We start from the raw sequence: 50259 nt of genomic DNA, 5'->3' as shown, positions 1-50259 counted from the left end.
CGGGAGGCATCCGGCGGTGTAGCGGCCAGGTAAGCGCGCCGTCACCGGGCGGTGTAGCGGCCCTCGCGGACCCGGGCCCCCCCCCCCCCGCCCGGGGGGCGCCAGGCCGCTGGTGCTGCCCCGCGGAGGGTACCCCGCTTCGGTTCCGGGGCGGCGTGGTCTTGTTACGGTCACGACCAGGATCCCCGCACTCGAGATCGGAGCGCCGCATGAGGTTGCTCGACGGGCGGTCGATGGCCGCCGAGATCGGCAGGTACGTCATCGACGAGGCCGACCGACTGATGGGCGCGGGCAAGACGCCGACGCTGGCGGTGGTCCTGCCGACAGCCGATCCCGCCGCCAGTTCCTACACCCACGTCCTCGAACGCACGGCGGGCAAGGTCGGGGTGCGCTGCGAGCCGCAGGTCCCGATCGGCGGGCCCTCCGCGCTGCTCGATGCCATCGACGCCCTGGCCGTGGACCCGCTCGTCGACGGCATCATCGTGCAGACGCCGCTGCCGGCCGGGATCAGCTCGCGGGAGGTCGGCGAGCACATTCCGGTCGAGAAGGACGTGGACGGGATGAACCCGGCGAGCCTCGGGCGGCTCGCGCTCGGCCTGCCCGGGTTCGCTCCGGCGACGGCCGCCGCCGTGGTGGAGATCCTCACCCGGGCCCGCATCCCGATGGCCGGGGCGCGGGCGTGCGTGATCGGCCGCGGGCCCGTCGTCGGCAAACCGGTGTCGCTCCTGCTGCTCGCCGAGGACGCGACCGTCACCATCTGCCATTCCCAGACGAAGGATCTCATCACCATCGCCCACGAGGCCGACATCATCGTGTCCGCCACCGGCCGGCCGCGGCTGGTGGGCGCCGGTTTCGTCCGTCCGGGCGCGACGGTCATCGACGTCGGAACCTCCGTCACCGACCGTGGTGAGATTGGCGACGTGGACGGCCCGGCGATCGCGGCGGTCGCCGGGGCGCTGACGCCGGTGCCCGGGGGTGTCGGCCCCGTCACCACGATGCTGCTTCTGCGCAACACGATCCACGCCGCCCACGACCACTAGCGCGCTGATCTGCACTTACCCAGAGCGACCACCCTTATGTCCGATTTGTCGGGTCTCCGTGGGGCGCAAGGGTTGCCGTGGTCGGAGTTGCCGGTTTTGTGTCCGATTTGCCCTACCAGAACGACCGCCAGCGACCCGCGACGATGATCGGGGTCGATGGTGAGTGACGCTCAGTGGGCGGCACTCAGGGGGTCGCTCAAGGGGTCGCCCAGGGGGTCGGCGAGCCGGACCCGGTTACGGCCGCCTGCCTTGGCCTGGTAGAGCGCGGTGTCTGCGCGGGAGAGCAACGTCGCCAGGTCGCCGGGTGGCCCCTGCTCGGTCGCGACGCCCACGGAAACGGTCACCGATAGTGGCGGGCGGCCGTCCAGCCGGCAGGAGGTGCCGGCGACCTGGCGGCGGATCCGCTCGGCGACGTCGAGTGGGCGTTCTGGCTCGTCCTGCGCGAGCAGGACGACGAACTCCTCGCCGCCGAAGCGCCCGACGAGGTCCCGCGGCCGGGTTGCGGCCCGCAGCGCGTCCGCGACGGCGAGCAGGATGAGGTCGCCGACGAGATGGCCGAAGCGGTCGTTGACCTGCTTGAAGTGGTCGATGTCGACGAGCAGCACAGACAGCGGCCGTCCGGTGCGTCGGGCCCGGTCGAGCTCACGTTGGGCGACCTGACGCCAGTAGGCGGGATTCGCCAGGCTGGTCTTCGCGTCGCAGCGGGCGGCGTGCAGCAGTTCGGTGTGCAGCAGGCTGCGTTGCAGCAGCAGCATCGGCGGGGTCACGGCCAGCATGAGGTACGGGCTGACCGTCCAGAGCACGGCGACGATGATCGCCGAGCAGGTCTCCGCCGCCCAGGTCGGCAGGGCCTCCGCCCGCTCCGCCGCGGGACCGGGGAAGGCGCCGGGGCGAGGGCCGGTCTCCCCCAGCCAGGCGCCCAGGCCGTCCTCGCGGCCTCGCCGGTACATCCCGAGACCGGCGAGGCCCACGAGCACCGGGTGGACGGCGACTGCCGCCAGAAACGCCATGGTGGCCACGCTCGAGCCGATCAGGCTGTCCACCGTGAACGGCCCGTCGCTCGGGCTGAGCAGCAGATGCACGCTGGAGGCGCAGAACCCGGCGATGCCCAGCGCCGCCGCGTGGAAGACCCGCAGGTGCGGCGGGCGGGCCGGCTCGCAACGCCCGGCCAGCCAGCACAGTGGCAGGCCGATCACGGTCGGGAACAACGGCGGCAGCAGCACCGCGACGGCCAGGGCCCAGCTGGCCAGCAGGTCGTGGCGCGGCGTATGGGCGACGGCGAGATCCACCCCCAGCCGGGCGGACAGGACGACCGCGACCGACCCGAGCCCGAGGAAGACCGCGAACGTCTCCACGTCCGCCCACCGTGGACGCGGACCGGCCGCGGCCACGCCGACCAGGATCAGCCAGCACACGGTGACCGCGACAATGCGGTGCATGACGGCCAGCGGGGCCCGCCACAGCATCCAGCCGCTCCCGACGAGCAGGCCCGCCCGCCAGCCGGCGGGCACGGGCAGGTCGGCGGCGACGCGGGGCTCGCGCCTCATCCGTGCCCGTCGCCGCAGGCCACAGCCCTGCCGCAGGCCACAGCCCTGCCGCGGAACACGGCCCGGCGGCGGAACACGGCCCGCGGGCCGCAGCAGACGAATGCGGAACGGCATTGGCGGACAGCCTTCCTCGTTCTGGTCCGCGACCGCGGTGCTCGGCCGGAACCTCCCGGCGAATCCAACCTCGTCGTTGCTACTCACAGTAAATCGCTGAGAACGAAGAGTACGAAGTCTGGTACACGATTCGCAACTGCCGCTAACGGCGGGCTTAGCGTGCCACCTCACCGTCCGGGTGGCATTTAGCCCGGCCACATCCCGGCCGCGCGTTCCAAAAAAGCCATCTGACCTGCGACGACGAATGCGACGCGGAAAATCCACCGACGCCGGGCGAAGCCGCGGCCGGGCCCGTTCGACGGTCAGGAGAGACCACACACGACACGCGGGGCAGACCGCCCGACCCCCGGATGTGATCACTTGGAGACCAGTCCTGGACCAGCCACGGACCAGGGCCTCCGGCCGCGTCGATCCGGCCGGCCCAGCGGCATCCTCCGCCGGCCAGGGCTCAGGTGGTACGCGCGACCGCCTCGACCATGGCCGCGGTCAGGGTCTCCAGGTCGTCCGGCGTCATGATGAACGGCGGCATCGTGTAGACCAGCCGGCCGAACGGCCGTACCCAGACCCCCAGATCTACCAGCAGCGGCTGGATCACCGTCATATCCACCGGTTCCCGCGTCTCGATGACGCCGATGGCACCGAGCACCCGCACGTCGGCGACGCCCGCGAGTGCCGCGGCGGGGGCCAGCCCGGTGCGCAGGCCCGAGGCGATCCGGGCGACCCGTTCCTGCCAGGGCGAGGCCAGCAGGAGCTCGACGCTGGCGTTCGCGATCGCACAGGCCAGCGGGTTGCCCATGAACGTCGGGCCGTGCATGAACGCCCCGGCCGGGGACGCGGCCACGCCACCGGCGACCTCCTCGGTGCACAGTGTGGCGGCCAGGGACAGGTAGCCGCCGGTCAACGCCTTGCCGACGCACATGATGTCGGGGCTGATCCCCGCATGGTCACAGCCGAACAGTGCACCGGATCGTCCGAATCCGACGGCGATCTCGTCGGCGATGAGCAGCACCTCGTACCGGTCGCACAGCGCGCGCACCCGGGCGAGCCAGTCGGGCGCGTAGAAACGCATCGCCCCGGCGCCCTGCACCACGGGCTCGAGGATGACGGCTGCGACCTCGTCCGCGTGCTCGGCCAGCAGGCGCTCGAACCGCGCGATGTGCTCGTCCTCGCACGGCTCGTCGAAAGCGCAGCCCGGCGCCGGGGCGAACAGGTGCTGGGGCAGCAACTGGCTGAACAGATGGTGCATCCCCGCGTCCGGGTCGCAGACCGACATGGCGCCGGAGGTGTCGCCGTGGTAGCCGCGGCGGATCGTCAGCAGCCGCGTGCGCCGCGGGCGTCCACGTCCCGTCCAGTACTGCAGGGCCATCTTGATGGCCACCTCGACGGCGACCGACCCCGAGTCGCACAGGAACACCCGCCGCAGCGGATCCGGGGTGATCGCCACCAGGGTCTCGGCGAGCCGGACCGCCGGCTCGTGGGTCAGCCCCCCGAACATCACGTGCGACATGGACGCGAGCTGCGTGCGAGCGGCCTCGTCGAGCACGGGATGGCGGTAGCCATGGATCGCCGCCCACCAGGACGACATCCCGTCGATCAGCTCACGTCCGTCGGCCAGTCGCAGCCGCACCCCGCTGGCCGCCTCGACGGCGAACAGCGGCGCCGCGGCCGGCGGGGCGTACGGATGCCAGAGCACCCGCCGGTCCCGGGCCAGCAGGTCCGCGACGGCCAGCGAGCCAGGCCCGGTACCGGACAACTGTGGGTTCACCCGTCCACTGTGGCGCATCCTTCGTCTGGACGGCGATGCGACCGCGGCGGCGCCCAGGCCGCGGGGTTCCGCTCCGGCGGGCCCGGACTTTCCGTCGACCAGCCAGCGTCGCGCGCAGGTCGGCGGGGTGCCCGGGCGTCGCCACGGTCGGCGGGCGCGGCAGGATGTCACTGTGGTCATCCCGATTCACGACATCAACCCGCTGAGCCGACGACCCGTGATCACCTGGCTGCTGATCGCCGCCAATGTCGTGATCTTCGTTTTCCTCGAGCCCGTCGTCAGTTCGGTGGCCGGGATCAACACCTCGACGCCACAGAACGCCTGCGAGCAGCAGCGGTTCTTTCAGGAATGGGGCGCGATCCCGACGGAGCTCGTGCACAACTCGCCGCTGCCCCAGGTGAACTCGGGGCACATCGGCGTGGACACCGCCGGGCAGGCCGGCTGCTTCGCCGAACGCCCGCCGAGTTTTCACAAGATACCGGTGCTGTCGGTACTGACCGCGATGTTCCTGCACGGAAGCTGGCTGCACCTGATCGGCAACATGCTGTTCCTTGGGGTCTTCGGCAACAACCTCGAGGATCGGATGGGAAGGCTTGTCTACCTGCTGTTCTATCTGGTCTGCGGCTACGCGGCGACCTACGGGTACGCGCTGTTCGAAAGCAGCTCGACCGGCACCATGATCGGCGCGTCCGGAGCCGTCGCCGGGGTGCTGGGCGCCTATCTGGTGCTTTTCCCACGGGCCCGCGTCATCGGCCTCGTCTCCATTCTGTTCTTCCTGCCGTTCTGGCTGCCCGCCTGGATTGTGCTCGGATTCTGGTTCGCGCTGCAGTACGTGTACTTCACCGGTTTCGGCGTGGCCGACGGCGGTGGAGTCGCCTATGGCGCGCATGTGGTCGGATTCATCGTCGGGGCGCTGCTGGTCGCGCCGTTCATCCGAGCGCTACGGGCCGCTGGTCCCGGGATCCCGCCAGCCGTCCCGCAACACCGGTGGATCCGCGGGACCGGCCAGGCGTCGAACGCCCGACACCGGCGCGGTTACTGAAAATCGTGGTCTCCGAACGCGTCGCACACCACCGCACGTAGACAGTCCTCGACGGCGCCGGTCGCTCACGCACAGTGCGGGTGATCCGCGCATATTTCGCTGGTACCTGACGGGACGGCCAGGCAGGCTGGGGCGGGCCGGTCACCATCTGCCCGTTGGGCCCGACCAGTCCGCGGGAGGCGCCGTGCGCTCGGAGGACACCGCCGTCGCCCCGGGCCCGGAACACGGCCCGGAAGGCACCGAAAGCGTTCCGGACGGCACCGAAAGCGTTCCGGGCACACCGGGCGCCGGCTTCGGCTACCGGCGCCTCCTGCTGACTCCGGGCGCGGCCCGGTTCATCCTCCCGGCCTTCGTCGGCCGGCTGCCCCTGGCGATGCACGCCATGGGCACGGTGCTGTTCATCCAGGCGAGAACCGGGTCGTATGCCGTCGGCGGCGGGGTCGCCGCCTGCGGTGCGATCAGCGAGGCGGTGTGCGCTCCCGCCGTGGGCCGCGCGCTGGACCAGCACGGTCAGGCCCGCGTGCTGCTGCTCGGCGTCTGCGGCCACCTGCTGGGGGTGGCGGGACTGCTGAGCGCGGTGTGGTCGGGCGCGCCCCGACCGACCTGGTTCGCCGCCGCCGTCGTCGCCGGAGCCAGTCTTCCGCCGGTCGGCAGCTGCGCCCGCGCGCGCTGGAGTCGGCTGCTTGCCGGCTCCGCGCTGCTGCCGACGGCGTTCGCGCTGGAGGCGGCCCTCGACGAACTGGTGTTCATCCTCGGACCGACCTTCGCGACGGCGCTGGTCGCCGTGGTCGCGCCGTACAGCGCCCTGCTGGTCTCCGCGTCGCTGCTGGTCGTCGGCGCGCTGGGGCTCGCCCTGCAGCGCGGCACCGACCCCGGCCCACATCCGCCCAGCGCCGCGCCGCGGCAACGGATCCTGCGGCTACCGGCCGTCCGCGTACTGATGGCCATCGTGTTCGCGATCGGCGTCGGGTTCGGCGGATTCGACGTCTCGATGGTCGCATTTGCCCGTGAGCGGAATCTGGCCGCGTTCGGTGGGCTGTTACTCGGCCTGTTCGCGTCCGGCTCCGCGGCCTCCGGGCTGATCAGCGGAGCCCGCGCCGGGCGCCGGGCGCCACGGGAACGGCTGCTGCGCGCGGCGATGCTGCTCCCTGTCGGTTTCGCGCTGCCCCTGGCCGGCGTGACGATCGCGGCGATGGTTCCCCTGGCGATACTCGCCGGTGCCACCGCCGCCCCCACCATGATCAGTGCGAACGCGACGATGGAGCGGCTGGTCGATGCCCGCTCACGCACCGAGGGCTTCGCCTGGCTGATCATGGCGATTGCCAGCGGCGTCGCCGTCGGGTCGCCACTGGCCGGGGAACTGATCGACTCCGGGGGCGCCCGCCGCGGCCTCGTCGTGCCCGCCGCCGCGGGCCTGGCCGCCGGCCTCGCGGCCCTGCTCGGACGCCACCGCCTCCAGCCGCCCTCGCCAGGTCTTCGGCCGCAGCCGCCTCCCCCACCGGCTGCGCAGTAGCCGCCAGCACCACGGCGGGGCCGGCGGCGGGTTCCCTGCGGAGCCAGCGCCGCCGATCCCAGCGTCGCAGACCGGTGGTTACGGCGAGTCCCGGCCGATCAGGAACCAGCGTCGCCGGTCGGCGCCACGTCGCCCGCCGGCTCCTCGCTGGAGCTGTCCGCGGCCGGTGCCGCCGCGGTGACCTCGGCCGGCCGACGACGGCCGAGCAGTCCGCGCCGGGGACGCGGACGCAGCTCGCCGTCGCCACGGCGCTTGCGATTCGCCCTGCGGCCTTCGCCGCCCGCCGCCTCAATCTCCTCCGCCGCGGCCGGCGCAGCCTTCTTCTCCTCGGCCTGCAGAGGCTCGACCCCCTCCGCTTCGGCCTGCTCCGCTTCGGCCTGCGCCTGGTGCGCGATCCCCTCCGCCGCGGATGGCTCGCGCGCGCCGTCCGCACTGGCGGCCTCGCCACCGACCGGCTCGGCGTCGACGGCTTCGGCGCTGACCGGCTCGGCGTCTTCGGCGGAGTTCCGCGCGTCGCCATCCGTGGCTGGGACGAGATCGCCCGCGGCATCGGCCGCGCCGTCCGTAGCCGGGGTGATCTCACCCGCTGCCGGGGCGACGTCGCCCGTGGCCGACGCGCTGGCCGCCGGCCCGTCCACCGATGTCGTCCGCGAGGCAGTGCCCTCGGCGGCGCCGTGCGCGGGAAGGCCCTCGGTCCCGACCTCCTCGACGACATCCGTGCCGGGATCCGCGACGACATCCGCACCCTCAGTCGTCACCGCGGCCTCGGCCGTACCCTCACCGTCAGCCTCCTCGACCGCGGCCAGTCCCTCGACCGGAGCCGGCGACTCGACCGGAGCCTCGACCACCGGCGGGGTCACGGCGGGCGATTCCGACCCGGCGGACGCCTCGACAGCGGCGGACGTGATCTCCGGGTCGGGCGATGCGACGGCGACGGGGGACGCCGACTCCGGCTCCGGCTCCGGCTCACTCTCGCCGGCGCCCCGCGAGACGCCGTTGGACTCCTTCGCAAGGGTGGCCGTGTCCGGCTGGGACGCCACGTCATCCGGCTGGGACGCCACGTCGAGCGCGATCGTGCGCCAGCCCTCCCGCACGTCGGTGACGACGAGGCCGGCGGAGACCAGGCTCTCGCGGAAGTGCACCAGCAGGTCGTAGGACATCGCCAGGTCCGGGCCGGGCACATCGCTCGCGGCGACCGCGGCCGAGACCCGGTAGGTGGTCACCGCACCGGCCGCCACGGAACCGCTCAGCGTCCACGACCGGTCCGCCGGCCCCGCCGCGGCCGCGGTCCGCGCGGCCAGCAACGTGGCGATCCTCGCCTCTGTCGGCACGGGGGCGGGGGTTTCCGCCTCGGTCGTCCTCGGCGTCGGGCTGTCGCTTCTACCCCATCGCACGGGCGCACGTCCTCTCGTCACATGATCACTTCGCCACCCAACAACGCCGGCCGGTCCGACCCGTCCGCTCCGAGGTTCCCCGGTCGGGAACCCGGCGCCGCGAGACCTCGGCGGCGCACGCACCGGCACCGCATACGCTGCGGCACTTCGGTGCTGTGGCCGGGACGCGCGCCCGTGACCGGGCAACCCTGCGCGAGCCGGGCACCCGGACGACCCGACCGGCGGCGGGGGGCGACAACCTGCATTGTTGCGGACGGACCTGGCGCGTTCCGCATCGGGGTGTGTTTGGACACAGTGACGACATATGCACGCAAAGCGGGCGGATCGGCGGACATGATGGGCGTGCACCCGAGGCACGGGCGGGCAACGCGGCGAGCGTGACGGCCCGCCACAGTCAGCAGATCATCACCATCTCGGGTACCACACACAGCGCTGTCAGATGAGGATCCAGTCACGTCGCAGGTCGGCACCATCCCCAACCGGCCCCTCGCCGGCCTTTGCGGGTAATATTCTGCTTGCCGAACGTGACGTGCAGCGATGTCCTTCTTACGACGGCGAGGTCGGGCGGAGTCAACAGTGTCAGACGAACTGGCGGACGGGGCCGTCGGTAGCGGCGCGGCGACCCCAGGGCCGTCCGGCGTAGCCAGCGGGGCCATCCGGGTCTTCCTACTTGACGACCATGAGGTGGTCCGTCGCGGTCTGCGGGATCTCCTCACCGAGGAGGACGACGTCGAGGTGGTCGGCGAGGCCGGTCAGGTCGATCAGGCCGCCGAGCAGATCCTCGCCCTGCGGCCGAACGTGGCGGTGCTCGACGCGCGGCTGGAGGACGGCAGCGGCATCGAGGTCTGTCGGCAGGTGCGCTCGGCCGACCCTGGCATCGCCTGCCTGATCCTGACCTCCTTCGACGACGAGGAGGCGCTGTTCACCGCCATCATGGCGGGGGCCGCCGGCTACGTCCTCAAACAGATCCGCGGCAACGCGCTGGTCGACGCGGTACGCCAGGTCGCCGCCGGCAAGTCGCTGCTCGACCCGGCGGTCACCCCGCGGGTGCTGGTGCGCCTGCGCGAGGGGCCCGCCGAGGACGAGCGCCTCGCCGGCCTCACCGACCAGGAACGGCGCATTCTGCGGCTGATCGCCGAGGGCCTGACGAACCGGCAGATCGCCAGCCGGATGTACCTGGCCGAGAAGACGGTGAAGAACTACGTCTCCAGCATGCTGGCCAAGCTCGGGCTGGAGAGCCGCACTCAGGCCGCCGTCTTCGCCACCCGCCTGAACAACTAGCGGCTCGGCGAGCCGCCGGCCGGCTGATGCCCGGCCGGCGGCCCCGTGAACGAGCCGGTCAGGGCAGGCCGGGTCGTCAGGGCCGGCGCAGACCATCGGGCGGGGTGAAGACCCGCAGCGCCTCCGGCGGAGTGATCAGCGGCACCTGCCAGCTGACGGTCGTGCCGATGCCGTTCTCGCCAGGGCCGAATGCCATCCGCCCGCCAAGGTCAACCGCGCGGCGGCGCAGATTCGTCAGTCCGCTGCTGCGGGAGGCACCGCCCGGGCCACATCCGTCGTCGCGGACCTCGACCAGAACGTCGACGCTGGTGACCCGCAGCAGGACATCGATCCGGGTGGCCCGGGCATGCCGGGCGATGTTCGACAACGCCTCGCGCAGCGCGGCGAGCATGTGCGGGCGGATAGCCGGTGGGACCCGTCGGTCGATCGGGCCATCCACCCGGATGCGCGGGATGATGTCGAGCGCCCGCTCGGTCTGGGCGAGGATCCCGCGGATCTCCGCGGCGAGGTCCTCACCGTCCGCCCCCGCCGAGGTCAACGAGAAGATCGTCTGTCGGATGTCGGCGATCGTCTGGTCAAGCTCGTCCGCGGCCAGATGCAGCCGACCGGCGACCTGCCCGCCGCTCATCCGGGCCATGCCCTGCATCTGCAGGCCGGTGGCGAACAGACGCTGGATCACCACGTCGTGCAGGTCCCGGGCGATCCGATCACGTTCCTCGAACACGGCGAGCCGCTCGCGATCCCGGTGGATGCGGCCGAATTCCAGGGACAGGGCCGCCTGGCCAGCGAACGCCGCGGCCATCTCCAGGTCCAGCCCGTTGAAGCCGGCGGATGACCCCTCGGTGCCCAGCAACAGCACGCCCAGCGCCCGCCCCGCCGCCATCAGCGGCACCACCATCCCGACCTCGGCCGGCGGATCGGCGAACTCCGGGCCGAACAGGGTGCCGCCGGGCGTATCCGGCCCGGCGAGCGCGGCCCGTCCCGTGCGCATCGCGTCGAGGAGCCGGTCGTTGCCGCGCAGCACCCTCCGGCGCAGCCGTTCCGCGCCCGTCCCGTCGACGACCTCGACGACGAGGTTGCCCTCCTCACTGTCCGGCACCAGCACCGCGGCCAGCCGGGCGGCGGTCACCTGCCGGGCGCGGCGCGCCACCAGCGCCAGCGCCTCCAACGGATCGGCGACCGAGAGCAGCGCCGTGGTGATCTCGGCGCTGGCGTGCAGCCAGGCCTGACGGCGTCGCGCCGCCTCGTACAGCCGCGCGTTCTCGATGGCGAACCCGACCGCCGCGGCCAGCGCGCAGGCCAGGCTCTCGTCCTCGCGGGTGAACTCGCCGCCCCCCCGCTTGGCCCCGAGGAACAGCGTGCCGAACGCCGACCCACGCACCATGATCGGCACATTGAGGAACGTGTCGAACCGGGGATGGCCCGGCGGGAAACCGACCGCCGCCGGATGACGTGCGACGTCCGCGACGCGCAGCGGCCGCGGATCCCGCAGGCTCTCGCCGATCAGGCCGCGCCCGAGCGGGAGCCGGCCGATCCGCTCCGGCACGGCGTCGCCGAACCCGACATGGAACAGATCGGTGATCTCCCCGGCCTCACCGATCACCCCCAGCGCGCCGTAGGCGGCGTCGACGAGGCTCGCCGCGGCCTCGGCGATGCGGCGCAACGTAACCGGCAGGCTGAGTTCCTGGGCGACCCCGACCACGGCGTCCAGCAGGCCCTGCATCCGCGACTGCACGGCCGTGACCTCGTCGACCTGGGCGGACAACCGCTCGCGCAACTCCGCAATATGGTCGGGCCTGGCCACGGACGGCATCTCGCTCATCCGCGGCGCCCGCCGCTCGAGGGCCGGCGCCGTCCCTCACGGGCCTGCGGCCAGGTCCGGCCCACACGGTTGTTCCGCCCGGGCCGAGAGCGCTCGCCGCGGCCCGGCGACACGCCGCGGCACGGGTGGGTCATCCTGGCCGTTCCCTCCCCGCTACCCGCCACTGCCCGCCGCCGCCTGCCACCCACCACTCCGCCTGATGGGCGGGAGGGCAGTCCACCGGAGGCGGGTTGACTCCCTCTCGGAGGATATCCACCAGGATCATCCGGCGGGAACACCATCGCGCGCATCAGCCCCGCCGCGGCCGTGCAGCCCCGCGGCCGATGGCCGGTGGCCGGTGGTGCATGGTGCCCCTGCCGTCACCGTCAGCCCCGATCGTCACGCCCAGCGAGCCCTCTCCCCCACCGCCGCGCGTGACGACGGATCGGGCCCCGGAAAACCTCCGACATCCCGCTCCTCAGCAGCGCCACCACCCCCGAAAGCCATCACGGACAGAGCGGTGTGCCAGGTGGCCGCCACGCCGGTCGCGCCGCGCCACGCCCCCCGGACGGTCCGTCGGGACGTTCCGTTCGCGGCCGGGCCGTCGTACAGTGTGGGCATGGCAGCGATGCGTCTCCTTCTGCACCGCGATCGCGTGACGGACCTCGGTCGTTCGGTCAGCGCGGCCTGTACCAGGCGGGGCTGAGTCGCGGTTCGTGGCCTGCCGGCCGCCAGACGTCGCACGGCGTCTGGTCGGCCCGGGACGCGGCCCGCACGACATCTGACCCGCGCGGCGGACGACCCGCTCCACGACCGAGGCGCCTGACGGCGCGATCGCATCCGACGGACATGTCCATGCGGATCGCCACCGTCACCAGTGTGCTCCTGGTGCCAGGAGGCGCCAGGAGGCGCCACGCCGCGCCAGTGCCGCGCCGGTCGCGCCGCCGAGCAGGAACCACACCGGCTCCCCTCCCGACCTCCGGATTCCCCCGGCCCTGACCCACGCCCGCCCAGGACCGCCCGGCGTCCAACCACGCCCCAGGTCAGGCGCGGCTGCTGGACGACGGGCTCGCCGTCTCGGCCAGACGCTCCCCGGTCTGCGCTGAACCTGTCCACGCCGAGCGCGCGGTGCCCGATCGCTCGGCCGGACGGGACGTGTGGGGCCATCCGCGAGAGTGTCGACGCCGTCGATGACCATCGCCGCGGGCCGGCTGCCGGCCCGTACCTCCTGGAGATCCTGTGCCTCTGTTGCATCCGGCGCTGCTCGCTGAACCGGCGCTGCTCACCGATCTGGCGTCGCTCACCGAGCCGGCGCTGCCCACCGGGCCGGCGCCTGTGCCGCCCGTGCCGCAGCAGTGCCTCAGCGACGAGCCGGGCCAGGTCGATCTGAGGACGCTGCGCACGCTCACCGCGGCGCTGGCGGCCCACCCGCAGGTGTGGCGACCGGTGATCCGCCATCGAGCGGACCGTCGTTGGTACACCCGGCTGCTGCTGTCCGCGACCGTGGAGGTCTGGCTGATCGGCTGGTGCCCGGGGCAGCAGACCGAGATCCACGACCACGGCGGAGCGCTGGGTGCGCTGACGGTGGTCGAGGGCCAGGTGGAGGAGGACCGTTTTGACCGTGCCTGGTCACTGACCGGGGTGCGGGCGCACCGTCCCGGGGCAAGTGTCGGCTTCGGCATCCGCCATGTGCACCGCGTCGCGAACCGGAGCACCCACCTGGCCACCACGATCCACGCCTACTCCCCGCCCGAGTTGCCCCTGCGTTACAGCCCCACCGATTCTGGCGCGGCCGGCACGACGCCCGTCGCCACGGCGCCCGACCAGGTGGCGCCCACGTACACGCCGGCCGGCGTCACGCTGCCGGCGACCCGGCCCGGCGGCGCGCTGGTGACCCGATAGCCCCACGATCATCACTGCGGGCGGGATGGACGGGGTACATCCGATGCGCCAGGGAAATGGCCCGCCGACGCGGCCGGGCTGAGCGGAGCAACGGAGAGGGACCGTGCGGTGGGGATCGGCGAGGTAGGCAAGGGGAACGGTCCGGGTCAGCCCCATGGTGTCGGTGGATCGGACGCGCCCGGTACCGAAGCCGGCACGCATCGGCCGACCGGGATCGGGGAAGGTGGCGAGCCGCCCGGCTCGGGCGGCGGCGCTCGGATCGACGCGATGCTCGCGGCGGCCCGCGCGCGGCTTCGCCGGCTCGAACCCACTGACGCCGCGCGGGAACTGGCCGACGACGACCGCAGCGTACTCGTCGACATCCGACCGGCCGCACAGCGCGCCGAGGAGGGCGAGATTCCCGGTGCGCTGATCGTCGAGCGCAATGTGCTGGAGTGGCGGTTCGACCCGACCAGCGACGCCCGGCTGCCGATCGCGACCGGAGATGATCTCCGGGTGATCGTGATCTGTTCGGAGGGCTACACGTCCAGTCTGGCGGCGGACGCGCTTCGTCAGCTGGGCCTGACCCGGGCCACTGACGTGATCGGTGGTTACCATGCGTGGTCGGCCGCCGGCCTGCCCGTGCGCCGCGGCCGGCCGTCCTGACCACGGCGACCGCCCATCCCTCTGGCACCCGACCGCGGCGCCGGCCCAGCCCAGCCCAGCCCTCGAAATCGTTCGCCACACCCGGCCCACCGCCTCGGCGCTACCCCGAACGGGGCTTCACGCACTTGCGCCAACAAAGGCATTGAATGTGGCTCTAAACACATTTTCGATCGCATCGGGGCCCGAAAGGGCCGACGGGGCTGAGTTTCGCCGTCCCGACATCTGCCCGCAACCGGACCGTAGGCCCGCCGGAACCCTGATCGTAGGCCCCCACGCGGGGAGTCCCCCTCCCCCTGTCCGGCACCTGACATCGATCTTGATCCGGGCTGTTTCCGCTGCCCAACAGCGGGTCTGAACGCCGGCTCAGCAAAAAATCTGACGGTTGCACAGCCACATCGACGTAACACCTCACGAGCGCCGCGGGCCGGGCCGACCGCCTCGCGAGGCTCCGCGCCGCCGCTCTCGAACGCTCTCGAACGACCGTCGACCGCTCCGGACGTTCGCGTTCCGGAACCCTTGCTATCCGGTCGAGAGACGTCTACGTTCCTCGGTTAACGAGGCGAGACGGGATCGTTTCCACGCCAAGCAGCCCCCGGTTCACCGGGAAACAGGCAGCCGCGTCGGAATCCACCCCACAGCTCCGCGGTGTATCTCGCCTCACCGAGGTTGACCTGCCGGTCTGGAGTGTCGCGCGACGCCGGACGTGGTGGTCCGCAAAGCATGTGTCCGCCTTTGCAACGTCAGCAGGAGTCGGTATGCCCAGTCAGCTCAGTGTGCTAACTACACGCACCGCCACCGCTCACAGCATTCGCTCGTCCGCGTGCCTCGTCCGCTGCGGTGGTGCACGATGAGCGCCGGCGTACCGGTCCTGCCCGGACGTGACCTGCCGCCGCAGCCCTTCGGGGCGGGCTGGCCCGCCTACTGGCGCCAGGACGCCGCCTGCAGTGACGGCGACCCCGACGCCTTCTTCCCGCCCGACGGCCGCAACACGAAGGCCCGGGCCGCTGCCGAGTCCCGCGCTCGCAAGATCTGCTCCGACTGCCCGGTGCAGCGCCCCTGCCTCGCCACCGCGATCTTCAGGCAGGAGGAGCACGGCGTCTGGGGCGGCCTGACCTCGGACGAGCGGGCCTCCGTCGTTCCTCGCGGCCGGCTCAGCGCGGACGACGCGCTGGCGTTCGCCGACCGCCTGCTCCTGTCGACCTCCGTCGCGAGCTGATCGCACCCGCGGACACCTGGACGTCCTGGACACCGCCCTCCCGCCTGCGCGGTGTCGCGACCCGCACGACCATGCACCGGACGGCCCGTCGTAGGGGCAGCACAGTCACCCCTGCGGCGGGCCGTTCGCCGTCAGGAACCAGGCACCCTCACGATCAGACACCCGGGCCCGGGCCCGGACACGGACCGGGCACGCCGCCGTCGCAGAGCCTCGATGGCCACCCCGAGTGCCCACACGCGGCGCTCAGAGCCATTGACGGGTGCGGCCCGCTTTGGGCAGGCTAGCCACGTCAGTGGCTGCCACCGCCCGGCGGCACACGCCACGACGGGTACGGCCCGGGCGGACTGGTGGTCGCCGGCCCTTGCGGGTCGGTACGGGCACACGCCGGTCGGATCCGGCTCGGCATAATCGGCGCAGGCGGGAAACGGCGGTGACACGGCGGTGTACGGGGCACACGCGGCCTGCGGCTGGGCACGGTAATGGGCGCGCACAAGCTCCTGCTGCTGCGGCACGCGAAGTCGGACTGGGCTGACGGCGAAACCCCCGACATCGAGCGGCCCCTGTCCGCTTCCGGTCGGCGGGCGTGCGCCCTCGTCGCGCGCCATCTCGCGCAGGGCGGGCTGGCGCCGGACCTCATCCTGTGCTCGGCGGCACTGCGCACCCGGCAGACCGTCGAGGGCATCGCCGACGCGCTTCCCGCGGGTGTGCCCGTCCTCGTCGAGGACCGCCTCTACCTGGCCGAGGCGCAGGCCCTGCTCGACCGGCTGCGCGACGTGGACGACGGGGTCCCGACCGTGCTTCTCGTCGGGCACAACCCCGGCATCCACACCCTCGCGGTGGCATTGCTCCTGCCCGAGGATCGCCCGCGGATCCCGACCTACCCGACCGCCGCGCTCGCCGTGCAGGACCTGGCCGTGACCCGCTGGACCGACCTGGGCCAGGGCACGACCCGGCTGACCTCGTTCGTTACTCCCCGCGCGCTGCGCGCCCCCGGCGACGCCCCGACCCCCCGGGCCGAGTGACGCCACGCGGGCCCCGACGCGCCGAGCGCCGAAGCCCAGGCGCACACCGACGACGAGCGTCGTCCTAGTAGGCCTGCTCCATGATGCGCGAGGCCAAGGCGATGGCGGCGCCGGCGACCAGCAGCACGGCGGTCACGATCCACAGCGGGGTGGACGCGAGCGGAAGCGCCACCGCCCCGACCACGAAACCCACGATGATCAGAAACACCGCGAGCCACGAACCCGTGTTCGCCTTGTGGTGACCGGTCTCGCTCACGTTCGACTCCCGTCCCTTCCGCCGCTGCCCGCCGACCGTCCGCCGACCGGCGGTACGTCCCGGCGCGCCTCGTTCCCGATGCGAGACTACCCGCGAACCAGGTCCCCGGGCCCGGGATGCTCGCCACCCCACGCGGTCCGTCCGGCCCCTCCAGGGGGGCCATCCAGGCCGGACGCGCGGCCAGTTGCCCCGCCGTCATGGCCATGCGGTCGCGGTCCACACGTTTCGGTCGGCGGATTCTGGCCCGCGGGTGGTGGTTTAGAGAAAGCCGGCGATGCTGCGCAGGTCGGCGAGCTGGTCGTCGAGCCAACGGTGCACGTCGTGGGTGCGGACCTGGTCGGCGGCGGCGGCGAGGCGACGGTGGCGTTCCTCCATCGGCATGGTCAGTGCCGTGTACAGGGCGTCGGCCATCTGCTGGACGTCGAAGGGCTGCAACGTCACGCAGTGTTCTCCGAGTTCCTCGTGTGCCCCGGCCATCTCGGACAGGGCCAGCACGCCGCCCCGGCGGTTGACGACGGCGACCTCCTTGGCAACCAGGTTCATCCCGTCGGCGATCGCGTTGACGATCAGCACGTCGCAGATGGAGTAGGCGGCCACGGCCAGCGGGAAGTCCTCGACCATGCGCAGGTCGATCGGCTGGCGGCCCTCCTTGGTGTGCCGGGCGTTGATCTCGGCGACGACACCGCCGATAAGCGCGATGTAGTCGGCGTACTCGGGCACGTCGGTGCGGCTGGGCTGCAGCAGCGCGAGGAAGCTGACCCGGCCGACCAGCTCGGGATGCTGGTCGAGCAGCGTGCCGAAGGCGAGGAAGCCGCGAACCACGTTCTTGCTCGGGTCGGTGCGGTCGACGCGAAGGATCAGCTGCCGATCCTCGTCGAGGAACAGGTAGCGCAGCATGGCGACGTGTGCGGCGACCTCCTCGGAGGCCTGGGTGGCATCCAGCGCCGCCGGGTCCACCGAGATCGGGTAGTAGCGAGCCCGGATCACCCGATCGCCGACCGTGACGGTCAGCTGCTCGAGGTCGGCGGGCAGGCCCAGCAGCTCCGCCGCGCACAGCACGAAGTTGCGCGCGTAGCGGCGGGTGTGGAAGCCGACGACGTCACTGCCGAGCAGGCCGCGCATCAGCCGCTCCCGGATGTTCTCGGGCAGGATGCGCCACTCGTCCGGACCGGGCCAGGGGATGTGGATGAAATGGGTGAGCACCACATCGGGGCACTGCTCGCGGACCCAGTCGGCGACCAGGTAGAAGTGGTAGTCGTGCAGCAGGACGAGCGCCTTGCCGCCGCGAGACCGCACCTCGCTGACGACGGCGTCGGCATAGGCGCGGTTGACCGCCGCGTAGCCGTTCTCGAACGCCTCGTGCTCGGCGCGAGTGAGCACCGGGGACAGCGACCGGCCGTACAGGCCATGCTGGATGAACCACAGGATCGGGTTGGACCAGACACTGTAGAAGTCGGCGTAGGCCGCCGGGTCGGTGACGACCAGACGCACCCGGATCGCCGGGCCGTCGGGCTCGCCGTCGACGAGATGGGGCTGGGGATGGGTCTGGACGAGGATGGAGCTGTCAGGGTTCTCCGCCGCGACGGCGGCGTCCTCCTCGCTGGCGGCGCCGCACACCCACACCGCGTCGTCGAGGTGTTCGGCGAGCCCGGACAGGGCGGAGACGAGTCCGCCGGCGCCCCGGCCGACAGTGCGACCGGCGGCGTCCCGGTCGAAACTGACGGGACCGCGGTTGGACAGGAGCACGAGTGGCAGGTCGAGGGGGTTGAAGTCCGACACGGCGGATGCAGCCTCCTGGTCACGGGCGGTACTCGGGTGTCCCGGAGCCCGGGCCGGCGCCTTCGCCCGGGCGCACAGGGACAATCCGGACTGTAGTGAGCCCCGGATCCGGATGCACCGCGTCGCGGGACCCCCGGACCGTTGTTACCCAGACCTTCACCTGGTAACTGTCACTCGATCGACCCAGATCGCACCGTGACGATCATCACGCCGAAAACATCCGAAATCCACCAACCGTGATCAATGAAAACACCGACGGTAAGCAGATCACCATCTAAAGCCCGTCCCGGTAGTCCCGCACCTCCTGAACAGCGGAGCCCAGGGACGCCAGCGACATCTGCAGTGTGTCACGTGTCTCCACGAGCGCACTGGTCAGTTGTTCGACGGCACGGTGCTCGCTGCCGTCGGTCGCCGCGATCACCATCGCCTGCGCCTCCTCAAGCATGCCCAGCGCACCCTCGAGCTGGCCCGCGACCTCCTCGGTCCGCCGGAACGCCTCGTCGAGCTGCGCCTTGACGTCGGCGATCGTGCCTGACACCCGTCCTCATCCCTTCCTGGAAACACCGGCCCGCGGGCCGGCCGTCGGCTGCTGCTCGGCCGGCGCGCCCAAGCCCAGCCCGAACCGGGCCGCGGCGGCGAGGGCGACGAGCGACCCGGCCACGGCCACGGCGCCGGTGGGCGCCAGCTGGAACGTCGCGAGTATCGCCACCGCGGCGCAGCCCGCGCCGAGCACGCCCGCGCGCGCCAGCACCTTCGCCCCGACCTCCACCCCGGCGGCGGCGGCCACCAGGCCGGTCGCGACGAGAGCGGCACCGACGAGGCAGGGCAGGCCGGGGGCGTGGGCGAACACCCGCAGCAGTCCGATGACGCAGAGGCTGAGCAGGCTTGCCAGCGCGGTCATCAGCCCCGCCGACGCGGACGCGGCACCCTTGGTGACGGCCCGCAGCTCCGCGGCCTTGCTCATGGCGTCCAGGCAGAGCTCGTAGGCCTCCCGCGGCGCCGTGCGCGGGTCGACCGGGCCGTCCTGCCCGGCGACCATCCCGCCGGCGACCCCCCGGCGGCGACGCGTCCGATCGCCTCGCGGCCCATCCGGCCCCCCGCCGGCCTCCGGCTGTGCCCGCCCCGCGCGGGCCAGTGGCCGGCCAGCCCGGCGGCGCCCGACGGCTGCACCGGAGCGCCCTGGCCGGCCCGCGCCGCCGCGTGCCGCCCCGCCCGCGGGCCCAGACGCGCCCCCCTTCGTGAGAGCGACCCGTCCTGATGACCCCGACGACCCGGGCCCGGCAGCGCTCTCGGTGGGGCGCAGCTGGTCGAGGTCGGTCAGCCCGTACTGGGCCAGCGGCTCGGCGACCTGCGCCCACACGCCCTCCACCCGCGAGCGGATGTCCGCGGCCGCCGCCCGGCTGCGCCGGGCCTGCGCCCGGCTGCCCTGGCGCCGGTGATGCGCATCGCGGCCCGCGCGCGCGCGGGCGACGTCGGAGGCGCCGAGCAGGTCGCGGTAGCGCAACGCGGCCCGCAGCGGATCCTCCGCATCGGGCTCGGCCGGCGTCTGAGGCCGGACGTCGAGGCCAGGCACCTGCCCGGAAACAGGACTGGGACCGGGCGCGGCCGGGTCGGAGGGGAGTTCGGGCGGGGAACCCGCCGATGGCCAGGAACCCGCGATCGACCACATCCGCGCCGGGTCCCGCGCCTCGGTACCAGCCACCATCCCGCTCGCCTTCTCCCCCGAGCCGAAGTCCTGCCCCGGCCCGCCGCCGAGTGCCGGCGCGATGTCCACCCGCGGGCGCCAGCCACCGAACGGCGCCGCCGACGGGGGCACGGAACCGTCCGGCGACGCTGCCGCACCCGTCGGGTCATCCTGACCGATCATCGCCTGCCTACCCTCGGACCAACGGGGTGAACGGCACCACTGTGCGCGGTTCGGACTGGGTGTGCCGGTCAAACAGGACGGCCCGGTTGGGCATCGTCCCGCCGGCGACCGGACGGTGGCCGGCGAGGGCGAACAGTTCGCTGCCCGGCACGCCGACCGCGGCCCACGCCGCGATGTCGTCCCGGTTGACCGGCCCGAGATCCTCCGACATCCGCGACACCCCCCGCCACCAGCCGATCAGATGGACGCGTTGGGCAGGCCCGCGGCGGGTCAACGTACGCAGGTCCTCCAGGCCCGTACGCCGGGTCGCCTCGTCCCGGGCCTCGAGACCGGCCCGGCCGGCGTCCATCGCGAAGACCACCACGAGCCGCAGGGCCGGCGTGGAGGTCACGGTGCCGGCGAGCGCCGCGTCCTCGCGTGCCCGGGTCTCCCCGGCCGCGGCGGCGAGCACCCCGCGCAGCCCGGTGACGTCGGTGACCCGCGCCGGATGCCCGGCGCGGCGGATCCGCTCGGCGAGGACCTCCGCGGCTCCCCGCGCGGTCGGCTCGGCCGCGACGATCTCCACGATCAGACCACCGGGTCCGACCTGGGCGGCCACACTCGCGGCGGCCGCCTGCACGATGCCCATGGCCTCCCGGCGCAGCGGCCCGAGCACGGCCAGATGCCGGCCGGGCGACGCGGCGAAGCGCACGCCGACCGCCGCGGGCGCCAGGTCCACCGGCACGCCGACCAGGGCCAGCGGATCCCCTCCCGTCGTCGGACCGCCAACGGCGCCCGCACTGCGTCCCGCCGCCATCCTCGGCGCGGAGCCGGGGCCGGTCCCGACGGCGAACCCGGCCCGGCCAGCTCCATCACCGTCGAGGGGCCCGGCCACGCGGTCCAGGCCAGCGAAGGTGCCGATGTCCGTGCCTTTGGCGGGGACGAGACCTTCGGCGCCGACACCGGCAACGTCAACGCCGGCAACGTCAACGCCGGCGACATCGAGGCCGGCGACGTCAAGGCTCGCGGCGGCGGCACTGTCGGCGGCGGCTCCGATGCCGATGCGGTCGACAGCGAGCGGCGCGGGGTGGCCGTCGAGTGCCCGGTACACGGCGTTGTCGTCCAGCAGCGCGGGCGCGTGCCCGACGAACACCCGCGGCGGGCGTGCCCCGGGCAGGCTGCGGGCGGTGGCGGCCGACAGCCGGTCCCGCAGGACCGCGATCGCCGCGGCGTCGGGGAAGGCGACCCGCACGTGCTCGTTGCCCGCCGGGTGCCCGTTGCGCCGGTTCACGATCGCCTCGCCGACACCGGCCAGCGCCCCCGCGGCCTCGTTGGCCGTGGACAGCAGCACCCGCGACTCCGAGATCGACGTCCGCAGTGCCACCCGCAGCGCGAACTGCCCGAAGATCGAGCCGCGCTTGCCGGCCGTGGAGTCGAGCGCGTCGATGCCGGACAGCGTCTGGCTGGCCAGCAGCAGATGGATGCCGTAGGCGCGACCCTGGCGGGCGAGGACCTCCAGGTGCGCGACCGCCTCGCGGGCGATCTCGTCCAACGGTGTGAGCATCACCTGGAACTCGTCGACGACGATGATGATCCGCGGCCAGGCCGACGAACGGTCACCGGCGCGCAGGCCGCGCAGATCCCTGGCACCGACCGCGCGCATCGCCACCGAACGGCGGCGCATCTGCTCCCGCACCGCGCGCAGCACGGCGACGCCGAACTCGCGGTCGCTCTCGATGCCGACGGTGTCGGCGTGCGGGAGGAAGAACGGGTCGACGGGGCCCGTGGCGAACTGGGCGAACTCCAGCCCTTCCTTGAAGTCGAGCAGGTGGAACCGGACCTGTTCGGGCGAGTAGCGGGCGGCAATGCCGTAGACGACGTCGAGCAGCAGCGTTGACTTTCCCGCCCCGGCCTGGCCACCGACGAGAGCGTGCACGGTGTCGTCGTCGAAGGTCAGCGCCACCGGCCCGTCGACGCCCCGCGCGACGGCGACGCTGACTCCGGCGGAGCTGTCGGACTCCCACAGCACGGTCGGGAGCAGCTCGGTGATGCCGGGCGGGCGGGCGGCATGCTGGCGGGCCGCGTCAGCGATCTGGTTGCTCACATGGGTGACGAGTGCGGTCGGCGGCGGCTCGTCGAGCTCCACGGGGAGCTGGCCGGTCAGCGAGGTGCGCCACTGCCCGGGCCGCGCCTCCCGCCAGTGCCCACGGTGGGTGAGCAGGTCGACGGAGGTGAACACCACCGCGTTCGGCAGCGGTGGGGCCACCGGATCGGTCTCCTCGTCGAAGCCGAGGTCGGCGACGTCCGGGTCGGGCGGCGCGGCGTGGTCGTCGTCGAGGTCGAAACCACCCTCGCCCGGTTGGGGCGTGGGCATCGGGACGATGGAGATCACGCTGACGCCGCAGGCCGGCCCCTGCGCGGCGATCGCCGCCAGCGAGCGGCCGCCCTCCTCGTAGAGCTGCGGCTCGCCCAGCAGCACGAGCACCTGCCAGGGCTCGGGCCGACCATGGCCGGCGTCCTCCCGGTCACGCAGAGAATCGAACTGGCCGCCGAGCCGCTCGACGGTGATCCGTCCCACCTCGTCGGAGAGCCGGGACAGCCGCTCCTCGAGCCGGGCGCGCGTGGTGATCGTCGCCTCGACGACTCCGGCGGCCCGCAGCGGCGCGAGGCCGGCGAGGCCGGCACCGAGCTCGTGCGGATCGTAGACGATCACCCTGACCCGACCGGCCGGCACCTCGGCCAGGATCCGGGCCAGCAGACCTCGGACGAGATCCACCGCGGCGCCGCGGCGCGCCCGGGAGATCTCGATCCGCAGGTTGCGGGCGTCGAGAAGGGGCACGGCCAGCGGCAGGCTCGTCGCCGTCGCCCCGGCACCGACCACGACCCGACCGACCCGCCACAGCCCCGGCCGGTAGCGCGCCGGGCCCGCGCCCAGTGGGGCCCGCTGCCAGTCAGGCGCGGACCAGGACAGTCCGGCGAAGCCACGGGCCTGCGACCGTATGATTCCGCGAGCCTGGGCGATCTCGGCGTCGATGTCCAGCGGATCGACCGGCCCGCCCGCCGCGTCCGCCGCGCCGGGACCGCCGCCGCGTTCGAGCTCGTCCGCCTGCGCCTCCAGGCGGTCGGCGAGCGCCAGCGCGGCACCGAGCGAGGACTGGATCCCGGCCACGAGCGTGCGCGCCCGCCGGGTACCCGACATGTCCCCAACCTCCCCTCACCCCACCGACGACAGGCTGACCTGCCATCAGATGATTCGTCACCCAGTAGTGAACAGATAGCCACGAACGGTCACGACCATGGCCGATCATGCCCGCAGGCGCCCCCGGGACACCCACACCAACGGACGAACCACGACCAACGGACACCCTGACCACGGACGCCGCTCCCACCGACGCCCACGACGATGACACCGACGACCATGACACGTTCAAGAGTGCAAACATCCCAGAACGCGTCCGGACCAGCCGAACCGCCATGCTCGGCCTGGTCGATCAGCACCACCCGGCCCGACCAGAACCACCTCGCCGGACGGGCCCACCGCGCCGTGCGAGACCCACCCTGCCGGACTGAACCCACCCTGCCGGACCAGACCCACCCTGCCGGATCGTGACGACGATGTGCCTGCCACGGTGCCCGATCGGGTCGGCGCCGGAATGTGGCCACCGGACGGCGGCGGTCACCGCCCCGGCCACGCTAACGACCGCCCGGCTCCGAAGTGCCGGATCCAGCACGGATCACATGACCAGGACCATCCATGGACGACGCCTGGACCACACGGATCCCCACGCTCACGCCCACACCGGCCGACGGCGTAGGGCGGGAGGGCCGTGTGGGCGACCCGACACGACATTGAGGCATCGCCCACCCGGCGCCGGACGCGGGACGATGCCATGGTCACGGCCAGCCCCCCGCATCGACCGATCCGTCGACGAACCACGACGCAACATCACACCTTTGGGGGAGTGTCCCGTCCCGCCCTGAAAGGTGCGATGGTCAGGACGACGCGAGGGAGGAGAGCCTGGTGACGGACGCGGCGGACGAGGCGGGCGGGTCGGACGCAACGGGCCGTCTGGAGACGGATGGCGTCGGGGCAGGGGCGCCACCCGCGCAGCGATGGCCACTCGCGGTCATCGATGTGGACGGGGTGGTGGCGGACGTGCGTCACCGCCTGCGGTTCCTGCGGGCAAGCCCGGGTGACTGGGAGGCGTTCTTCGCCGCGGCCCCGGCCGACCCGCCGCTCACCGAGGGTGTGGAGCTGGTATGTCAGCTGGCGCGTGATCACGAGGTGGTGTGGCTGACCGGCCGGCCGGAGCGTTCCCGGGCGGACACCGCGCGCTGGCTGCGTGACCAGGGTCTGCCGCTGGGCGAGCTGCGGATGCGGCCGGACGACGACCGGCGCCCGGCCCGGGTGTTCAAGCGGGCGGAGCTGCGCAGACTGGGCGCCAGGCGCCAGGTCGCGGTCGTGGTGGACGACGACCCGGCGGTGGTGGATCTGCTGCGCGCCGACGGCTGGCCGGTGCTGCGCGCCGAGTGGCTCGCCTACGAGTCGACGCTCGGCAACGCCCAGGAATCGCAGGGCCGTACCTGACCTGCCCGCCGTGACCCGATCGACCAGCACCGAGACGGTCGCGCACACCGGGTCAGGTCGGGTCAGGTCGAGGCGGTCCGGCGGTACACCCGCACCGCGAGCGGCACGAACACCACCAGCAGACCCGCGCACCAGGCCAGGGACTGCACCAGCGACGAGGCGATCGGGCCGCCGAGCAGGCAGGCGCGGACGGTGTCGATGGTCACCGACACGGGCTGGTGGCGAGCGAAAGCCTGCAGCCAGCCCGGCATCGTGGCCACGGGGGCGAACGCCGAGCTCGCGAAGACCAGCGGAAAGACCCAGATGAACCCGCTGGACTGGGCGGCCTCGGCGGTGCGGACCGACAGGCCGATCACCGCGGAGATCCAGGAGAAGGCGTAGGCGAACAGCAGCATCACGCCGAACCCGAGCAGCGCCGCGGGAACGGTCGTGTCCCCGAAGCGGAAGCCCACGGCCATGCCCACCAGCAGCATGATCACCACGATGAGGGCGTTGCGCAGCAGGTCGGACAAAGTGCGGCCGGTCAGCAGCGCCGAGCGGGACATCGGCAGGGAGCGGAACCGGTCGATCAGCCCGCGCTGGCGATCCTCGGCCAGGCCGATACCGGTGATCATGGCACCGAAGACCACGGTCTGCATGAACACGCCGGGCATCAGGAAGTTCACGTACTTGACCCCGGGAACGTTGATCGCCCCGCCGAAGACATAGGTGAACAGCAGCACGAACATCACTGGCTGGATCATCGCGAAGACGAGAAGCTCCGGCACCCGCCACGTGAGAAGCAGGTTGCGCCGCGCCATCACCCAGGCGTCGACGACCTCGCCGACGAGCCGCCCACGCCGCACCGGCACGAGCGCCACCGGGCCATCGGGCCACGGCGAGCCGCCCGGAGCCGACGAGCTGTCCGACTTCGTCCGCCCGCCCGGCACCACCGTCGTTTCCACCGTGCTCACGCCTTCACCACCGACACGTCGTCCCGGCTCGCACCGGAGAGGTCCGCCTGGCTCGCGGCGCCGGCCGTGCCCTGTTCCGCGGGTCCATCACCGCCGGACCCGGCCCCACCGGAATCGTCGCCGCCGGACCCGTCGCTGTCGGACCCGTCGCTGTCGGACCCGGAGCTCGCCCGGTGACCGGTCATGCTGAGGAAGACATCGTCGAGCGAGGGTCGGTGCAGCGCCACGTCCTCGAGGGTGACCCCGGCCGCGTCCAGCGCGCGCACCACTTCCGAGAGCACGCTTGCACCCGCTACCGGCACGCTCACCCGACGGGCCGCGGCCTCCACACTGACCGGGCCGGTACCGAACCGGGCAAGCACGTCACGGGCCGCGTCGACCTCGCCTGGCTCGCCCTCGGCGAGAACGAGGTCGAGCCGGCTGCCGCCGGTACGCGCCTTCAGTTCGTCCACGGTGCCCTCGGCGATCACTCGGCCGCCGTCGATCACGGAGATGCGATGGGCGAGACGGTCGGCCTCCTCCAGGTACTGGGTGGTGAGCAGCACCGTGGTGCCCTCGCCGACCAACTCCTCCACGACCCGCCACATGGCGGCCCGGCTGCGCGGGTCGAGCCCCGTGGTCGGCTCGTCCAGGAAGAGCACCGGCGGATTGATGATGAGGCTCGCGGCCAGATCGAGCCGGCGGCGCATACCGCCCGAGTAGGTGCGGGCCTGACGGCCCGCGGCGTCGGCGAGGTCGAAGCGCTCGAGCAGCTCGTGGGCCCGGGCCCGGGCGACCCGGGTACGCAGCCGGTAGAGTCGGCCGAACATCTCCAGGTTCTCCAGGCCCGTGAGCCGGTCGTCGATCGCCGCGTACTGCCCGGTCAGGCCGATGCGGGCACGCAGCTCGTCCGCCTGACGGACCACATCGAACCCGAGAACCCGCGCCCGGCCGCCATCGGGAGGCAGCAGGGTGGTGAGGATGCGCACCGCCGTGGTCTTGCCAGCGCCATTGGGGCCCAGGACGCCGTGCACGGTGCCCGGAGCGACCCGCAGATCCAGCCCGGCCAGCGCCCGCTTGCCCCGGAAGCTCTTCTGGAGGTCCTCCGCGAGTAGCGCGGGTTCGTCTGCCATGCCCAGGACGGTACGGCACACCTCCGACAGAATCCGAGGCACCTGACCGGGAGTCGTTGCCCCGCGGGCGGAACTCGCCGACCGGGCCGGCGCTGCGCCTCAGGCGTTGCCGCGCGTCAGGCGGTACTCCGACGGGTGCGACGGGTGGCGAGCTCGTCACCCGGATGGGTGGCGGGTGGCTGCCCGGGACGCTCACAGGGCAGTTCGGCGAGTTGGCCACGCATGTCCCGCAGAGCCCGACCCACCGCGATCGCGAACACACCCTGCCCGCCGCGCACGAGATCGATCACCTGGTCGTCCGAGGTGCACTCGTAGACGGTCGATCCGTCGCTGATCAGGGTGAGCTGGGCCAGGTCGTCCACCCCGCGGGTGCGCAGGTGCTCGACGGCGACCCGGATGTTCTGCAACGACACACCTGCCTCGAGCAGCTTGCGCACCACCCGCAGGACGAGGACGTCCCGGAAGGAGTAAAGCCGCTGACTGCCCGATCCCGACGCGTCGCGCACGCTGGGGATGACCAGCCCGGTGCGAGCCCAGTAGTCGAGCTGGCGGTAGGTGATCCCCGCCGCCGCGCAGGCCGTGGGCCCGCGGTACCCGACATCGTCCCCCGGTGGTTCGGGAATCTCGCCCGGGAACAGCTGGCCCTGTTCGATCATCGCAGTACGCACTTCGCCGCCATCGCCATCCTCAGGATCGATCCGAGCCCGTCCCTGGCAGCCCGCACCCAGGGGCCGCCGTCCGGACGCCCGGTCCGGTCGAGTCACCTTCCCTCTCCGCCGCGTGCCCGCTCCCCTGGACACCGCCCAAGCATGCGACAAGCCCTGGCGACACGCCCACGTCATGGACGTCCGCGCCGCGGTAGCCCCACGTGGCGTCGTCGCGAGCCAGAGCCGACCGCCAGCAGCGATCCGTCAGCGGCAGACCGCCGACCACCACCACCGACGACCACCACCGACGACGCAGCGGCACCATCGGCGCACACCGGCACCAGCAACCCGGGGCAGAACGCACCGCTCTCCCTCCGGCAAGGTCAGAGCCGGAGCATGCCAGGGCATCGGCACCTGCGCCACACGCACGGGCGACGCTGGCTGACGGAGTTCGGTTCCCCTGACCGTAGGAGGGACGCGCGATTCCTTCAATGATCTAAGCCGGCGTGTCCGTAGTCCAGCGGACACGGCGGGGCAGACCGGACAAACATGAACCGATCATGCCTGTCGCACGTGCCGGACCAACGCCGGCCCCGCAGCTGCGCGCGGCCTTTCGGTCCTCAAGGCCCATCTGCCCGGCCGTTCGGCCCACCGGTCCCCTCGGGCGGGCAGAGCAGGCGGCCGGACCGCGGGGGCCGGGAGCCGTGGGGTCAGGAGCCGGGGGTGTTGAAGTCCTCGGGGGAGATCGTGTCCAGGAACTCGCGGAACTTCTCCAGTTCGCTCTCCTGCTCCTGTTCCTGCTCCTCGGGAACCGTGATCCCGGCCTCGGCCAGGACCGCCTCGACGCCGTAGACCGGTGCTCCCATCCGCATCGCGAGCGCGATCGCGTCCGATGGACGGGCCGAGACCTCGACCCCGTTGCCGAACACGAGTGTCGCGAAGAAGACACCATCCTGCAGGTCCGTGATGGTCACCCGGGTGAGGTCCGTCTCCAGGGCTCGCAGGACGTCCCGCATCAGGTCGTGCGTCATGGGCCGTGCCGTCGTGATGCCCTCCTGGGCGAACGCGATCGCGGTCGCCTCGACCGCGCCGATCCAGATGGGCAGATACCGCTCACCGCCCACCTCCTTGAGCAGGACGATCGGCTGCTTCGACGGAAGCTCGACTCGCACGCCGACGATGTCCAGCCGATGCACCGATCTACCTCCTCGCGCAGGTGGGGCAGGGCAGGATGCTATGACCGGAGCCAGAAAACCCCACAGGGGAGACAGTATCCCCGCTTGCGCCTCGCGTCAGCGCGCCGAGGGGTTCCACCGCCCGCCAGGGCAGATCCACCCGGCCCGCCCAGGCCGCGCCGAAGCAGCCCGCCGACCGCTCAGCCGGGCCGGCCGGCGGCAAGCCGGGAACGCAGCAGCGCCGCGTGCAGCCGCACCAGCAAGGCAGCGAGCTCGTCGGCGGTCTGGGCGGCGCGTCCCGCGCTGTCCGCACCGCGCTGCCCACGCAGTGGGGCGGCGGCGGCCTCGATGAGACCAGCCTCACGGTCGGCCACGGTCCGAGCGGCCCGCAGATGCCGCGCCTGCACACCGTGCCCGGCCAGCAGGGCCACGGTGCGGGCGACGAGGACCGCGTCGGAGTCGTAGTAGCTGCCACCGGCGATCGGCGCCACCAGGCCGTGGCGCTCAAGATCCGTCAGGGTCTCCTCATCGAGCCCCACGCTCGCCAGCAGCTCGCGGCGCGACATCCGCACCCGTTCGGCACCGAGGATCGCATCCAGTCCGGTGACGGCCGGATGCGGCGGCAGCGCGCGGGGCCCGGGACGGTGCACCGGAGTCTCCCCACTGTCCAGCGAGGCCAGCTCCTCCTTGATCACCCGAAGCGGAAGGAAGCGCTCCCGCTGCGCGTGTAACACATAGCGCAGGCGCGTGACGTCATCCGCCGAGTACTTACGGTAGTTAGCGGATGTACGGGCCGGCTCGACCAGCCCCTCCGCCTCCAGGTACCGGATCTTCGACAGCGTGATGTCCGCGAAGTCCGCCCGCAGCCGCTCGAGGACCTGGCCGATGGTGAGCACCTTCGCGGCCGGGCCACCCGCGCCGCCCCGGCCCCGGCGCGGCACCTCCTGGTGCGACCGCTGCGGAGGGGACATCTCCGGATGCGCCATCTCGGGATGCGAGGTGGCCGCCGCCGCGGCGAATCCGCTCACCGCTGCACCTTCCCGATCACCGCGCCACCGACCCCCCGTAGCTCGTACCGGTCAGGAACACCAGCCTGAACTTGCCGATCTGCACCTCGTCACCGCTGGTGAGGTCGGCGGAGTCGATGCGTTCCCGATTGAGGTAGGTGCCGTTGAGGCTGCCGACGTCACGCACGGAGAAGCCCTTCGTGTACGGCGAGCGGTGGAACTCCGCATGCCGACGGGAAACCGTCACGTCGTCGAGGAAGATGTCGCTCTCCGGGTGCCGCCCGACACTGGTCATGTCCGCGTCCAGCAGGAACCGGCTGCCGGCGTTCGGGCCACGTTTGACGACCAGCAGCGCCGATCCCGGCGGCAACGCGTCGACCGCGGCGACCGCGTCGCGCTCGGTGGACTCGTCGACATGGTCGCCCTCGATACCGGACAGGGCGGCGGCGAGATTGAGCGTTGATGTCTGTTCGGCGGGCCGCTCCGGCGCCACGGGCTCCCCCGGGCGCACGAGGGGGGACCCGCACCGCGCGCAGTACAGCGCGTCGGACGGGTTCTGCTGTCCGCACCTCGTGCAGAACACAGTCGCGTCCGCTTCCTGCCGCCGATCCCCGCGCGAACGGGTTCGCCAGCCGCCTCGGCCGCCGCCAACCGCGGCGACGGGAACGTCTCTACCAGCAATGCGATGACGGTAGCCAGATGTACTCAGCCCACCCCCACCACCGGGATGATCACATGCCGACGGCTGGGCCGTCCACGACCGCGCCCCGGCGCACTCCGAGGCTAGTGCATCGGGGGCACGGTCGCGAAAAGGGTGCGACCCGTGTTGTTCGGCGTGGCGTGACACACCTCTCGCCACCCCGACTCAAGCTGCTACTGTGAGTCGCCTTTCACGTGCTCCACGTACTCACTTGCGTCGAGGAGGCCCTCGAAGCCAGTCCCCTCCGCAAGCGTGAACCGGACGAGCCAGCCGTCACCATAGGGATCGGAGTTGATCAGCTCGGGCGAGGTGACCAGCGCGTCGTTGCGGGCCGTCACCTTGCCGGCGGCCGGCGCGTAGATCTCGGAGACGCTCTTGGTCGACTCGACCTCACCGAAGGACTCTCCGGCCTGGAGCGAGACTCCCACCTCCGGCAACGACACGAACACGATGTCGCCCAGCGCCTCCTGCGCGTACGACGTGATGCCGATCGTGGCTGTGCCATCGGCAAGCCGGACCCACTCGTGCTCGCGCGTGTACTTCAGGTCATCCGGGTACACCGGAAGATCGCCTCCCCTAGATCGACGTCCCCCCGCGGCCATACCCCGGCCGCGCGGATCCAGCCCTCACCCTCACCGGCCACGGCCGGTGCAGGCCACATGGCTGCCTCCGGCCGTCCGCCCGGCCGCGAGGTCAGCCGGCCGGCCGAGCGTAGCGGGGACTCGGCGCGGCCCGCAGCGTCCGGATCTCAAGGTGCCCGAAGGCCCGCACGCCCGCCTGCGCACCGTCCCGCGCCGCTACCGTATCGAGGACACCCCCGGGGATCCGCAGCGCCCGGTCCAGGGTGTGCGCATCGCCCACGACGCGCACGACGTAGGGCGCGGTGACCGACCGTCCGTCCACGACCAGACCGTGCCCCGGGCTGTCGGCGATGTAGGTCGACACCCCCGTGCGCACCCCGGCGATCTCGATCGCCTCGGCACCGGCGTCCCGCAACTCCTGCAGCGCGTCGACGAGTACCGACGCGTCGACCGATCGATGTGGGTCATGCACGGTGAGCTCCAGACCCGGTCCCGCCACCGGCACCGTTCCCGCGAGCACCGCCAGCTCGTCCGCTGTGCCCTCCCCCTCCCCCTCCCCCTCCCCCGCACCCGTGGCTCCCGGCGCCTCGCCTGATCCCGTCCCGCTGCCCGCCGCGGCCGTCCCGGAGCCGGTCGTGGAGGTCCCGGGTCCAGGGCCGGGCGTCGCCTGGGCCCCGCCGGACGCACCGGTGCCGCTCGGGCGGCCCACGGCGCCCGGCACAGCTGCCGTTTCCGCTCCCGTGTTCAGGCGCAGCCGTTGTTCCTCGGCCGACAGCGAGCGGTCGGCGGCGCCGATCGCGCTCAAGGTCGCGGCCAGCTGGTCCGGGCTCGCCCGGCCCAGGGAGAACGACGGCGACGCCGACCGGACCGCGACCACCCCGCCGAAGCCGAACGCAGCCAGCAGCAGCAGGGCCGCCGCCCGCATCGCACCCGGTGACCGCGTCCCGTCCGTGCCGCCGCCCTTGCCACGCTCACTCCCGGCGCCGTCCCCGCCGTGGCCGTCAGCCTCGGCGCGGCCGTCAACCTCGGCGTCGCTGTCATCAACGGCGTCGCTGTCGTCGCCAGGGGCACTGTCGTCAGCAGGGGCGTTGTCGTCACCGGGGTCGGCTGGCTCGGCTTCGGCACCGCAGGTGCCTTCGGCATTCCCGGCCCCCTCGGAGCCTCCCGCCTTCCCCGCGCCTGCGGCGCTCTCGGCATTCCGGGCGCCTTCGGATTCGTTCTGCGCCGCCGTCCCGGCCAGCAGCGCTCCCGCCCGCTCCGACGCGGCCTCTCTGGAGGCCACCGCCGGCGGTGGCGACGCCGGTGTCTCCCGTCCGCGCCGTCTGGCGATCACGAGCTGCCGGGTCGCCTCCTCGTCTCTGGGGTCGACGTCCCTGGGGTCGAGTGCGTCGGGCCCGACGTCGGGGGCTGGGCCGGGGTCTGCCCTGGAGGCGGCCTGGGCGTCGGAGCCGGCCCGGACGGCAGGACCGATGCGGGGGGCGCAGCGGGCTTCGGGATGGGCGTCCGGATCGGGGGCCGCCATGTCAGCGGCCGATCAGGACACGGCGCAGCGCCGTCGCGGTCATGAAGATCCGGATCCCGAGCACCACCACGACCGCGGTGGACAGGGCATCGGCGAAGCCCACGAGTTCACCGAGCAGCACCAGCAGCACCGCGATGGCGACATCGCCCACGAAGGAGACGACGAAGTCCCGCTCATCGAACGTCCGCTCGGCGAGTGCCCGCGCGGCGCCGAGAACGGCATCCACCGCGGCGACCACCGCGACCGGCAGATATGGATCAAGCCATCCCGGTGTGGTGGGCCCCAGGAGAAGTCCGGCCACCACCCCCATGGCCAGGGCCGCCAGAGCGATCAACATCCGGTTCCGCATCGTCCGCATCCTCGCACTCCGCATCATCCGCTCCGACGGGCGTTGCGCAGGACCGGAAGCTGCGCCGCAGGCAGGGTGAGGACCGTGGCCGGGGCCACCGTCAGCGAGCTCGTGGGCGGGGACGCCCGGTGGCGCAGCCGGTCGACGACGGCCGAGCGCTCCACCCGCGAGGCAAGCCCCGCCGGCTCGCCCACAGCCTCGATCACGTACGGCGCCAGCACCGGCACGAGGCCTACCAGGATGACGTCCGCCGCCGCCCGGATCGCACTGAGCGCCGTGAGCCGCACCCCGTTCACCGCGACGGCCTCCGCGCCCGCAAGCCAGAGCACATTGACCAGATCCGCCAAATCATGATCACCAACACCAACACCGCCATCGCCGCCGGCGCCGTCCGCCGTCGAGGACGGCCCGGCCGTCGAGCGCGCCTGCGCGTCCGGGCCGGCTCCCCCTTCCGTCGCGCCCGCACCGCCGGGCACGCCCACGGCGGTGCGGTCGGTCACGGTGATGCGCAGGCCTGGGCCCCGCACCGCCGCGAACCCTCCGGCCGGGCCGAGCATGGCGATGTCGCCGGCCGCCCGCGTCTGCCGTTCGACTGCCCGGCGACGTTCGGCGCGGCTCGCCGCCACCTGCCGACGCAGCTCACCGACCCGCCGCCCGGTGAGCGCCAGCTCGGCGGAACGTGCGTCCACCTGGGTGCGCAGCACGCCCGCGAGCCGGCCTCGGGCGGCGGCCTCCGTCGCGGCCTGCCGAACCCCCAGCGTCACCACCCCCGCGAGCAGGATCAGTGCCACGGCCAGCGCCACCGGACGACTCCGCGCGGTCCCGAGCCCGGAGCTCACCGAACGCCCATCAGTGCCACGTCCCCCTGCCGCGGAATCCTTCATGGCGCGCCCCCGCAGCCATCCGGTCCGATCCCGCACATGGGGCATTTTGACGGACGGCGTCCTGGATTGGACCGAGCGTGGGGCCGCGCGCCGCGGCTATGCCCGGTCGAACCAGCGAAGGCCGCGCGGATCCAGGCTCTGACGAGGTCGAAAGCGGGGAGCTCGGGTCCGATGTGCCGTAGGGAATCCGGCTGGCTCACGGGGTGGTGACTGTCCCAGGAGTCGCCGGTGATGCCGTAGCGGCCCAGACGCACGCATGGCGCCGGCGTGGGTCACTCCCGCGCCCCGGCGCGGCAGACCACACTCACCATGGGCGACGATCTTGAGGAAAGGCAGCGGCGCCGCCGACGATGAGGTGTGTCGTTCTGGCTACGCCGAGACGCCGAGGGTTAGGTGCGGATCCGGGGCCCAAATCCTTCACTGGCCTTCGGCTCGATCCTGCGGGGCGCATTCGGCGGGGGGACGGGGGGTGGGGGACGGGGGGTGGAGGGTAGGGTTAGCGGGATTCGACTACGTCGGCCCAGTGGCGCAGCAGGGTGTGGGCCTCGGTGAGGTCGGTGCCCTCGGCCCACAGATGGGTGACGGCTTCGCTGGGGTCGGGCAGGACGAGGATCCAGGCACCGTCGGCGGCGACGATGCGCACACCGTCGGTGGTGTCGAGGGAGTAGCCGGCGTCGACGTCGACGGACTCGACGATGCGGCGCATCACCGTGCCCTTGGCCGCCCAGGGGGTCGGGACCGAACGCCGCAGGATGGCGATCGAGGGGATCCGGGCGTCGATGGCGGACAGCGTGAGGCGGGTGCGGGAGACCAGGGCGAGCAGCTTGACGAAGGCGGCGAGGCCGTCGATGGCCGGGCCGAACTCGGGGACGACGAAACCGCCCCGACCGTCGGCGGCGAAGACGACGCCGTCCTCCCGGGCGACCTGCGACAGGGCCGGCGCGGACAGCGAGGTACGGCGCACACTCAACCCGTGGAAGGTCGTCACCTGGTCCGCCACCCGGGTGGTGGTGACGGGCAGGGCGACGGCGGCGCCGCGGTTCTCGGCGGCGACCAGGTCGAGGAAGACCAGCAGCGCCCGGTCGTCGTCGATGAGGTCACCGCGTTCGTCGACGATGGCCAGGCGCTCGCCCGTGTGGTCGAAGCGCACCCCGAAGGCCGCCCCGGAGCTTGCGACCAGGGTGCCGAGCCGGTCGGTGGCCCGCAGGTCGTCGGCGGCGCTGTAAGCGGGGATGGCCTCGTCCACCCGGCCGTTGACGGTGAGCACGTCCACGCCGAGCCGGCCGAGCAGGGTCGGCAGGACCAGGGACGCGGCACCCCCGGACGGATCGATGACGATCTTCAGGGCGGCCTCGCTGACGCCACTGATGTCGACCCGGTCGAGCAGGTCCTGGATGTAGAGGTCGACGGTGCGGGCGGGGAAGCGCAGATCACCGATCTCGCTGGGGAAGGCGCGGCGGAACTCCTGACGGGAGAAGACCCGCTCCAGCTTGCGCTGGGCGGCGGGTGAGAGGTCGTCCCCATCGGCGTCGAGGAAGAGCAGGTCGATGCGCTCGGGGTCGCCGGCGGTGGTACGCACCATGATGCCGCCGGCCGCGTTGGAGGAGCGGACGTCGAAGCGGGTCACCGGCATGGGCGCGACCTCGAGGTCGCGGATGTTGATCGCTCCGGCGGTGAGGGCACTGATCACGGCACGTTTGAGGGCGCGAGCGGCCCGGGAGCCGTCACGCGCGGTGGTGACGGTGGCACCCTTCTTCAGGGTGGTGGCGTAGGCGGCGGCGAGGCGGACCACCAGCTCTGGGGTGATCTCGGCGTTGATCAGGCCGGACACGCCGCGCGGGCCGAACAGCGTGCGGTGCCCGCGGGACTCCCAGATCACCGAGGTGTTGACGACCGCGCCCGCCTCGATCGTCTTGAACGGGTAGACCTTCACGTCGTGCGAGATGAAGGCCTCCTCCCGCACGACGCACTCGTCGCCGATGACCGCGCCCTCCTCGATGCGCGCCGCGCGCAGCACGTCGGTGCTGCGGCCGATGACGCAGCCGCGCAGGTGGGCCTGCGGGCCGATGAGCGCGTTGTCCTGCACGATCGCCCGGTGCAGGAACGCCCCGGACTTGACCAGGACGTTGCTGCCGAGCACCGAGAACTCCCGCAGCTCGGCGCCCGCCTCGACCTTGCTGTAGTCGCCGACGACGAGCGGGCCCTTCAGGACGGCGTCGGGATGCACCTCCGCGTCCTCGCCGATCCACACCCCGGGAGAGACCTCGAACCCGCCGATCTCGACCTCGACCTGGCGGTTGAGCACGTCGGCCTGGGCGCGCTGGAAGCTCGCGATGGTGCCGACGTCCTCCCAGTAGCCGGCGGCCACATAGCCGAACACGGGCGCGCCGGCCTCGACCAGGCGCGGGAACACGTCACCGGACCAGTCGACAGGCTCGCCGCTCGGCACGTGCGCGAGCACCTCGGGCTCCATCACGTAGATGCCGGTGTTGACGGTGTCCGAGAACACCTGGCCCCAGGTCGGCTTCTCCAGGAACCGCTGGATGCGCCCGTCCTCGCCGGTGATGACGATGCCGAACTCCAACGGGTCGGGCACCGACTTGAGGGCCACCGTGACCAGGGCACCCACCCTGCGGTGGTAGGCGACGAGGTCGGTGAGATCGATGTCGGTCAGCGCGTCCCCGCTGATCACCAGGAACGTCTCGTCGCGCAGCGCGTCCTGCGCGTTCTTCACGCTGCCGGCGGTGCCCAGCGGAGTCGTCTCGGTGGCGTACGACAGGTGCATACCGAGCTCGTCCCCGGCACCGAAGTAGGTCCGGATCATAGAGGCGAGGTACTGCACCGTCACGATCGTCTCGTCGAAGCCGTGCCGCTTGAGCAGCCGAAGCACGTGCTCCATGATCGGGCGGTTGACCACGGGCAGCAGCGGCTTGGGCAGGTTGGCGGTCAGCGGGCGCAGCCGGGTGCCCTCGCCGCCCGCCATGACGACGGCTCTCACCGGTCACCTCCCGCTCCTGCTGCCCCCGCCGCTCCCCGACGCTGGCGGATCAGCCGTGCCGCCTGAACGACATAGAGGACACCGGACCACCAGTACAGGGCGATACCCCAGATCGCGAACGCCCACCCGACCGGACGCGCCGCGGTCGCCAGCCACGAGTCGCCGGCGGACAGCAACAGCAGCGGGAAGGCGTAGAGCAGGTTGAACGTCGCAGCCTTGCCCAGGTAGTGCACCGGCAGCGCCACCCCGGCGCCGACGCGACGCAGCAGCGGTGGCAGGGCGAGCAGCGCCACGTCCCGGGCGAGCAGCAGAACGGCGAACCACACCGGGACGATGCCGCGCACAGTCAGCGCGATGATCGTCGAGAATATGTAGAGGCGATCGGCCAGCGGGTCGAGCAGCACCCCGAGCCGGCTGGTCTGGTGGAGCACACGGGCGAGCTTGCCGTCGAGATAGTCACTCACGCCGGCGAACGCGAGCACGCCGAGCGCCGCGCCGTCCGCCTCGGGTCCCAGGACCAGCCAGAGGAACACCGGCACGCCGAGCAGGCGCAGCGCCGACAGCGCGTTCGGGATCGTCCAGATCCGGTCCGCCGGATCCGGATCCGGATCCGGGCTCGGGCTCGGTGTCGGCGCGGCCGACGGGGCGAGCGGGAACGACGGGACGCCCGACGGGTCGTCACCAGGCGGCGGGGTCGGAGGCTGCGATGTGGTGGGCATGCTCATGCGGCGTCCTGGGCGTCCTGCATCCGACGTCCTCCTCCACCGGGCACCTCGATCGGCCCGGCGGGCCGGACGGCGCTGTCCATCGCACCTGCCGACCGGACAGTGCTGACGCTAGCGGATGCCCCGCTCAGAGGATGCGGCCGACCTTGTAGGTGGAACTGTAGATCGGACGCAGCGACACCACACCACCGGTCTGCGGCGCAGCCCACATATAGCCGTTGCCGGCGTAGATCCCCACATGATAGATATTGCCCGGCGTGCCGTAGAAGATCAGGTCGCCGGGCTGTTTCCCGGACTGCGGCACCCTGGTCGAGACGTTGTACTGGCCCTGCGCCGTGCGCGGCAGGGAGCGGCCGAGCTGCTTGAACACGTACTGGACGAGCCCGGAGCAGTCGAACGAGTAGGGGCCCTCCGCGCCCCACACGTACGGCTTGCCCTTGTTCAGTGAGGCCAGGTAGACGGCCTTCTCCCCGATGGAGCTACCCGGGATCACCTTCGGGATGGCCTGGTCGATGACCGAGCCGTCCACCCCGCGGACGCCACCGGACCCCGGGCCGGACCGGGTGGGACTGGAGATCGTCACGGTGGCCGCGCCGGCGAGGGAGGGCCGAAGGGCGTTCGACCCGTCGAAGACCGCGGTGATCGTGGTGGTGGACAGCAGCCGCGCGGTGATCTGGGCGTTGCCGCTCGCGTCGGTATGCAGCCGGGTGGACGTCTGCCACTGCGGCCCGTTGACGACGACGATGCGGATGTCCTGGCTGGCCAGCGGCGCGCCGGTGCCGGCCTCGGTGGCGCGCACGCTCAGCACCACCGGCGTGTTCGGGGCGACGTCGCTCTTGTCCGCGGTGATGGACACGTTGGTGAAGACCGGGGCGTGGTCCGCGATCGCGGTGGCCAGCGGGGCGAGCGTGTGCGCGGCGGTCAGGTCGCCGCCCGGGCTCTGGGCCCCTCCGTGGCTGGAGACCATCGACGCCTCGTGCGCCACCGAGTTCGCGTCCAGGGAGGCGCTGCCGTCGGCCCCACCGGGAACCGTCGCGGCGAAGGCGGCCGTGGAGGCGGCGATCGTGCCGGTCGTGAAGGCGGCGATGGTCGCGGCGCGACGGGGCGGGGCGGTGGTACGGCGGCGGGCCACGCCGGAACCGGAGCCGGAGGAACCACGGGGCACCGGCGGGCGCTGGCGGCCGCGGACGAACTGTTCCCAGTCGTCCGGCAGCCAGGCCATACCACGACGTGGCAAAACGCGTCCTTCCCGTGCGCCGACGAGGTGAGACGCCGGGACGGGCCGGGGTGCCCGATCACCGGCGGGCCCGGGCAGCACCGGGGCACCCCACCGTCGACGGTGGCTCACCCCCCGCAACCGCGGGTCCCCATGCCTGCCCCGACATACTCGGAGGGGCCGCCGAACCGGGGGCAGGACTAGGCGCATCGGTCCGACGGGAATCGCTGTTCGCGTGCACATGCCCGACACTTCGCATGCGGGACATCGCCGGCGAGGCCCGGAACAGAAGTGCTGTCGATGACCATAGTGGACATCCCGGTATTACCGACAACCACCCCTGACCCAACGCTCGGACACACAGGTCCGACACAGTTGCTTTTCGGTGAGATACACCAAACCGGTGACTATGCGTATAGATTTCATGATCTCTTCGGCGGGGGTGTCCACCCGACACGTCACTGCGTATCCTGATATTCACCCACCGTCCGCCCCATGCTCGACAGCATGACCGTCCGCAGATGTCCCGGTGTGCCACCCCGGCGCCGACCTGTTCCGGGACCCCCACCCATCTCCGGCCAGGAAATCGCGTCAGCCTGAGCGAACATCGCATCAGGTTTCCACGACCGACCCTCCCGCGAGAACCATCGGATCCCGCCAGGAACGTCCACCGCGGCCTCCGACATCCCTCACTTTGTGCGGCCCCGCGTCCCCGCGCGGGCACATTCTCTCGAGCCGCCTTACCGCCTGGTACGGACATTGCCGACCCCTCACCCATCCGGCCCGCGTACCGCCGCCAAGGGCCCGCCGGGCCCGCTCGAACCGGGACCAACCGTTCCGCCGGCCGCACCCGAGGCGCCCGCCGGATCGCCGCGACCACGAGGCCAATCTCACCCTCGCCAGGTGGATGTCCGACCCCCGAGCGTGCTACCCCCGGGGGTGTCCACAGACAGCGCTGAGGTGACGGAGGCGGCTGAAGCGGCTGAAGCGGCTGAAGCGGCTGAAGCGGCTGAAGCGGCTGCCCAGTGTGCGTGCGGTGGTCCGAAGGCGGTCAGGACACACGACGCACTGACGCCGGCACCGACGCCGGCCACAGGCGCCGGCCACAGGCGCCACCGGTGCTACCCGCCGCGGGTGAGCACGATGGGCGGCCGCCCGCGCGTTGGCGCAGGCCGCAGGCACACCGTGGCGCCGCCGGCCCCATCGGCGTGATGCAGGGCGTACCTCCGGTGTCGTGGCGTCACGCAGGATGAGCGGATGGAGTCCGATCCCCTGATGACCGTGACCGAGGTGGCCAACCGCCTACGTCTGACCCCGTCGTCATGGCGCGAGCGGGTCGCGGAGGGCACCGCCCCTCCCCCAGACGAACCGGACGCCGACCGCCCCGCCCACCGGAAGCGCCCCCGCTGGCGCCGCTCGACCGTGGACGCCTGGGGCGAGCAGCAACGCGCACAGCGCCGCACCCGCAGCAACGCGCACGACGACGCCTGACGTCGCGACCCCGTGGCCGGGTCATGGCGCCTGGGCGGAGTCGAACCAAGATCCACTCACCTGGCGCTCCCCCGGGGGAGCGAACGATCATCCTGCTGTCGCCGCGTCGAACCGGGCCTGCAGGTCCTTGACGATCCGCAGCTCAACCTCGGACAGCACATGGGAGTACCGGCCGCTGATCCCGTCACGGCGTGCCCGAGCCGAGCCTCAATCGCCGAGTCCGGGATCCCGCCGGCCTCCAGGGCCGCCTTGTGGGAGTGCCGGACGCCGTGCACCTTCATCCCGGTCACCAACGGCGCCCACTGGGCCTGACCAGGCGTCCCTTGCCGTCGGGGGTATCCGGGTCGGCCGTCACACGCCGGCCGCCAGCCGGTACCCCACAGGCACCAGACGAGGTCCTCGAAGGGGCCGCACCGTTGCGCGATACCGGCGATCCCCGCAGCGTCGGTGTAGATCGCTTCGGTGTGGGTCGGGTCCGGCAAGTGGATCTTGTGGCAGGGGTTGTGTGTGAGGATCGGCGGCCGATGGTCCTCGGCGGCAGCGCACAGCAGGTGCAGATCCTTGTAGATCAGTTCGACGGTGCCGGGGGCCGCCCAGCCGGACAGCTCCTCATCAACCCAGTCCTGGATGTCGAGGCGGTCGAGTGCCGCGAGGGTCAGGTCACCCCAGCGGGGTTCGAGGTGCAGGCGCCACCTCCGGTCCGTCTCTTCGACGGAGCGGACGGCTTTGCGTGTCGACCGGCAGTAGGTGGGCCACCATCGGGCCCGCCAGGCGGTCAGCGTCAGCGTCTCGGCTTCCGGGCGGACCGGCTTCGCGTCCGGGTCGATGCCGTCGTCGAGGAGACGCTCGATCTTGTCGGCCCAACGGCGGGCCGCAGCCTTGCTGTAGAAGGTTTCGCGCCATCGGGTCTGGTCGGTGGGTGCCCGGTGGCCGATGCGGTCGACCGTTGCCCGGATCGGAACCTTCCCGTCCTTGCCGTCAGGCAGGCGCAAGGTTCGGGCGTATCCGTCGCGGCCGGGCGGTAGCTCGGCTTCATGCCACACCCTCTCCATGCCTCGGAGAGTACTGCTCCACCTACGAAGGGTCACTAGACTGTGACGTAGGGAGCCGACACGGGCTAAGGGCTTCGATCGGGCAGTCGACACCAGGCGCATGGAGTAGGCAAACAATCGCGCTATGCCACAAAGCGCGACGGAGAACACCGACGGCTTCGCCGCGATGGCGGGCATCATCGACGAACGTCGCCGGGCCGCGGAGACCCTCGCCGCGGAGGACGAGACCCTCGACCCGGAACGGTTCGGGCGCTGCGAGGGCTACGCCGAAGCCCTCGACTGGGTCCTCAGCCTCATGCACGACGGCCTCATGCACGACAGCCTGCCAGTCAGCGCCCCCGAGCCTCCAACCAGCTGTCCATCATCTGCTGCAGGACGGCCGCCAGCTTGCCTCGGTCCTCCGGGCTCATCTGTGGCGCGGTCGCCTGGACCCGGCCGGAGATCAGAAACCACTCTTCTAGGGTGACGGTGCCTGGCGGGGCGTCGAGCTGGATGACGACCTGCGTCGGGCCACCCTCCAACGGGATCGGGTCGACTCCGGTCCTGGCGAGCTTCTCCGCGGACCCTCGGACCCACTGGACCGCATCATCGAGATCGACCAGCTCCGGCGACGTCGGAAGCTCGTCCAGGCCGTCGTCGAGCTTCGCCCACATGCCCGGTTCGACCTGCTTGGCCGGATCCCAGCCGCGGTCCGCGCACCGAATCTCCACCGCACGTCGGAGTCGGGCGACCAGTTCCTCCAGACCGACGGGCCGTTCGTCGCGCAACGCCACCGCCTCCGCGGACCCCTCGACCCACCGCATCCGCTCGTCGGTCTTCGACAGGGTGGACAGCAACACGGGCTTTTCGTCCCGCAGGTCGTAGTAGGACGCGGCACTGAACCGCCGGCCGATCGCCCAGCCCTTCGCCGCCTGGCGAGCCTTCACAGCAGCGAACAGCCGACCCGACTGCTGCGGGGTCAAGGTCGCACGTCCCGCGCCGTCGCGGGCGGGAGCCTGCTCGTTCTCTGCTTCCACATCCATGGGTGCAGCTTGACAGGTCATTGCGGCGTGTCACGGGACGAAACCCGCTGCATGCGCGCCCACCATCGATTCATATCGTCATGTAGCGATGATCAGCCAGGGGATGCTACAGAGCGATATGCCGCAGACCATCCGCACGAGTTCGCGCAATGCGTCTGCCACGACCTTGACCCGCTGGTCCCGCTCCCCGCCGGGGCGACCGGATGATCACGACCCCCCGCACCCGGACTGCCAACCTGCGCGGGAAAGCCCTCGCCTACCTCCGCGACGGGCGGCTCGCTATCGACGAACGCGAACCCGTTCGGGCCGGCTCCACATCCGGCAGGATCCGCGCGACGATCATCCCCGCTCCCGGCGACCGGTCGGGCCTCTCCGTCGAGGTCGAGGTTCGCTGCACAGCGGGGGTGTGGACCTGCACCGACCATCCGGGGGCCAACTCATGCTCCCACCGGCTGGCGGCCCAGTTGGTCACCGGCCACGGCCATCTCGGCGGGAGGTGGCAGGCGGGACCCCCGGCACCGACGTCGCCGTCCCCGGACGAAGCGCCACTGGTCCCACGCCACGCTCCGCCGTCGGGACCGCCGTCGACGAAGCGCAGCTCCGGCAGGCGGAGCAGGAGACAGCCGCCTCCCACGGAGTGCAGCGAATCAGCGACCGCGGGCATGCGCTCCTTCGGGATGCGACCGCCGCACGACGGTCCGAGCTGCGCGGCACGCAGGCGGGTGCGGCATGAGACCCAGCTCGGAACCCACGCGCGGCCAGGCAGTCGCGACCGAGAACGCGATGCTCGAACTCGCCGATGCGCCCGTACGAGCCGTGCTCGCCCGCGCGACCTGTCGGGCCGAGGTGTTCCCGCGGTGAACGCCGTAGCGGCATCGGCGTGGCCGACGGGGTGGCGGACGGTGGAAGCCTCGGTTCTTGCCCGAGAGGGTCTCCCCGTCGGCACGCGGATGTGGCGGTTGTACGGCCCGCCGGCCGGGATGGGACACGAGTCGGAGCTGGTGGAACGGGGCCTGCTCGTAGCCCAACCCGACGGCCAACCTCAAACCCGGCATGTCGGGCTGGGATGACGCCGTCTCGGACGGACTCCTCGCGCTCTGGCAGGCGATCCGATCACACGACCCCGCCAAAGGGCCTCTCTCGACTCACGTCGAGCTGCGGATCCGCTGGGCGCTCGTCGACGGGCTACGCCGGCGCGGTGGTCTCCGCGGCGCGGGCCGGCACCCCGACGACGTTCCCCTTGACGACGCGGACACCGTCGGCGCCATGGCGGCCCCCGCCGACGAAGACCAGATCGCCGTCTGGGAGCTGGTCCGCCAAGCCGAAGCGATCGATCCCCGGCTCGCGCGCATCGTCCTGCTCCGCGCCGCCGAATACTCCTACACGGAGATCGGCTACGAGATCCATCTGTCCAGGACCCGCGTCGCCCAGTTTCTCAACCTCCTCCGTGCCCAGGCCACCTCCTGATGAAGATCTTCGGCTGGGCCGCCGACGAACAGGGCTGCGGCTACTACCGGATCAGTCAGCCGATGGCGGCACTCCGGGCCCTCGGCCATGAGACACACACGTCGACGGTTCTCACCGCGGAGTGGGCCGACGCGGACGTGATCGTCGGCCAGCGGGTGTGCAACCCCGGCCCGTCGACAACCTGGCAGCGTCTCGCCGCCGACGGCCGCCGGCTGGTCTTCGAGGTTGACGATGATCTGACCCGCATCGAACCCGGATACAACCCGGCCGGCCACCGGACGTTCGGACAGCCCGAGGCTCGGCGGCGGATCCGCGCGAACATGGCCGCCGCTGCGATGGCGACCGTGACCACCGAACCCCTCGCACGGGCGATCCGTGAGCATGCCGCCGACGTCCGGGTGATCCCGAACATGATCCCCGCCGCGCTCCTCGACCATGCCCGGCCCCGCCGGGAACGGCTGACGGTCGGCTGGGCCGGCGGCGGCGTCGGCGTACACGAGCTGGGGATCCGCGAGATCGCCGCGCCGCTGCGGCAGTTCCTGGCCCGCACCCCCGAGGCGGACGTGCACCTGATGGGGTCCGACTACCGGCCGGAGCTGCGTGTTCCGACCGCCCGGCTCCGGTACACCCCGTGGATCGAGAGCGTCCCCGGCTACCACCGGTCGGTCGACTTCGACGTCGGTCTGGCGCCACTCCGGCCGCACCTGTTCAACCAGAGCAAATCGGATATCCGGATCTTGGAGCTCGCGGCCCTCGGGATCCCCGTCATCGCCTCTGGTTACGGGCCGTACGCCGAAGCGGTCCAGCACGGTGTCACCGGATACCTCTGCCGGCAGCCCCACGAATGGGTCCGAGCCCTCACCACCCTCGCCCACGACCAGGACCTGCGCGCCGAGATGGGCGCCGCGGCAAGGACCTGGGCCGCCAGCCGAACCATCGAAGACAACATCCACATCTGGGAGGAAGTGCTCCATGCCACACAGCAGCCCGGAGGGTAAGCCGTGGATCAGCGCCTGGATCGCCGAGTTGAAGCCCGCGCGAATCCTCGACATCGGCGCCGGCGCCGGCGTCTACGGCCAGATGGCACGGGCGACACTTCCCGCCGTCCATCTTGCCGCCATGGAGATCTGGCGGCCCTACATTGCTGGGTACGGCCTGCAGGACCTATACGACCAGGTGATTGTCGCCGACGCCCGCGTGACGCTGCTACCCCCCGCGGACGTCGTCATCCTCGGCGACATCCTCGAACACATGACCCGTACGGAAGCAGCCGCCCTGTGGAACAAGGCGCGGCGGGCCGCCCGGATGGCGGTGTTCACGTCGTTGCCGATCGTCCCCTACCCCCAGGCCCCCGAGATCGGCGGGAACCCGCACGAGCGTCACGTCGTCCCCGACTGGACCCATCAGCAGGCCCTGGCCGCCTTCCCGGGGATCATCGCCAGCGAGACCGGGACCGAGATCGGCGTGTACATGGCTGGCGGAGCCGCCGAGTGACCGGGGCGGTCACCGTGGTGATCCCGACGATTCCCCCTCGGGCCGCGATGCTGTGCCGGGCGGTGGGGAGCGTCGGACGACAGACCCGCCCGGCCGCCGCCCTGTCGATCGCCATCGACGTCGACCACGCGGGCGCATGGGCGACCCGGCAGCGTGCGTTGGAAGCGGTCCGAACCCCCTGGACGGCGTTCCTCGACGACGACGATCAGTTCCTGCCTCACCACCTGGACCGGCTGTTGGCCTGCGCCGAGGAGACCGGCGGCGACTACATCTTCCCGTGGTTCACCCCCATCGGCCCGGACGGGAGGCCGTTCACGGACCGCCCTAACGGGGGTGATCCGTTCCCCGGCTACTTCGGTCGCCCCTGGGATGATGCGCGCCCGAGGCAGACAACGATCACGACGATGGTCCGGACCGAACTCGCCCAGGCGGTGGGTTTCCAGCGGCCTGTCGAGGGCGAGCTGATCGGCGGGTTTCGGCTGGGAGAGGACTACCGCTTCACCCTCGGTTGTGTGAACGCCGGGGCCAGATTCGTGCACCTACCCGAGCGGACGTGGCTCTGGCGGTGGCACCCCGGACAAACCAGCGGCAAGCCTGACCGGTGGTAGGGGCCTGAGACTGGGATGCTCGCGTATTCGCATGGTGCGAGTGCTTGGTCGGTGTCGCGTCGTGGTCAGGCGGGCGGGTCGCCGTGTGCCGGGGTGGCGGCTTCGATGGTGCTCGGGGTAGGGCGGGCCGGCATGCTGGCGCAGGTCAGCGGTCTGCTGGGACTACCCGAGTGCACCAAGACTGGGCAGCGGGGTGCCCGTCCTGCGCCTGGCCCTCGACGAGCTCACCGTCGACGTCCTGACCGATGTCACCGACCTCGAGGCGATCCGCGCTGGCATCCGCCGGGCGGTGCGCGAGCTGGCCGTCGCCGAGCACCGGACCGTCGCCGGCGGCATCGTGGCGATCAACTGGCGGGCCGCTCGGCCCGTGCGGGTCCACCTCGACCGATGACGTCCACGGAGATGGTCAGCGGGACGGATCCGGGGACCGCCCTGGGAGCATGCGCAGCACCGCAAACGCCATCTGTGCCGTCAGAGATCGATGCTGGCCTGTCCGCCCGGCTGGCGCGGCTTAGGAACCAACCGCCGCTATCGATCGTCGAAGGTTCTGTCAGTTCTAGTGATGTCGCTCGTCCAACGTTGCCAGGTAGATCAGGCGCCCACCTCGATCGTCGGGGGCGCATCACCGAAACGCGGAAACGTCGGAGATTGACAGAGGTCGAATCTGCCGGTGGTGCTTGTCTTTCCAACGAGAAACCATCACCGCAGCTACCGTTTCGGATATAGGAAGCAGCCTGCCCGGGTCCAGCCAGGCCCTTGATGCGGCGGAGACCGCTCCTCCCGCCGCTTCCGTGGAAGGCCCACGGGAAGGAGAGAGCGCCGTGACGATCTCTGCCGTCTGCTCGGCCGCGCTGTCGACTACGGCATACACCGTTCCCACGCTGACGGCTACCGCCGCATCCAGCATTGCGCGTGCCTCGGTGGCGGCTGCATCAGCAAAATCGGCGGCTTTCTCTACGACGGCTTCCACTGCTTCAGCTGCCAGATGGCCAGTAATCGCTCCCGTCGCCCCGCCGACAATCGCTCCAACCGGTCCGCCCGTCGCATCAACTGCGCCACCGAGCAGGCCGCCGACCTGGACCAATGCGGCGTTTACTCCACCGGAGACGCCGGCCTTCAGTAAACCCATTTTGAGACCGCGTCCATCTCTAACCACGGCAAGCCTTCCTTGCCAGCCCTGTGGTCCGCAGCTTGCCGATCGTGTCCTCTCGCGCACACGCGAGCGCATTATCTAGTTCAGGAAGTCGGCGGTGCTTGAACTGCGTTGATGCGTCGCTGAGGATCATTTCGGCGTCTTTTCTCCCGGAACGGACCACTGACTTGATGGAACTATGTCCGACGTACAGAAATCCGACCAGCGCGATGATCCATGCTGCCGCGGCTGCGGCCGTGGCTTCCGCAGCTACCGCTCCGGCCGCACCCGCGCTTTCCGCTGCCACTGCAGCTGCTCCGACGCCAGCCCTGGCCGCAGCGATCTGCACCGCCTTCTGCTTGACCCAAGCAAGGGCGCCGAGGGCCTTGAGGTCGTCGACAATCTGGTCTCGAAATTCACCGAGGAAAAGCTGCCACAGGAGAGAATCTGCCAGTTCGACGACATCGTCGGCCGAGTCCTTGATTTCCACGCTGACCGGCTCGGTACCCGCCAGCTCGGCCTCACGGTTAAGAAATTCTTCGACAAGCGCAATCTCTGCTGTCAACCAGGATCGGAGTCGCTCGTCGATATCCCGTAGGGACGCCGCCATCTCGACAAGGACCCTATTTGTAAACCTCTCAGCCTCCGTGTCGGTGGCGTTCAGGATCACCTTGGCGGTATCCAGGTTGATTCCGAAGTCGCGCAGGTTCGAGGTTGCAATCCGCCGGGTGAAATCGACAACGAAGCACTCGATCTCTTTCCGCGCCATCGTGTCCAACCGCCGCGAAAGGGTCGTAAACATGGCCGTCGCGGCGTCCTCGACGCTCGGGCGGAGCTCGTTCACGGAGAGTCTCCTGCCTTCCGGGCAAGCACTGTCCGTAGTGGATCATCTTCATGATGCATGATCCCCTCTGGAGGGTCAAGCGGGATGTGCGATTTCAGCTCCGGCCATGTTCCAGTTCTGTGCGCCGCGCTAGTCTCAGCACGTGAGCGCTCTGGGTACGGTGATCAAGGGAGCACGTGAGGCTGCCGGCCTGTCACGAGCGGAGCTCGCCCACCAGGCAGGCATCAACCCGCTCTATATGGACAAGCTCGAGCAGGGCGCCCGTCATCCGTCCCCGTCGAAGCTCGCTGCTCTCGCCCGTGTCGTGCAGGTCAGCGCGGGCGAGCTGATGACCCGCGCGGCGCTGCTCGAGGCCAGTACGGCCCCAACCAACGACGAACTTCTCCGACGCCTGCTGCGTGCGGCCTCCACGGGAGCAGGTGTCCAGGCCGCTCTCCGACTCGTCAGCGTCGCGACCCCGATGGCCTCCATTCTGGCCGTCAAGATCCCTCGGCGCTCGTTCCCGCCGGCGCTACAGCCAGCTGCGGCGCTGGCTTCGGGCAGTGTCATAGCGATCGCCGCGGGAAGCCTGGTCGAGGAATACATCCAGCACCGGCGACGGCGCACTGCCACACAGACATCTGAGCCCCAGGAAGACGACGGTGCGCCCGAGGTAGTCAATCCCCGCGAGGAACTGCTCGAGCACATCGCGGCGCTCTCCGACGACGAGATCGAGGCGATCCTCCTGCTCGCCCGCGACGCGGCCACCGACGACAGCCGCTGACCGCCGCCGGGCGGCGGCGCGCCCGCTGACCACGCACAGCCGCAAGGAGGCGGCCGCGCAGTTCACCCAGGCCCGACTGTTCCTGGCCTGGCTCGACGAGCGCGGCCAGACACCGGACGCCCTCGCCCAGGCCGACGTCGACGACTGGCACGCCACCCACCTCGACCACGCGGAACGCTCCCTGCGGACCTTCCTGACCTGGGCGACGGGCAGCGGCCAGCTGCCCCGCCCTGCCCTGTCTCCAGATCGCCCGCGCCGAGCCGCCCACCCAGCGCGCCCGCCTCGACCTGCTGAAAGCTGTCCTGACCAGCGAGACCGGGTCGCCCGCGACCCGCGCGGCGGCCTGCCTGATGCTGCTCTCCGCCCAGCCCGCCAGCCGCATCGTGCGCCTCACCGTCGATGACATCACCCGCGACGGCGACCAGGTCCTCCTGCGACTCGGAGACCCGCCCGTCCCAGTGCCCGAGCCGTTCGCCGCTCTCCTCCTGGCCGCGGCGGACCAGCGGGACAACATGACCACCACCACGAACCCACACAGCCCATGGCTGTTCCCCGGCCGCCGGGCCGGCCAGCCGCTGCACCCCGGCAGCCTGCTCGACCAGATCCGAGCGCTCGGGATCCCGAACCAGGCCGCCCGCACCGCCACGCTTCGCCAGCTCGTCCTGCAGGCGCCGGCCCCGGTCGCCGCCCAGGCCCTCGGCTAGCACCCGGTCACCACCCAGCGGCGCCGCGCCGAGGCCGGCGGCACCTGGACCCACTACGCCCCCGGCGACCACGGCAGGAAGGGGCCCTCGGCGCCGACCGTCACGTGGCGATCGCCCTCACCGCGAGCCCACGATCACCGATCCCGATCTTGCAAATACAGGTCAAGCGAACACGCAACTCTGCCCAGTTTCGGATCTCAACCTGTTCGGTATCCGACTTAGGGCAGTCGGGGGCGTCCGCGGATGCGACAGTGATCGCATACCCACTTCTCACCGTAGCGGTGAGGAGACATGCCGTGCCCTTTGAGGAGAAGCATGTCCGCTGACGGTGATCTTGATCTGTCTCGTCTGCCATGGGAAGCGATCATCCGTATCCGTACCCGGGCGGAGCTGAACCGGTCGGTGCTGCGCTGGGCGGTCGCCTTCGCCGCGACCCTGCGCGGCGAGAAGGCGGTGGCACAGCTCGCCCCCGTGCTGACCCGCACCCACGCGCGGATCGAACTGGCCGCCCTCGACGACGACGGCAGCGGCGACCTCGGGATGGACACCGGTCCAATCCAGAAGTACGCCGAGCTGCTCGCAGACCTGCTCCGCCCCCTCGGCCCGGGGCATCCAGTGCCCTGGAACCAGATGAACCCAGTGCCCTGGAACGTCAGCGGAACATTCGGTCCCCGGCCTGAACCGTGGGCGGTGCAGCTGCTCGCCAGCCCGCAACCCGAGCCGTGGAAGACCAACGGCACCCTGGACGTGGCCGCGCTGGCCGCGGTCGCCCGCCTGACCGCCCTGGTCCCCGAAGCCCGCGACGTCACCGACACCACCCGCGACATCCTGACCTCCCTCGCCTCCTGACAGGGGGACCCACCGAGGTTCCTGATGTCGACTCCGCGTACGGACACGTCGATCTCGGCTGACCTGGTCGCCGTCGTGGACCATGTCGTCGACGCCAACCTCACTGGCCCCAGCTTGGGATGGACGAACCTGAGTTGTAACTGGTCAGGTGCCGGCTTGATCTTTGGTTAGCTGGTTGCGGGCATCCAGGGGCGGCCCTCGGCGAGTTGGACG

General features: G+C 71.7%; 45 protein-coding genes. 19 read left to right on the top strand and 26 right to left on the bottom strand.

Annotated elements, in window-relative coordinates; translation table 11 throughout:
• The first annotated feature begins 209 nt into the window (after window positions 1-209).
• Complete coding sequence (locus tag MXD95_RS20470) at window positions 210-1040, top strand: bifunctional 5,10-methylenetetrahydrofolate dehydrogenase/5,10-methenyltetrahydrofolate cyclohydrolase (RefSeq protein WP_250642286.1); 831 nt, start codon at window positions 210-212, stop codon at window positions 1038-1040.
• 170 nt (window positions 1041-1210) lie between these two features.
• On the opposite strand, the gene MXD95_RS20465 is transcribed toward MXD95_RS20470, so the two are convergent.
• Both MXD95_RS20465 and bioA read right to left on the bottom strand, forming a co-directional pair.
• Entirely contained in the window at window positions 1211-2587 is a 1377-nt protein-coding gene (locus tag MXD95_RS20465) for a GGDEF domain-containing protein (RefSeq protein WP_250642285.1), read from the bottom strand.
• Between the two features lie 562 nt (window positions 2588-3149).
• Window positions 3150-4466, bottom strand: coding sequence for an adenosylmethionine--8-amino-7-oxononanoate transaminase (gene bioA / locus MXD95_RS20460; RefSeq protein ID WP_374122090.1), 1317 nt, complete (start codon window positions 4464-4466; stop codon window positions 3150-3152).
• Between the two features lie 172 nt (window positions 4467-4638).
• Here bioA and MXD95_RS20455 point away from each other — a divergent pair, with 172 nt between their 5' ends.
• Both MXD95_RS20455 and MXD95_RS20450 read left to right on the top strand, forming a co-directional pair.
• Complete coding sequence (locus MXD95_RS20455) at window positions 4639-5508, top strand: rhomboid family intramembrane serine protease (RefSeq protein ID WP_250642284.1); 870 nt, start codon at window positions 4639-4641, stop codon at window positions 5506-5508.
• 184 nt (window positions 5509-5692) lie between these two features.
• Window positions 5693-7021, top strand: coding sequence for an MFS transporter (locus tag MXD95_RS20450; RefSeq protein WP_250642283.1), 1329 nt, complete (start codon window positions 5693-5695; stop codon window positions 7019-7021).
• Between the two features lie 98 nt (window positions 7022-7119).
• Here MXD95_RS20450 and MXD95_RS20445 read toward each other — a convergent pair whose 3' ends face one another.
• Complete coding sequence (locus MXD95_RS20445; RefSeq protein ID WP_250642282.1) at window positions 7120-8325, bottom strand: hypothetical protein; 1206 nt, start codon at window positions 8323-8325, stop codon at window positions 7120-7122.
• 666 nt (window positions 8326-8991) lie between these two features.
• Here MXD95_RS20445 and MXD95_RS20440 point away from each other — a divergent pair.
• Complete coding sequence (locus MXD95_RS20440; protein WP_374122089.1) at window positions 8992-9696, top strand: response regulator; 705 nt, start codon at window positions 8992-8994, stop codon at window positions 9694-9696.
• A 76-nt stretch (window positions 9697-9772) separates the two neighbouring features.
• Here the strand turns inward: MXD95_RS20440 and MXD95_RS20435 are convergent, their stop codons facing one another.
• Window positions 9773-11509 carry a sensor histidine kinase gene (locus tag MXD95_RS20435; protein WP_374122092.1) on the bottom strand — a complete coding sequence of 579 codons (1737 nt, stop codon included), beginning with the start codon at window positions 11507-11509 and terminating at the stop codon, window positions 9773-9775.
• 1227 nt (window positions 11510-12736) lie between these two features.
• On the opposite strand from MXD95_RS20435, the gene MXD95_RS20430 reads away from it, so the two are divergent.
• The 4 genes from MXD95_RS20430 (at window position 12737) to MXD95_RS20415 (ending at window position 16282) form a co-directional block, all read left to right on the top strand.
• The gene (locus MXD95_RS20430) at window positions 12737-13399 is read left to right on the top strand and encodes a cysteine dioxygenase (protein WP_250642280.1); all 663 of its coding nucleotides are present in this window, start codon (window positions 12737-12739) and stop codon (window positions 13397-13399) included.
• 267 nt (window positions 13400-13666) lie between these two features.
• Window positions 13667-14044 (top strand): rhodanese-like domain-containing protein, encoded by a 378-nt coding sequence (locus MXD95_RS20425; RefSeq protein WP_250642292.1) that lies wholly within the window; start codon window positions 13667-13669, stop codon window positions 14042-14044.
• Between the two features lie 847 nt (window positions 14045-14891).
• A complete protein-coding gene (locus tag MXD95_RS20420) occupies window positions 14892-15260 on the top strand; it encodes a WhiB family transcriptional regulator (RefSeq protein WP_250642279.1) in 369 nt (122 codons plus the stop codon).
• A 479-nt stretch (window positions 15261-15739) separates the two neighbouring features.
• A complete protein-coding gene (locus MXD95_RS20415) occupies window positions 15740-16282 on the top strand; it encodes a SixA phosphatase family protein (RefSeq protein ID WP_250642278.1) in 543 nt (180 codons plus the stop codon).
• A 64-nt stretch (window positions 16283-16346) separates the two neighbouring features.
• On the opposite strand, the gene MXD95_RS20410 is transcribed toward MXD95_RS20415, so the two are convergent.
• The 5 genes from MXD95_RS20410 to MXD95_RS20390 all read right to left on the bottom strand — a co-directional run bounded on the left by MXD95_RS20410 (window position 16347) and on the right by MXD95_RS20390 (window position 23362).
• A complete protein-coding gene (locus tag MXD95_RS20410; RefSeq protein WP_250642277.1) occupies window positions 16347-16538 on the bottom strand; it encodes a hypothetical protein in 192 nt (63 codons plus the stop codon).
• 258 nt (window positions 16539-16796) lie between these two features.
• On the bottom strand, window positions 16797-18317 hold the full coding sequence (locus tag MXD95_RS20405; protein WP_250642276.1) for an alpha,alpha-trehalose-phosphate synthase (UDP-forming): 1521 nt from the start codon (window positions 18315-18317) through the stop codon (window positions 16797-16799).
• 274 nt (window positions 18318-18591) lie between these two features.
• Window positions 18592-18855: a hypothetical protein gene (locus MXD95_RS20400; protein ID WP_250642275.1), complete on the bottom strand. Its 264-nt coding sequence runs from the start codon at window positions 18853-18855 to the stop codon at window positions 18592-18594.
• A gap of 6 nt (window positions 18856-18861) precedes the next feature.
• Entirely contained in the window at window positions 18862-20184 is a 1323-nt protein-coding gene (locus tag MXD95_RS20395; protein WP_250642274.1) for a hypothetical protein, read from the bottom strand.
• A gap of 7 nt (window positions 20185-20191) precedes the next feature.
• The gene (locus tag MXD95_RS20390) at window positions 20192-23362 is read right to left on the bottom strand and encodes an FtsK/SpoIIIE domain-containing protein (protein ID WP_250642273.1); all 3171 of its coding nucleotides are present in this window, start codon (window positions 23360-23362) and stop codon (window positions 20192-20194) included.
• An 870-nt stretch (window positions 23363-24232) separates the two neighbouring features.
• Here MXD95_RS20390 and MXD95_RS20385 point away from each other — a divergent pair.
• Window positions 24233-24751, top strand: a complete 519-nt coding sequence (locus tag MXD95_RS20385; RefSeq protein ID WP_250642291.1) for a phosphatase domain-containing protein — start codon at window positions 24233-24235, stop codon at window positions 24749-24751.
• A gap of 62 nt (window positions 24752-24813) precedes the next feature.
• Here MXD95_RS20385 and MXD95_RS20380 read toward each other — a convergent pair whose 3' ends face one another.
• The 13 genes from MXD95_RS20380 to MXD95_RS20320 all read right to left on the bottom strand — a co-directional run bounded on the left by MXD95_RS20380 (window position 24814) and on the right by MXD95_RS20320 (window position 38641).
• The gene (locus tag MXD95_RS20380) at window positions 24814-25611 is read right to left on the bottom strand and encodes an ABC transporter permease (protein WP_250642290.1); all 798 of its coding nucleotides are present in this window, start codon (window positions 25609-25611) and stop codon (window positions 24814-24816) included.
• Window positions 25612-25700: 89 nt separating this feature from the next.
• Window positions 25701-26816 carry an efflux ABC transporter ATPase subunit, DrrA-related gene (locus MXD95_RS20375; RefSeq protein ID WP_250642272.1) on the bottom strand — a complete coding sequence of 372 codons (1116 nt, stop codon included), beginning with the start codon at window positions 26814-26816 and terminating at the stop codon, window positions 25701-25703.
• A gap of 116 nt (window positions 26817-26932) precedes the next feature.
• Window positions 26933-27472, bottom strand: a complete 540-nt coding sequence (locus MXD95_RS20370) for a MerR family transcriptional regulator (protein WP_250642271.1) — start codon at window positions 27470-27472, stop codon at window positions 26933-26935.
• 701 nt (window positions 27473-28173) lie between these two features.
• On the bottom strand, window positions 28174-28659 hold the full coding sequence (locus MXD95_RS20365) for a bifunctional nuclease family protein (protein ID WP_250642270.1): 486 nt from the start codon (window positions 28657-28659) through the stop codon (window positions 28174-28176).
• A gap of 179 nt (window positions 28660-28838) precedes the next feature.
• Window positions 28839-29609 carry a transcriptional regulator FtsR gene (gene ftsR, locus MXD95_RS20360; RefSeq protein ID WP_250642289.1) on the bottom strand — a complete coding sequence of 257 codons (771 nt, stop codon included), beginning with the start codon at window positions 29607-29609 and terminating at the stop codon, window positions 28839-28841.
• 73 nt (window positions 29610-29682) lie between these two features.
• Window positions 29683-30228 carry an FHA domain-containing protein gene (locus MXD95_RS20355; protein WP_250642269.1) on the bottom strand — a complete coding sequence of 182 codons (546 nt, stop codon included), beginning with the start codon at window positions 30226-30228 and terminating at the stop codon, window positions 29683-29685.
• Window positions 30229-30518: 290 nt separating this feature from the next.
• The gene (gene gcvH / locus MXD95_RS20350) at window positions 30519-30905 is read right to left on the bottom strand and encodes a glycine cleavage system protein GcvH (RefSeq protein WP_308301538.1); all 387 of its coding nucleotides are present in this window, start codon (window positions 30903-30905) and stop codon (window positions 30519-30521) included.
• Between the two features lie 133 nt (window positions 30906-31038).
• Window positions 31039-32448 carry a DUF881 domain-containing protein gene (locus MXD95_RS20345; RefSeq protein WP_250642267.1) on the bottom strand — a complete coding sequence of 470 codons (1410 nt, stop codon included), beginning with the start codon at window positions 32446-32448 and terminating at the stop codon, window positions 31039-31041.
• A gap of 1 nt (window position 32449) precedes the next feature.
• Window positions 32450-32797: a DUF1290 domain-containing protein gene (locus MXD95_RS20340; RefSeq protein WP_374122088.1), complete on the bottom strand. Its 348-nt coding sequence runs from the start codon at window positions 32795-32797 to the stop codon at window positions 32450-32452.
• A gap of 23 nt (window positions 32798-32820) precedes the next feature.
• On the bottom strand, window positions 32821-33600 hold the full coding sequence (locus tag MXD95_RS20335) for a DUF881 domain-containing protein (RefSeq protein WP_250642266.1): 780 nt from the start codon (window positions 33598-33600) through the stop codon (window positions 32821-32823).
• Between the two features lie 577 nt (window positions 33601-34177).
• A complete protein-coding gene (locus MXD95_RS20330; protein WP_250642287.1) occupies window positions 34178-36664 on the bottom strand; it encodes a mannose-1-phosphate guanyltransferase in 2487 nt (828 codons plus the stop codon).
• A gap of 11 nt (window positions 36665-36675) precedes the next feature.
• On the bottom strand, window positions 36676-37404 hold the full coding sequence (gene clsA / locus MXD95_RS20325) for a cardiolipin synthase ClsA (RefSeq protein ID WP_250642265.1): 729 nt from the start codon (window positions 37402-37404) through the stop codon (window positions 36676-36678).
• Window positions 37405-37531: 127 nt separating this feature from the next.
• The gene (locus tag MXD95_RS20320) at window positions 37532-38641 is read right to left on the bottom strand and encodes a C40 family peptidase (protein ID WP_250642264.1); all 1110 of its coding nucleotides are present in this window, start codon (window positions 38639-38641) and stop codon (window positions 37532-37534) included.
• 1236 nt (window positions 38642-39877) lie between these two features.
• Between MXD95_RS20320 and MXD95_RS20315 the strand changes: the two genes are divergently transcribed.
• Entirely contained in the window at window positions 39878-40111 is a 234-nt protein-coding gene (locus MXD95_RS20315; protein ID WP_250642263.1) for a helix-turn-helix transcriptional regulator, read from the top strand.
• A 56-nt stretch (window positions 40112-40167) separates the two neighbouring features.
• Here MXD95_RS20315 and MXD95_RS20310 read toward each other — a convergent pair whose 3' ends face one another.
• Window positions 40168-41340 carry a hypothetical protein gene (locus MXD95_RS20310; RefSeq protein WP_250642262.1) on the bottom strand — a complete coding sequence of 391 codons (1173 nt, stop codon included), beginning with the start codon at window positions 41338-41340 and terminating at the stop codon, window positions 40168-40170.
• A 152-nt stretch (window positions 41341-41492) separates the two neighbouring features.
• The gene (locus tag MXD95_RS20305) at window positions 41493-42185 is read right to left on the bottom strand and encodes a hypothetical protein (RefSeq protein WP_250642261.1); all 693 of its coding nucleotides are present in this window, start codon (window positions 42183-42185) and stop codon (window positions 41493-41495) included.
• Window positions 42186-42914: 729 nt separating this feature from the next.
• On the opposite strand from MXD95_RS20305, the gene MXD95_RS28645 reads away from it, so the two are divergent.
• The 6 genes from MXD95_RS28645 to MXD95_RS20280 all read left to right on the top strand — a co-directional run bounded on the left by MXD95_RS28645 (window position 42915) and on the right by MXD95_RS20280 (window position 46145).
• A complete protein-coding gene (locus MXD95_RS28645) occupies window positions 42915-43046 on the top strand; it encodes a hypothetical protein (protein ID WP_285223695.1) in 132 nt (43 codons plus the stop codon).
• A 192-nt stretch (window positions 43047-43238) separates the two neighbouring features.
• Window positions 43239-43652 carry a sigma factor gene (locus MXD95_RS20300; RefSeq protein ID WP_250642260.1) on the top strand — a complete coding sequence of 138 codons (414 nt, stop codon included), beginning with the start codon at window positions 43239-43241 and terminating at the stop codon, window positions 43650-43652.
• Complete coding sequence (locus tag MXD95_RS20295) at window positions 43652-44650, top strand: glycosyltransferase (protein WP_250642259.1); 999 nt, start codon at window positions 43652-43654, stop codon at window positions 44648-44650. Before MXD95_RS20300 ends, MXD95_RS20295 begins: the two co-directional genes overlap by 1 nt.
• Window positions 44625-45146: a class I SAM-dependent methyltransferase gene (locus tag MXD95_RS20290; protein ID WP_250642258.1), complete on the top strand. Its 522-nt coding sequence runs from the start codon at window positions 44625-44627 to the stop codon at window positions 45144-45146. Before MXD95_RS20295 ends, MXD95_RS20290 begins: the two co-directional genes overlap by 26 nt.
• Entirely contained in the window at window positions 45143-45754 is a 612-nt protein-coding gene (locus tag MXD95_RS20285; RefSeq protein ID WP_250642257.1) for a glycosyltransferase family 2 protein, read from the top strand. Before MXD95_RS20290 ends, MXD95_RS20285 begins: the two co-directional genes overlap by 4 nt.
• A gap of 193 nt (window positions 45755-45947) precedes the next feature.
• Window positions 45948-46145 carry a hypothetical protein gene (locus MXD95_RS20280; protein WP_250642256.1) on the top strand — a complete coding sequence of 66 codons (198 nt, stop codon included), beginning with the start codon at window positions 45948-45950 and terminating at the stop codon, window positions 46143-46145.
• A gap of 231 nt (window positions 46146-46376) precedes the next feature.
• On the opposite strand, the gene MXD95_RS20275 is transcribed toward MXD95_RS20280, so the two are convergent.
• Both MXD95_RS20275 and MXD95_RS20270 read right to left on the bottom strand, forming a co-directional pair.
• Window positions 46377-46883, bottom strand: a complete 507-nt coding sequence (locus tag MXD95_RS20275) for a hypothetical protein (RefSeq protein WP_250642255.1) — start codon at window positions 46881-46883, stop codon at window positions 46377-46379.
• A 19-nt stretch (window positions 46884-46902) separates the two neighbouring features.
• Window positions 46903-47730: a hypothetical protein gene (locus MXD95_RS20270; protein ID WP_250642254.1), complete on the bottom strand. Its 828-nt coding sequence runs from the start codon at window positions 47728-47730 to the stop codon at window positions 46903-46905.
• A 142-nt stretch (window positions 47731-47872) separates the two neighbouring features.
• On the opposite strand from MXD95_RS20270, the gene MXD95_RS20265 reads away from it, so the two are divergent.
• The 3 genes from MXD95_RS20265 to MXD95_RS20255 all read left to right on the top strand — a co-directional run bounded on the left by MXD95_RS20265 (window position 47873) and on the right by MXD95_RS20255 (window position 50046).
• Window positions 47873-48493 carry a helix-turn-helix domain-containing protein gene (locus tag MXD95_RS20265; RefSeq protein ID WP_250642253.1) on the top strand — a complete coding sequence of 207 codons (621 nt, stop codon included), beginning with the start codon at window positions 47873-47875 and terminating at the stop codon, window positions 48491-48493.
• Window positions 48494-48843: 350 nt separating this feature from the next.
• A complete protein-coding gene (locus MXD95_RS20260; RefSeq protein WP_250642252.1) occupies window positions 48844-49197 on the top strand; it encodes a hypothetical protein in 354 nt (117 codons plus the stop codon).
• Window positions 49198-49512: 315 nt separating this feature from the next.
• Window positions 49513-50046 carry a hypothetical protein gene (locus tag MXD95_RS20255; RefSeq protein WP_250642251.1) on the top strand — a complete coding sequence of 178 codons (534 nt, stop codon included), beginning with the start codon at window positions 49513-49515 and terminating at the stop codon, window positions 50044-50046.
• The last annotated feature ends 213 nt before the right edge of the window (window positions 50047-50259 follow it).

Origin of the sequence: Frankia sp. AiPa1 (assembly GCF_023243075.1) — a bacterium.
In the GTDB taxonomy this organism is placed as follows: domain Bacteria; phylum Actinomycetota; class Actinomycetes; order Frankiales; family Frankiaceae; genus Frankia.
Note: the sequence above shows the minus strand (reverse complement) of the source record. Positions and strands in the feature narration are given on the sequence as shown.

Excerpts from the sequence above, each read along its gene's own strand:
- clsA (WP_250642265.1), bottom strand. The coding sequence starts at position 37,404 with ATGAGCATGCCCACCACATCGCAGCCTCCGACCCCGCCGCCTGGTGAC.
- MXD95_RS20435 (WP_374122092.1), bottom strand. The coding sequence starts at position 11,509 with ATGCCGTCCGTGGCCAGGCCCGACCATATTGCGGAGTTGCGCGAGCGG.
- MXD95_RS20425 (WP_250642292.1), top strand. The coding sequence starts at position 13,667 with ATGCTCGCGGCGGCCCGCGCGCGGCTTCGCCGGCTCGAACCCACTGAC.
- MXD95_RS20300 (WP_250642260.1), top strand. The coding sequence starts at position 43,239 with ATGTCGGGCTGGGATGACGCCGTCTCGGACGGACTCCTCGCGCTCTGG.
- MXD95_RS20370 (WP_250642271.1), bottom strand. The coding sequence starts at position 27,472 with ATGATCGAACAGGGCCAGCTGTTCCCGGGCGAGATTCCCGAACCACCG.
- MXD95_RS20255 (WP_250642251.1), top strand. The coding sequence starts at position 49,513 with ATGTCCGCTGACGGTGATCTTGATCTGTCTCGTCTGCCATGGGAAGCG.
- MXD95_RS20420 (WP_250642279.1), top strand. The coding sequence starts at position 14,892 with ATGAGCGCCGGCGTACCGGTCCTGCCCGGACGTGACCTGCCGCCGCAG.
- MXD95_RS20275 (WP_250642255.1), bottom strand. The coding sequence starts at position 46,883 with ATGGGTTTACTGAAGGCCGGCGTCTCCGGTGGAGTAAACGCCGCATTG.
- MXD95_RS20315 (WP_250642263.1), top strand. The coding sequence starts at position 39,878 with ATGGAGTCCGATCCCCTGATGACCGTGACCGAGGTGGCCAACCGCCTA.
- MXD95_RS20390 (WP_250642273.1), bottom strand. The coding sequence starts at position 23,362 with ATGTCGGGTACCCGGCGGGCGCGCACGCTCGTGGCCGGGATCCAGTCC.
- MXD95_RS20415 (WP_250642278.1), top strand. The coding sequence starts at position 15,740 with ATGGGCGCGCACAAGCTCCTGCTGCTGCGGCACGCGAAGTCGGACTGG.
- MXD95_RS28645 (WP_285223695.1), top strand. The coding sequence starts at position 42,915 with ATGAGACCCAGCTCGGAACCCACGCGCGGCCAGGCAGTCGCGACCGAG.
- MXD95_RS20330 (WP_250642287.1), bottom strand. The coding sequence starts at position 36,664 with ATGGCGGGCGGCGAGGGCACCCGGCTGCGCCCGCTGACCGCCAACCTG.
- ftsR (WP_250642289.1), bottom strand. The coding sequence starts at position 29,609 with ATGTCCCCTCCGCAGCGGTCGCACCAGGAGGTGCCGCGCCGGGGCCGG.
- MXD95_RS20295 (WP_250642259.1), top strand. The coding sequence starts at position 43,652 with ATGAAGATCTTCGGCTGGGCCGCCGACGAACAGGGCTGCGGCTACTAC.
- MXD95_RS20260 (WP_250642252.1), top strand. The coding sequence starts at position 48,844 with ATGCTGCTCTCCGCCCAGCCCGCCAGCCGCATCGTGCGCCTCACCGTC.
- MXD95_RS20375 (WP_250642272.1), bottom strand. The coding sequence starts at position 26,816 with ATGGCAGACGAACCCGCGCTACTCGCGGAGGACCTCCAGAAGAGCTTC.
- MXD95_RS20305 (WP_250642261.1), bottom strand. The coding sequence starts at position 42,185 with ATGGATGTGGAAGCAGAGAACGAGCAGGCTCCCGCCCGCGACGGCGCG.
- MXD95_RS20290 (WP_250642258.1), top strand. The coding sequence starts at position 44,625 with ATGCCACACAGCAGCCCGGAGGGTAAGCCGTGGATCAGCGCCTGGATC.
- MXD95_RS20470 (WP_250642286.1), top strand. The coding sequence starts at position 210 with ATGAGGTTGCTCGACGGGCGGTCGATGGCCGCCGAGATCGGCAGGTAC.
- MXD95_RS20340 (WP_374122088.1), bottom strand. The coding sequence starts at position 32,797 with ATGCGGAACCGGATGTTGATCGCTCTGGCGGCCCTGGCCATGGGGGTG.
- MXD95_RS20310 (WP_250642262.1), bottom strand. The coding sequence starts at position 41,340 with ATGCCCGCCATCGCGGCGAAGCCGTCGGTGTTCTCCGTCGCGCTTTGT.
- MXD95_RS20395 (WP_250642274.1), bottom strand. The coding sequence starts at position 20,184 with ATGATCGGTCAGGATGACCCGACGGGTGCGGCAGCGTCGCCGGACGGT.
- MXD95_RS20465 (WP_250642285.1), bottom strand. The coding sequence starts at position 2,587 with ATGAGGCGCGAGCCCCGCGTCGCCGCCGACCTGCCCGTGCCCGCCGGC.
- MXD95_RS20345 (WP_250642267.1), bottom strand. The coding sequence starts at position 32,448 with ATGGCGGCCCCCGATCCGGACGCCCATCCCGAAGCCCGCTGCGCCCCC.